The sequence below is a fragment of the Porcincola sp. LCP21S3_C12 genome (genome assembly GCF_052118625.1).
Lineage (GTDB): Bacteria > Bacillota > Clostridia > Lachnospirales > Lachnospiraceae > Porcincola.
This window is the reverse complement of the sequence record NZ_JBQKGW010000001.1, coordinates 115,344-173,014: the sequence shown is the minus strand read 5'-3', so window position 1 is coordinate 173,014 and position 57,671 is coordinate 115,344. Positions and strand designations below refer to the sequence as shown.

54 protein-coding genes (2 of these 54 cut by a window edge) are annotated in these 57,671 nt (G+C 54.5%); 23 read left to right on the top strand and 31 right to left on the bottom strand.

All coding sequences use genetic code 11. The features are described from left to right. The 22 genes from mutL to dtd form a co-directional block, all read left to right on the top strand. Positions 1-1,198, top strand: partial view of a DNA mismatch repair endonuclease MutL gene (gene mutL, locus ACTQ1N_RS00685; protein WP_441953640.1) — the 3' portion only. It extends 947 nt beyond the left edge of the window; 1,198 of the gene's 2,145 nt are visible here — the last part of the coding sequence; the start codon falls outside the window, past its left edge; its stop codon occupies positions 1,196-1,198. Between the two features lie 75 nt (positions 1,199-1,273). After that, positions 1,274-2,269 (top strand): tRNA (adenosine(37)-N6)-dimethylallyltransferase MiaA, encoded by a 996-nt coding sequence (gene miaA / locus ACTQ1N_RS00680; protein WP_441953638.1) that lies wholly within the window; start codon positions 1,274-1,276, stop codon positions 2,267-2,269. Positions 2,270-2,280: 11 nt separating this feature from the next. Then, on the top strand, positions 2,281-3,558 hold the full coding sequence (locus tag ACTQ1N_RS00675) for a methionine gamma-lyase family protein (RefSeq protein ID WP_441953831.1): 1,278 nt from the start codon (positions 2,281-2,283) through the stop codon (positions 3,556-3,558). Next, positions 3,555-4,832: an NAD(P)/FAD-dependent oxidoreductase gene (locus ACTQ1N_RS00670; protein WP_441953636.1), complete on the top strand. Its 1,278-nt coding sequence runs from the start codon at positions 3,555-3,557 to the stop codon at positions 4,830-4,832. The genes ACTQ1N_RS00675 and ACTQ1N_RS00670 overlap by 4 nt, the downstream gene beginning before the upstream one ends. Positions 4,833-4,861: 29 nt before the next feature. Beyond that, complete coding sequence (locus ACTQ1N_RS00665) at positions 4,862-6,709, top strand: NAD(P)/FAD-dependent oxidoreductase (RefSeq protein WP_441953634.1); 1,848 nt, start codon at positions 4,862-4,864, stop codon at positions 6,707-6,709. Positions 6,710-6,848: 139 nt separating this feature from the next. Then, positions 6,849-7,610 carry a RadC family protein gene (radC, locus tag ACTQ1N_RS00660; protein ID WP_441953632.1) on the top strand — a complete coding sequence of 254 codons (762 nt, stop codon included), beginning with the start codon at positions 6,849-6,851 and terminating at the stop codon, positions 7,608-7,610. Beyond that, entirely contained in the window at positions 7,610-8,611 is a 1,002-nt protein-coding gene (locus ACTQ1N_RS00655) for a rod shape-determining protein (protein ID WP_441953630.1), read from the top strand. The genes radC and ACTQ1N_RS00655 overlap by 1 nt, the downstream gene beginning before the upstream one ends. Before the next feature lie 15 nt (positions 8,612-8,626). Further along, the gene (gene mreC, locus ACTQ1N_RS00650) at positions 8,627-9,688 is read left to right on the top strand and encodes a rod shape-determining protein MreC (protein ID WP_441953628.1); all 1,062 of its coding nucleotides are present in this window, start codon (positions 8,627-8,629) and stop codon (positions 9,686-9,688) included. Further along, complete coding sequence (gene mreD / locus ACTQ1N_RS00645) at positions 9,685-10,188, top strand: rod shape-determining protein MreD (protein ID WP_441953626.1); 504 nt, start codon at positions 9,685-9,687, stop codon at positions 10,186-10,188. The genes mreC and mreD overlap by 4 nt, the downstream gene beginning before the upstream one ends. Positions 10,189-10,196: 8 nt before the next feature. Beyond that, on the top strand, positions 10,197-13,100 hold the full coding sequence (locus tag ACTQ1N_RS00640; RefSeq protein ID WP_441953624.1) for a penicillin-binding transpeptidase domain-containing protein: 2,904 nt from the start codon (positions 10,197-10,199) through the stop codon (positions 13,098-13,100). A gap of 28 nt (positions 13,101-13,128) precedes the next feature. Beyond that, the gene (locus ACTQ1N_RS00635) at positions 13,129-13,878 is read left to right on the top strand and encodes a septum site-determining protein MinC (RefSeq protein ID WP_441953622.1); all 750 of its coding nucleotides are present in this window, start codon (positions 13,129-13,131) and stop codon (positions 13,876-13,878) included. Between the two features lie 19 nt (positions 13,879-13,897). Continuing rightward, entirely contained in the window at positions 13,898-15,064 is a 1,167-nt protein-coding gene (locus ACTQ1N_RS00630; protein WP_441953620.1) for an FtsW/RodA/SpoVE family cell cycle protein, read from the top strand. 36 nt (positions 15,065-15,100) lie between these two features. Then, positions 15,101-15,505 (top strand): methylglyoxal synthase, encoded by a 405-nt coding sequence (locus ACTQ1N_RS00625; protein ID WP_441953618.1) that lies wholly within the window; start codon positions 15,101-15,103, stop codon positions 15,503-15,505. A 28-nt stretch (positions 15,506-15,533) separates the two neighbouring features. Next, entirely contained in the window at positions 15,534-16,607 is a 1,074-nt protein-coding gene (locus ACTQ1N_RS00620; RefSeq protein ID WP_441953616.1) for a D-alanyl-D-alanine carboxypeptidase family protein, read from the top strand. A 132-nt stretch (positions 16,608-16,739) separates the two neighbouring features. Next, positions 16,740-17,162 carry a twitching motility protein PilT gene (locus tag ACTQ1N_RS00615; protein WP_441953614.1) on the top strand — a complete coding sequence of 141 codons (423 nt, stop codon included), beginning with the start codon at positions 16,740-16,742 and terminating at the stop codon, positions 17,160-17,162. A gap of 141 nt (positions 17,163-17,303) precedes the next feature. Beyond that, positions 17,304-18,686 carry an HlyD family efflux transporter periplasmic adaptor subunit gene (locus ACTQ1N_RS00610; protein WP_441953612.1) on the top strand — a complete coding sequence of 461 codons (1,383 nt, stop codon included), beginning with the start codon at positions 17,304-17,306 and terminating at the stop codon, positions 18,684-18,686. A gap of 36 nt (positions 18,687-18,722) precedes the next feature. Then, entirely contained in the window at positions 18,723-19,445 is a 723-nt protein-coding gene (locus ACTQ1N_RS00605; RefSeq protein WP_441953610.1) for a YggS family pyridoxal phosphate-dependent enzyme, read from the top strand. Beyond that, positions 19,442-20,071: a cell division protein SepF gene (locus ACTQ1N_RS00600; RefSeq protein ID WP_441953608.1), complete on the top strand. Its 630-nt coding sequence runs from the start codon at positions 19,442-19,444 to the stop codon at positions 20,069-20,071. Before ACTQ1N_RS00605 ends, ACTQ1N_RS00600 begins: the two co-directional genes overlap by 4 nt. Before the next feature lie 92 nt (positions 20,072-20,163). Then, a complete protein-coding gene (aroB, locus tag ACTQ1N_RS00595; protein ID WP_441953606.1) occupies positions 20,164-21,300 on the top strand; it encodes a 3-dehydroquinate synthase in 1,137 nt (378 codons plus the stop codon). 24 nt (positions 21,301-21,324) lie between these two features. Next, positions 21,325-21,873 (top strand): signal peptidase II, encoded by a 549-nt coding sequence (gene lspA, locus ACTQ1N_RS00590; RefSeq protein WP_441953604.1) that lies wholly within the window; start codon positions 21,325-21,327, stop codon positions 21,871-21,873. Continuing rightward, positions 21,870-22,856, top strand: a complete 987-nt coding sequence (locus tag ACTQ1N_RS00585) for an RluA family pseudouridine synthase (RefSeq protein WP_441953602.1) — start codon at positions 21,870-21,872, stop codon at positions 22,854-22,856. The genes lspA and ACTQ1N_RS00585 overlap by 4 nt, the downstream gene beginning before the upstream one ends. 36 nt (positions 22,857-22,892) lie before the next feature. Further along, positions 22,893-23,351: a D-aminoacyl-tRNA deacylase gene (dtd, locus tag ACTQ1N_RS00580; protein ID WP_441953600.1), complete on the top strand. Its 459-nt coding sequence runs from the start codon at positions 22,893-22,895 to the stop codon at positions 23,349-23,351. A 40-nt stretch (positions 23,352-23,391) separates the two neighbouring features. Here dtd and ACTQ1N_RS00575 read toward each other — a convergent pair whose 3' ends face one another. Both ACTQ1N_RS00575 and ACTQ1N_RS00570 read right to left on the bottom strand, forming a co-directional pair. Then, positions 23,392-24,549, bottom strand: a complete 1,158-nt coding sequence (locus tag ACTQ1N_RS00575) for a tyrosine-type recombinase/integrase (protein WP_441953829.1) — start codon at positions 24,547-24,549, stop codon at positions 23,392-23,394. A 172-nt stretch (positions 24,550-24,721) separates the two neighbouring features. Then, entirely contained in the window at positions 24,722-26,863 is a 2,142-nt protein-coding gene (locus ACTQ1N_RS00570) for a DUF1002 domain-containing protein (protein WP_441953598.1), read from the bottom strand. 282 nt (positions 26,864-27,145) lie between these two features. Between ACTQ1N_RS00570 and lexA the strand changes: the two genes are divergently transcribed. After that, positions 27,146-27,769: a transcriptional repressor LexA gene (gene lexA / locus ACTQ1N_RS00565; RefSeq protein WP_441953596.1), complete on the top strand. Its 624-nt coding sequence runs from the start codon at positions 27,146-27,148 to the stop codon at positions 27,767-27,769. 8 nt (positions 27,770-27,777) lie between these two features. Here lexA and ACTQ1N_RS00560 read toward each other — a convergent pair whose 3' ends face one another. From ACTQ1N_RS00560 to ACTQ1N_RS00420, 29 genes are all read right to left on the bottom strand, one after another. Continuing rightward, complete coding sequence (locus ACTQ1N_RS00560) at positions 27,778-28,878, bottom strand: SseB family protein (protein WP_441953594.1); 1,101 nt, start codon at positions 28,876-28,878, stop codon at positions 27,778-27,780. A gap of 68 nt (positions 28,879-28,946) precedes the next feature. Next, complete coding sequence (locus tag ACTQ1N_RS00555) at positions 28,947-30,056, bottom strand: dipeptide epimerase (protein ID WP_441953592.1); 1,110 nt, start codon at positions 30,054-30,056, stop codon at positions 28,947-28,949. A gap of 27 nt (positions 30,057-30,083) precedes the next feature. Continuing rightward, positions 30,084-30,983 carry an NlpC/P60 family protein gene (locus ACTQ1N_RS00550; RefSeq protein WP_441953590.1) on the bottom strand — a complete coding sequence of 300 codons (900 nt, stop codon included), beginning with the start codon at positions 30,981-30,983 and terminating at the stop codon, positions 30,084-30,086. Positions 30,984-30,988: 5 nt separating this feature from the next. Then, complete coding sequence (locus ACTQ1N_RS00545; RefSeq protein ID WP_441953588.1) at positions 30,989-31,804, bottom strand: serine hydrolase; 816 nt, start codon at positions 31,802-31,804, stop codon at positions 30,989-30,991. A 78-nt stretch (positions 31,805-31,882) separates the two neighbouring features. Then, positions 31,883-33,454, bottom strand: a complete 1,572-nt coding sequence (locus ACTQ1N_RS00540; protein WP_441953586.1) for a peptide ABC transporter substrate-binding protein — start codon at positions 33,452-33,454, stop codon at positions 31,883-31,885. An 80-nt stretch (positions 33,455-33,534) separates the two neighbouring features. Continuing rightward, a complete protein-coding gene (locus ACTQ1N_RS00535) occupies positions 33,535-34,536 on the bottom strand; it encodes an ABC transporter permease (RefSeq protein ID WP_441953585.1) in 1,002 nt (333 codons plus the stop codon). 14 nt (positions 34,537-34,550) lie between these two features. Further along, positions 34,551-35,471, bottom strand: coding sequence for an ABC transporter permease (locus ACTQ1N_RS00530; protein WP_441953583.1), 921 nt, complete (start codon positions 35,469-35,471; stop codon positions 34,551-34,553). Between the two features lie 65 nt (positions 35,472-35,536). After that, entirely contained in the window at positions 35,537-36,505 is a 969-nt protein-coding gene (locus tag ACTQ1N_RS00525; protein ID WP_441953581.1) for an ABC transporter ATP-binding protein, read from the bottom strand. Beyond that, positions 36,492-37,526: an ABC transporter ATP-binding protein gene (locus ACTQ1N_RS00520; protein WP_441953579.1), complete on the bottom strand. Its 1,035-nt coding sequence runs from the start codon at positions 37,524-37,526 to the stop codon at positions 36,492-36,494. Before ACTQ1N_RS00520 ends, ACTQ1N_RS00525 begins: the two co-directional genes overlap by 14 nt. Positions 37,527-37,779: 253 nt before the next feature. Then, positions 37,780-38,160, bottom strand: coding sequence for a ribosome silencing factor (gene rsfS / locus ACTQ1N_RS00515; protein WP_441953577.1), 381 nt, complete (start codon positions 38,158-38,160; stop codon positions 37,780-37,782). 49 nt (positions 38,161-38,209) lie between these two features. Further along, positions 38,210-38,818, bottom strand: coding sequence for a bis(5'-nucleosyl)-tetraphosphatase (symmetrical) YqeK (gene yqeK, locus ACTQ1N_RS00510; protein WP_441953575.1), 609 nt, complete (start codon positions 38,816-38,818; stop codon positions 38,210-38,212). Next, positions 38,800-39,420: a nicotinate-nucleotide adenylyltransferase gene (gene nadD / locus ACTQ1N_RS00505; RefSeq protein ID WP_441953573.1), complete on the bottom strand. Its 621-nt coding sequence runs from the start codon at positions 39,418-39,420 to the stop codon at positions 38,800-38,802. The genes yqeK and nadD overlap by 19 nt, the downstream gene beginning before the upstream one ends. Before the next feature lie 8 nt (positions 39,421-39,428). Next, entirely contained in the window at positions 39,429-39,737 is a 309-nt protein-coding gene (locus ACTQ1N_RS00500; protein ID WP_441953571.1) for a YhbY family RNA-binding protein, read from the bottom strand. A 159-nt stretch (positions 39,738-39,896) separates the two neighbouring features. Beyond that, positions 39,897-40,478, bottom strand: coding sequence for a Fe-S-containing hydro-lyase (locus ACTQ1N_RS00495; RefSeq protein ID WP_441953569.1), 582 nt, complete (start codon positions 40,476-40,478; stop codon positions 39,897-39,899). Position 40,479: 1 nt separating this feature from the next. Beyond that, positions 40,480-41,322 carry a fumarate hydratase gene (locus ACTQ1N_RS00490; RefSeq protein WP_441953567.1) on the bottom strand — a complete coding sequence of 281 codons (843 nt, stop codon included), beginning with the start codon at positions 41,320-41,322 and terminating at the stop codon, positions 40,480-40,482. Positions 41,323-41,364: 42 nt separating this feature from the next. Next, positions 41,365-42,993, bottom strand: a complete 1,629-nt coding sequence (locus ACTQ1N_RS00485) for an FAD-dependent oxidoreductase (protein WP_441953565.1) — start codon at positions 42,991-42,993, stop codon at positions 41,365-41,367. A gap of 12 nt (positions 42,994-43,005) precedes the next feature. Then, positions 43,006-43,680 carry a 4Fe-4S dicluster domain-containing protein gene (locus ACTQ1N_RS00480; protein ID WP_441953563.1) on the bottom strand — a complete coding sequence of 225 codons (675 nt, stop codon included), beginning with the start codon at positions 43,678-43,680 and terminating at the stop codon, positions 43,006-43,008. Positions 43,681-43,951: 271 nt separating this feature from the next. Continuing rightward, on the bottom strand, positions 43,952-44,812 hold the full coding sequence (locus ACTQ1N_RS00475; protein ID WP_441953561.1) for an FAD/NAD(P)-binding protein: 861 nt from the start codon (positions 44,810-44,812) through the stop codon (positions 43,952-43,954). Further along, positions 44,805-45,845: a 4Fe-4S dicluster domain-containing protein gene (locus tag ACTQ1N_RS00470; protein WP_441953559.1), complete on the bottom strand. Its 1,041-nt coding sequence runs from the start codon at positions 45,843-45,845 to the stop codon at positions 44,805-44,807. Before ACTQ1N_RS00470 ends, ACTQ1N_RS00475 begins: the two co-directional genes overlap by 8 nt. Further along, the gene (locus tag ACTQ1N_RS00465; RefSeq protein ID WP_441953557.1) at positions 45,842-46,834 is read right to left on the bottom strand and encodes a 4Fe-4S dicluster domain-containing protein; all 993 of its coding nucleotides are present in this window, start codon (positions 46,832-46,834) and stop codon (positions 45,842-45,844) included. The genes ACTQ1N_RS00470 and ACTQ1N_RS00465 overlap by 4 nt, the downstream gene beginning before the upstream one ends. Then, entirely contained in the window at positions 46,822-47,301 is a 480-nt protein-coding gene (locus ACTQ1N_RS00460; RefSeq protein WP_441953827.1) for a hydrogenase iron-sulfur subunit, read from the bottom strand. Before ACTQ1N_RS00460 ends, ACTQ1N_RS00465 begins: the two co-directional genes overlap by 13 nt. 26 nt (positions 47,302-47,327) lie before the next feature. Beyond that, entirely contained in the window at positions 47,328-49,322 is a 1,995-nt protein-coding gene (locus tag ACTQ1N_RS00455; protein WP_441953555.1) for a 4Fe-4S binding protein, read from the bottom strand. Between the two features lie 16 nt (positions 49,323-49,338). Next, the gene (locus ACTQ1N_RS00450) at positions 49,339-49,731 is read right to left on the bottom strand and encodes a 4Fe-4S dicluster domain-containing protein (protein WP_441953553.1); all 393 of its coding nucleotides are present in this window, start codon (positions 49,729-49,731) and stop codon (positions 49,339-49,341) included. A gap of 2 nt (positions 49,732-49,733) precedes the next feature. After that, positions 49,734-50,600 (bottom strand): CoB--CoM heterodisulfide reductase iron-sulfur subunit B family protein, encoded by an 867-nt coding sequence (locus ACTQ1N_RS00445; protein WP_441953551.1) that lies wholly within the window; start codon positions 50,598-50,600, stop codon positions 49,734-49,736. Between the two features lie 142 nt (positions 50,601-50,742). Further along, positions 50,743-52,488: a single-stranded-DNA-specific exonuclease RecJ gene (gene recJ / locus ACTQ1N_RS00440; RefSeq protein ID WP_441953549.1), complete on the bottom strand. Its 1,746-nt coding sequence runs from the start codon at positions 52,486-52,488 to the stop codon at positions 50,743-50,745. 184 nt (positions 52,489-52,672) lie between these two features. Further along, the gene (gene secD / locus ACTQ1N_RS00435; protein WP_441953547.1) at positions 52,673-54,928 is read right to left on the bottom strand and encodes a protein translocase subunit SecD; all 2,256 of its coding nucleotides are present in this window, start codon (positions 54,926-54,928) and stop codon (positions 52,673-52,675) included. Between the two features lie 26 nt (positions 54,929-54,954). Continuing rightward, complete coding sequence (gene scfB, locus ACTQ1N_RS00430; RefSeq protein ID WP_441953545.1) at positions 54,955-56,334, bottom strand: thioether cross-link-forming SCIFF peptide maturase; 1,380 nt, start codon at positions 56,332-56,334, stop codon at positions 54,955-54,957. Between the two features lie 111 nt (positions 56,335-56,445). Further along, the gene (gene scfA / locus ACTQ1N_RS00425) at positions 56,446-56,595 is read right to left on the bottom strand and encodes a six-cysteine ranthipeptide SCIFF (protein WP_154525036.1); all 150 of its coding nucleotides are present in this window, start codon (positions 56,593-56,595) and stop codon (positions 56,446-56,448) included. 147 nt (positions 56,596-56,742) lie between these two features. After that, positions 56,743-57,671: the 3' portion of an elongation factor G gene (locus ACTQ1N_RS00420; protein WP_441953542.1), read on the bottom strand. It continues 1,150 nt past the right edge of the window; the window shows 929 of its 2,079 coding nt (coding positions 1,151-2,079); its start codon lies beyond the right edge, outside the window; its stop codon occupies positions 56,743-56,745.

The window sequence follows — 57,671 nt, the reverse complement described above, 5'->3', positions numbered from 1 at the left end:
ATACAATTTCGTAAAGACAGCGGTGAAGGGGGCACTGACGCACAGGGAGCTGATCATCCGCACCAGTTTCGGGAAGGAGGATCACGCCAAAGAAGCAAAAAAGCTGGCGCAGGAAGTGTTGAAAAAGGAGACGGCTCCGGAACCGTTCGAATTTCAGCGAAGGCAGCAGCTGGCGGAGGAAACAAATCCGGGATGGAAGGCGCAGGAAGCTTCATCTGCGTGTTTGGCTGACAGCCCGGGGGCAGATCATAGAAGAGAGGGAACCGCAGCGGCCCCGGGAGCAGGTAACGGCTACAATTTCCAGAAACTGCGGGAAGAGCATCCGGCTGCGGCGGACTCCCCTTACAGTGCCATGTACCCGGGCATATCCGGGCAGCGGGAGGAATCGGCCAGACGGAGCAGGCTGGCTGAAGGAAAAAACTTTCTGGACCAGGCGGCTGCGTTTCTGGACGCCCATCACAATTTCCAGGGCGGAAAAGACAGCCGTCAGGTGGAAGAATCAGAAAAGAAGGCTTCTGCAGGATCCGCCTCAGGAGAGGACGCCGTCACAGGGAGACAGGTGACGCTCGAGGAGCTTGCGCCGGAGGATGACAACGCATTTTTCCTGTCAAAGGAGCATGTAAAAGAGCACCGTCTCATCGGTCAGGTATTTGATACCTACTGGATTGTGGAATTCAGAAACAGTCTCTATATCATCGATCAGCACGCGGCCCATGAGAAGGTCATGTTCGAGCGGCTGATGAAGCGCTTTCGTGACAAGGAGGCGGCTTCCCAGCGGCTGAGTCCTCCGATTATCGTCTCGCTGACGATGGCGGAGGAAGATCAGCTGAGAGCGCACAGAGATACATTTGAGCAGCTGGGATTTGAGATCCGGCCGTTCGGCGACAGGGATTACGCGATCTCGGCTGTCCCTCAGGATCTGTTCGGACTGACAGAAAAGGAGTTTTTCCTGGAGATGCTCGATCAGCTGTCACCGGATACCGGGAAGACATCGATGGAGGAAGTGACGGCGAGGATTGCGACCATGGCCTGCAAGGCAGCTGTCAAGGGCAACACGAGACTGAGCACGCAGGAGGCGGATGCGCTGATTACGGAGCTGCTCTCGCTGGAGGATCCATACAACTGCCCGCATGGACGTCCGACCATCATCTCCATGACAAAGAGCGAGCTTGAGAAGAAGTTCCGGCGAATTGTCTGATCTTTGGCAGAGAAAAGGGTGAAGGGCAGGAACGGCGCGGACAGTCGGAAGGCCAGAGGCTGAAAGGAAAGGAATATGGGGCAGGAAGAGGAAAAGAAAAAACTGATCGTGCTGACGGGGCCGACTGCCTCAGGCAAGACAGAGCTTTCCGTCCGTCTGGCAGAGAAGATCGGCGGGGAGATCATATCTGCAGATTCCATGCAGGTCTACCGGGGGATGGATATCGGCTCCGCGAAAATCCGTCCGGACGAAATGCGGGGTGTTCCGCACCATCTGATCGATGTTCTGGATCCGGATGAGCCGTTCGATGCCGCGCTTTTCCAGCGGCTGGCGAAAATGGCGATGGACGGAATCTGGTCCCGGGGGCATATCCCGATCCTGACCGGGGGAACAGGGTTTTATATCCAGGGCGTCGTCTATGACGTTGATTTTACAGAGAATGACGGGGATATGAGCCTGAGGCGGGAGCTTGAGGCGATTGGAAGAGAACCTTCGGGGAAAGAGCGGCTGCACGAGATGCTCAGGGAGGTGGATCCCGATGCGGCAGAGCAGATTCATCCAAACAATGTAAAGCGGACGATCCGTGCCATTGAGTACCATCAGCAGACCGGGCAGACGATGTCAGCCCATAACCGTGAGGAGCGAAACAAGACGTCCCCCTATCGATTCGTCTATTTTGTTCTCGAGGACGAGCGGGATGAGCTCTACCGCCGCATTGATCAGCGCGTGGAACAAATGATCCGGCAGGGGCTTGAGAAAGAGGTCAGAACGCTTCGGGCAGGGGGCATCACCAGAGAAATGACGTCCATGCAGGGGCTTGGATACAAGGAAATGATGGATTATCTGGACGGGCTGATTCCTTACGAGGAGGCTGTCCGCAGGATAAAGCGGGATACCCGGCATTTTGCCAAGCGCCAGCTGACCTGGTTTCGGCGTGAGCGGGATGTGACATGGATCCGGAAGCAGGACTATGGGCGGGATCCGGACAGAATCCTTGCGGCGATGCTCGATATCCTGCAGCGCCGCGGTATCATTCAGATAGAAGAACAAAAGGAGGACATGGGAAAGTGATACAACCTTCAATGGAGAAAATGGCGGAGACGATGGGCGTTTCCAGAGAGATCTATGAGCTGGGAGAGCGGACGGCGGAGAAGCTGGAGGATCGTTTCCGCGAGGCCGACCGGACGGCTGCATACAATCAGATGAAGGTCCTCGCAGCCTTTCAGAAGAACCGGATCTCTGCGGAGCACTTCAACGGGTCGACAGGCTATGGCTATGACGATGCCGGAAGAGATGATCTTGAGAAGGTCTATGCCGATACGTTTCACACGGAGGATGCGCTTGTGCGTCCGCAGATTACATGCGGCACGCATGCCCTGTCCCTGGCGCTCTCGGCCAATCTGCGGCCGGGCGACGAGATGATCTCGATCAGCGGAAAGCCCTATGACACCCTGGAAGAGGTCATCGGCATCCGGCCCTCGAGGGGGTCGCTGGCAGAGTATGGCGTGACCTACAGGCAGGTTGAGCTGAAACCGGACGGAAGCTTTGACTTCGAGGCGATTGAGCAGGCACTTGGAGAAAAGACGCACCTGGTGGAGATTCAGCGTTCAAAGGGATATCTGACCCGGCCTTCGCTCAGTGTCGATGCCATCGGGGAGGCCATTCAGTTTGTCAAGGAGCGGCGTCCGGACATCATCGTTATGGTTGACAACTGCTATGGCGAGTTTGTCGACCGGACGGAGCCATCTGACTTCGGGGCGGACATGACAGTCGGGTCGCTGATCAAGAATCCGGGCGGCGGGCTGGCCCCGATCGGGGGCTATATTGCCGGGACGAAGGAATGCATCGAAAACTGCGCTGTCCGGCTGACCTCCCCGGGACTGGGGCGGGAAGTCGGAGCAAGCCTGAATGTGCTCAGGCAGCTTTACCAGGGCTTCTTCCTGGCGCCGACGGTCACGGCAGCGGCGCTCAAGACCTCGATCTTCGCGGCCAGTCTCTATGAGCAGCTCGGCTTTCATGTCATTCCAGGCAGCAAAGAGCGGAGAAATGACATCATTCAGGCCATCGAGTTCGGATTCCCCGAGGGCGTCATTCATTTCTGCGAGGGCATTCAGCAGGCAGCTCCGGTTGACAGCTATGTGACGCCGCAGCCGTGGGCAATGCCGGGATATGATTCGGACGTCATCATGGCAGCCGGGGCATTCGTTTCAGGCTCCTCGATCGAGCTGTCGGCGGACGGCCCGATCAAGCCGCCGTATGCCGTCTATTTCCAGGGCGGACTGACCTTTGAGCACGGGAAGTTCGGAATCCTGAAGTCTCTCCAGAGGTTGTATGAGTGCGGCCTGGTGAAGCTTTCATGAGCCGGCGTGTTCTCATCGTGGGCTGCGGTGCAAGCGGCATGATGGCGGCGATCGCCGCGGCGAAGGCTGGTGCGGACGTTACCGTGCTCGAGGCGATGAAGCTTCCGGGAAGAAAGCTTCTCATGACCGGCAACAGCCGCTGCAACCTCACAAACACTGCGCCGAGAACGGCCGCCTCCTACCTCTCGGAAAATGACAGGGAGGCTGTCTCGATGGCAGCCTCGGTGCTGGGTCAGTTCTCTGTGAATGACACGCTGGATCTCTTTCACCAGATGGGCCTTCTGACGACGGTGAAGCATGGAACCTATGTCTATCCGCTGTCAGGTCAGTCCGGCAGCGTCCTCGAGATTCTGCTCCAGCAGATGAAGGAGCTGGGCGTCCGCCTGCGGTATGCATGCCGTGCGGTGGGACTTGAGCGGACAGAAAAGGGATGGACGGTCCTTACGGACAGCTGGAAATACGAGGCGGATGCCGTCATCCTTGCCTGCGGGTCAAAGGCAGCGCCGAAGACCGGCTCCGATGGAAGCGGCTATCTGCTGGCGAAGGCGCTTGGCCTGCATGTCACGGAGGTTGTTCCCGCGCTGACGGGCATTGCCGTCCGGGACGGCAGAAGACTGCTTTCTCCGCTTGCCGGCGTACGCATGACGGCAGGGGTCAGTGCGTGGGCAGACGGGCTTCCGCTCTGCCGGGACATCGGTCAGCTCCAGTTCACGGCATCGGATTTGTCCGGAATTGTGGTCTTCCAGGTCAGCCGGAAGGTATCCAGGGCGCTGAAGGAAGGAAAACAGGTGGAACTGAGACTGGATCTGATCCCGGCGTTCACCGAGGATGAGGTTGAGACAATTCTTACACATTATGGGCAGAATCACCCGGATGCGCCCCTGCGGCTTGCCCTCTGCGGCCTCCTTCCGCAGCAGCTGATCCAGACCGTTCTTGACAGATGGACAGCCGAAAACGGGCAGCGCGGGGCGCACGTTCCGGATACGGCAGGCAGCATGGACAGAATGTTGATCCGGAGCCTGTCAGAGCTGATCAAGGACTTCAGGCTGAAGGCGGACCATGTCCGCGGGTTTGACAGCTGCCAGGTCTGCGCCGGGGGCATCGCACTCGGCGAGGTGGACGAAAAGACACTGGCCTGCCGAAGACAGGCGCTTTCAGGTCTTTACATTGCGGGGGAGCTGCTGGATCTTGACGGACCCTGCGGCGGATATAATCTGCAGTGGGCCTGGTCGAGCGGCTATGTGGCCGGAAAGCACGCGGCAGAAGGCTGCTGACCGCTGCAGGGACCGGAGAGAGGAGACATATGATACAGATTTCCCAGATCAAGTGCCGGCCGGATGAGGGGGCGGAGGCTCTCCGGGCGAAGGTAAGCAGGATCCTGCATCTTCGGCGGGAGGATGACTTCTCGATGCAGATCAGGAGAAAATCTGTCGATGCCCGGAAAAAGCCGGATATCTTCTATGTATTTACCGTTGATGTCACGCTGAAAGATCCCGGGACGGAACAGAAAATTCTGGGCAGAAACAGAGACCGGAATGTCATCAGGGCTCAGGAGGTCCGTTATACGCTTCCGGCAGCAGGCACAGGACATGGCCGGAAAGCGGAAGACGGAAACGGAGGAAAGTTCAGCGGGCAGCAGGAAGCGCTGAGACCGGTCATCGTCGGGACGGGGCCTGCAGGACTGTTCTGCGGCCTTTCTCTTGCGAGGGCAGGCCTGCGGCCAGTCCTGATTGAACGCGGGCAGAGTGTTCTGCAGCGGACGGAGACGGTGGCCAGGTTCTGGGAAGGCGGCAGGCTGAATCCGGAATCGAACGTTCAGTTCGGGGAAGGCGGGGCAGGCACATTCTCGGATGGCAAGCTCAATACTGGGGTGAAGGATGCCTTCGGAAGGATCCGGTTCGTGCTGGAGACATTTGTGGAGGCCGGCGCTGATCCCGATATTCTGTATTCCTACAAGCCGCACATCGGAACCGATGTGCTGAGGGGAGCGGTCGCGCACATACGGGATGAAATCATTGCCCTGGGCGGAGAGGTCCGCTTCTCGGAGAAGCTGATCTGTGTGAAGCCTGCCGGGAAAGCCGGAAGCTGCCAGGAGCGGGAGATCTGGGAAATTGTGACAGAGCGTCAGCAGACGGACAAGGGAACCGGGACCTTGAAAACCCGTCTGCTGACGGATGTACTCGTCCTGGCGGTCGGACATTCCGCGCGCGATACCTTCCGGATGCTGTACGATGCAGGCCTGAGCATGACGGCGAAGGCGTTCGCCGTCGGACTCCGGATTCAGCATCCGCAGGGAATGATTGACAGGGCGCTCTATGGGGCTGGATGTCCGTATGAGATGCCGCCCGCACCGTACAAGCTGACGCACAGGCTTCCGGACGGGCGGGGCGTCTATTCATTCTGCATGTGCCCGGGGGGCTATGTCGTCAATGCATCGTCGGAGGAGGGACTTCTGGCGGTCAACGGCATGAGCAATCACGACAGAGGCTCCGGCTTCGCCAACAGTGCGGTTGTCGTTACCGTGTCTCCTCAGGATATCCGGGGATATCTCAGCGACAGCCGGAGGGAAAATCCGGACCTTCTGCAGACCGGCAGGCCGGATCCCGGGCTTTTTGCCGGGGTAGAGTTTCAGCGCCGACTGGAGCGGGCAGCTTTTCTAGCCGGGCGGGGAGCCATCCCGGTCCAGACGTTCGGGGCATACAGGGAAGCTGGAAGAAACGCGGGGTCGTCTTCTGACGCTGTACACAGGGCACCGTCACTGGCAGGACCGGCCTTGTCCGAAAGGCCGCTGTGCAGCCCGGAAGATCTGACAGAAGCGGAAATGTGGAAGACAGGGCCGAAGTTTCGCGGGCAGTATGCGGCTGCCAACGTGAGACGCATTCTGCCGGAGCAGATTGCGGGAGCGATCGAGGAGGGAATTCTGGCATGGGACAGGCAGATTCACGGCTTTGCGGATTCGTCTGCGCTCCTTGCCGGCGTCGAGAGCCGGACATCCTCGCCGATTCGGATTGAGCGCGGAGAAGACCTGCAGGCCATTCATTTTCCAGGGATCTACCCCTGTGGAGAGGGAGCGGGCTATGCAGGCGGCATCACGTCGGCAGCCGTTGACGGCCTCAGGGTTGCAGAGGCCATCACTGCGCTGGCAAGATGACAGCCTGAGACCGCAGGCGGAAATGGACGTTCGCGGCATTTGACTTTAGAGGGAGCATTCATTAGAATAAACTGCAAGGCTTTCCAGGCAGGTGGCCCGGAGCCTTTCAGGTGGGAGAATGTGCGCATGGTGCGTACACATGAAACAGGATCGTCAGTCGGTTTATCTGAGACAGGCAGGCTCTGCTGCACTCCGGAAGCTGCGGGAAGAGGAGCGGCCTTATGAAAAGTGCGCCTCGGGTGGACCGGGCGTGCTCACGGAGGTTGAGCTTCTGGCCGTTGTGCTGCGGACAGGATCGGAAGGCATCTCTGTCATCGAGATGTCGAGAAGCCTGATGGACTCCTTCGGGGCGGAGGGAATTGCCGGGCTCTGCAGCGCGACCATTCCGGAGCTGATGAAGGTGCACGGGATCGGCAGGGTAAAGGCCATGCAGCTGACCTGTATTGCCGAACTGTCCAGGAGGATAGCCAAGTCGGTGAGGGGAAAGACGCCGTTTTTCAGCCAGCCGCGGGAGGTTGCCCTTTATTATATGGAAGATCTCAGGCACAGGCGGCAGGAGATGGCGCTTGTTGTGATGCTTGATACCAGGGGACGTCTTCTGGGCGACGAGGTGATATCGAGCGGAACGGTGAACGGGACGGTCATCGGGGTGAGGGAGATTTTTATCAGTGCGCTGAACCACAGGGCTGTTTCCATCATCCTCATTCATAATCATCCAAGCGGGGAGCCTGATCCGAGCCCGGAGGATATCAGTCTGACACAGCGTGTCAGGGATGCCGGCAGTGTAATCGGGATTCCGCTTCTGGACCATATCATTATCGGAGACAGAAGGGCGGTCAGCCTCGCGAAGCTGATCAGGGATCCGGATGCAGGGCGGTCAGCTGCGGAGGAGATTCTTTAATGCTTTTTTCAAATATGGTGGGTGTCGACCTGGGGACCGACACGCTGAAGCTCCGCGACAAAAGCGGAGAGAAGTTCATGGAGAGCCGGAATATGATTGCTGTCAGCGGCAGAAGGGTTCTGGCAATCGGGAACGATGCGTGGGAGATGTTCGGGAAGAATCCGAGGAATATCCGCGTTTCCCGTCCGATGTCGGGCGGTGTAATTGCAAATGCTTCTGACATGGAGATCGTCCTGACGCAGACGCTCAGAAAGTTCACAACCTTTTCACAGAAGAGCGCGGGAATTTGCCTCGCTGTTCCCTCACAGGTTACGCCCGTAGAGCAGAGGGCCTTTTACAATGTCATGAATTCCACGCTCAGTCCGGGGAAGGTTCATCTGGTCGACAAAGCTGTGGCGGATGCCGTCTCGGTGGGACTGCCGGTGCTCAGCCCGGCGGGACATATGATTGTGAATATCGGCGCGGATACGACGGAGATTGCCGTCCTCTCCGAAGGTCAGGTGGTGATCGGGCGCACGATGCGGGAGGGCGGCATGGAGCTTGACCGGGACATTGCAACGATGGTCAGGCGCAAATTCAACATCAGCATCGGGCTGAAGACGGCTGAAAGCCTGAAGAACAATCTGGCATTCATGATCAATGGCCCCAGAATAGAACAGAAGGTGTTCGGCGTCCACATGCTTTCCGGGCTTCCGAAATCTGACATGATTCCGGCTCTGGCTGTGTCCGTATCGGTACTCGGTACAGTCGACCGGATTGTGGAGGAAATCCGGTCTGTAGTGGACAGGACGCCTCCCATGCTTCGGAAGGATATCATGAGAGAGGGAATTTTTCTGACAGGCGGCGTGTCCATGCTGCAGAATCTGCCGGTTTATATTCAGAAGCAGCTGTCTCTTCCGGTGTATCATATACAGGACCCGAAGAATTCGACAATTCGCGGGATTGTGACAATGATCAATGAAAAGGAACTGCATCCTCTGATGCGGTCGCCAGTCTGGTGAAGGAGTCCGGTCAAGATGAATAAAGATAAAAACAGCGGAAAGACCCTGCTCGGTGTGATTACCGTCATCTGCGCGGGTCTGATTGCACTTTCCATCATATTTCCGGACGCTGCGTCCGGGCCGGCCGGGAATGTCCTGAAAGTCCTGGTCACACCGCTTCAGAGAAGCATGAACAGCTTCGGACAGTATCTGTCCGGGCTGTCGACAAACCTGGAGGGATCTGCAAGCCTGCAGGAGAAGAACAAGGAACTTCAGGAAAAGGTTGACAAGCTGACGGCAGAGAACAGTGAACTTGTGCTGAACAAGGAAGAGCTGACGCGGCTGCAGACGCTGCTGGACCTGAAGAACCAGTATTCGGATTATGACATGGTCGGGGCAAACGTGATCTCAAGGGGAAGCAGCAACTGGTACAATACGTTCACGATCGATAAAGGGACCAATGACGGAATCCAGGTGGACTGCAACGTCATGGCAGGGGCAGGACTCGTCGGAATTGTGACAAAGGTCGGGCCGAACTGGGCGACTGTCCGTTCCATTATTGACGACGACAGCAACGTCTCCGCGATGGTATCGACTACTTCCGATACCTGTATCGTAGCCGGGAACCTGCAGCTGATCGACCAGGGAACCATCTCACTGGTGAAGCTTCTGGATGACAACAACCACGTTCATGTCGGAGACAAGGTCGTGACAAGCAATATCTCGGAGAAGTATCTTCCCGGGATTCTGATTGGATATATTTCGGAGCTGAACAACGATGCGAACAATCTGACAAAGTCCGGTCAGCTGACGCCGGTTGTGGACTTCAGGCATCTTCAGGAGGTTCTTGTCATCCGGACGCTCAAGAACTACGTAGCGAGCTCGGACGATGCAAAGAATGACAAGGAGGAGCGCGCAAAAGCGGCCGCCGGCGCGGCAGACGAGTCGGAGACGGCAGCTTCTGAAGCAGACCCGGCCAAAAGCACAGGAAGCACAAATGCGGATGCTGCCGCCGCCAGTCCGGAAAACGGGAGCACAGCGGGGGGAGACGGAGCAGCAGCCGGAACGTCCGGTCAGAATGCGGGAGGCCAGCAATGAAAAGACGAATTGCTCTGACACTTCTGTGCATCGTCACGGCCCTTCTTCAGACTGCCTGGCCGGAGGCGTTCTGCATCGCGTCCATCGAGCCGAATCTGGCCGTCATTCTGACGGCGAGCTTTGCGCTGATGTGCGGCAGCCGGACAGGCATGCTGATGGGTTTCTGGACCGGTCTTCTGATCGATCTGTTCTCCGGCGGCAGAGTTGGCTACTATGCGCTGATCTATGCATGGATCGGTTTCCTGGCAGGTTTCGCGTATCGAATCTTCTATGATGATGATATCAAGACACCGATGCTTCTGATCGGGCTGTCGGATCTGCTGTGTGGTTTGTACCAGTACATTGGTTCCTTCCTGCTGAGAGGAAGGATTCATTTCTTCTTTTACTTCGGAAGAATCATCATCCCGGAACTGATTTATACGGTCATTCTCGGGGTTTTTGTCTATCAGCTGAACTACCTGATCAATAAAAAGACAATCAGGGGTTACTTTTCCGTGTGAGGCGAAAATTGAAGGATAGAGAGAAAGAGAAAAAAAGCAGGAAACGGATCAGTTCCATCGGCCTGAGGCCGAGGGTTGCCATCATCGTGGTGCTTTCCATTGTCATGACAGCGGTCATGATCATCCGACTGTTCACGCTTCAGATCATCAACGGGGAGAACTACGATGAAAATCATACCATGCAGATTCTCCGGACCAAGACCCTGAAGCCGACGAGAGGCGAGATCTACGATGTAAACGGAAAACTGCTGGCCTACAATCAGCTGGTGTACGATGTGACGATGGAGGACAGCAGCAGCTACAGCAGCAATCGCGACCACAATCTCACACTCAATGGCATCCTCTACAATACCATCAAGGTGATTGAGAGCCATGGGGACAGCGTGTCAGATGATTTTCAGATCAGTCTGAATGCTGACGGACAGTATGTTTACAATGTGAAGGGATTCAATCTCAGCCGGTTCAAGGCGGATCTGTTCGGGTACAAGACAATCGATGAGCTTTCCCCGAAGCAGGTGGATATGAGCGCAGCAGACTTGATTGCCCTTCTGTGCAGTGACAAGTACTTCGGAATCGGGACAGAAAGCGTCACGAAGGCGGACCGTGAAAAATGGAACCTTCCGGAAAGCTACACTCCGGAGGAAGTGCTGAAGCTGTGTCATTTCCGGAGCCTGCTCCAGCAGAACAGCTATCAGCGGTACAATGCCATCACGATTGCGACGGATGTCAGCTCCGAGACGGTCTCACAGCTTCTGGAGAATACCGGGGAGCTGAAGGGAATCCAGGTAACAGAGGACTACAAGCGGGTTTACAACGATGCGATGTATTTTGCACCGATTATCGGGTACACCGGGAAGGTTTCAGAGGACGAGCTGAAGGATCTGCAGCAAAAAGATTCCTCCTACGATTCGACCGACGTTGTGGGGAAGGTCGGCCTTGAGAAGGAGATGGAGACAAGTCTGCAGGGGAAGAAGGGATCGGAGACAATTTTTGTCGACAACCTGGGCAGAACACTCTCCGTCGATTCGGTCAGACAGCCTCAGGCGGGAGATTCCATCTATCTGTCAATCGACGCCAATCTTCAGAAGGTCTGCTACCAGATACTTGAGGAATACATCGCCGGCATTGTCTGGGCGAACATTGTCGATACGGAATCCATCAATACAGATTACATCACGTCTGCTGACCAGGTTCGAATCCCGGTCTACGATGTGTATTATTCCCTGTTCGAGAACAATGTGCTGAGTGTCTCACACCTTTCGAACGCGGATACGTCTGACAACGAGAAGGAGGTTTATCAGCAGTTCCAGAAAAAGGCCGCTTCGATCTTTAAGGATCTGAAGAGCCAGCTGACAAGCGATTCTCCGACCATCTACAACGATCTGACGGATGAGATGAAGGTCTACCAGTCCTATATCGTCGACACCATGCTTCCGAATGCAGGCATCCTGAACACGGAGGCTGTCGACAAGACCGACCAGACCTACAAGTCGTGGAAGGCCGGCACCATCAGCCTGAAGGATTACCTGTCCTATGCAATTTCCAGGGACTGGATCAACATCGATGGGATCGTGCAGCAGACCAGCTATATGGATTCAAACGAAGTCTATTCATCCCTGGCAGACTATATTGCGGCAGACCTTCTGAAGGATACAGACTTCTGCAAGCACGTTTTCCGTTACATGCTGATGGAGGGTTCTCTGTCCGGAGCCCAGATGTGCATGCTTTTATTTGACCAGGGTGTTCTTAAGATGAATGAGCAGGATTACAATAACCTGTCAGACGGATCTCTTTCCGCCTACGATTTCATCCGGGACAAGATCTACAACCTGGAAATCACGCCGGCGCAGCTGGCGCTGGCGCCCTGCTCCGGGGCAATTGTGGTGACAGATCCGTCAAACGGAGCGGTCAGAGCCTGCGTCACCTATCCGGGGTATGACAGCAACCGGCTTGTCAACGAGATGGATTCGGACTATTACAACAAGCTGGCAACGGATCTGTCGAGTCCGTTCTACAGCAGGGCTACCCAGGAGCTTCTGGCGCCGGGGTCGACCTTCAAGCTGGTCACGGCGACCGCCGCGCTCAGCGAGGGCGTGCTGAGCCTCGGGGAGACGATCTACTGCTCCGGAATCTTCGAGCAGACGGATAAACCGATTAAGTGCTGGATCTACAATGAAGGCGGCATCCACGGGACGGAGGATCTGGTCGCAGGCATCAAGAATTCCTGCAACTTCTTCTTCAATACGCTGGGTTACCGGCTGGGGTCCGAGAGTGGGACGTACAACGATGAGGACGGCGTCAAGAAGCTCCAGCAGTATGCTTCCCTGTACGGACTGGACTCGAAGTCCGGAATCGAGGTCCCGGAGACGAGCCCGCATCTGCTGACCTACGATGCAGTGCGTGGCGCGATGGGGCAGTCCGACAACGCCTACACTGTATCGGAGCTTGCCCGCTATGTGACCACCATCGCAAACTCGGGCAGCTGCTATGATCTGTCCCTGATCAGCAAGACAACCGACTCGAACGGGAATACGGTGACGGAACATGAGCCGAAGCTGCACTCTCAGGTATCGATGCCGCAGGAGGACTGGGACGCCATCCATGAGGGAATGAAGCAGGTGGTGCAGAACAGCAGCGCCTTCACCGGGTACAAGGGGGTCAGCGTGTCCGGAAAGACCGGAACCGCGCAGGAGGTTGTGACAAAGCCGAACCATGCACAGTTTGTCGGATTCGCCCCGTCTGACAAGCCGACGATGGCACTGGCTGTTCGTGTCGCGAATGGCTACAGCTCTGCAAATACAGCCCCCATCGCGAAGGACGTTGTCAACTATTACTTCAACCAGAAGGATCTTTCTGAGCTCACGCCGGGACATGCGATTCAGGTGCAGAGCGGAAATACAAGAAATGACTAAACTGACAGATTCATCAGGGAGATGAAGGATGGCTTCGTTTGAACTCAAAAGCAATCAGTATGTTCTGACGCTTCTGTGCGCATCGGATGTCCCGTTTGAGACTTTGCTTGAGGATGTCCGGGACAAATTCCGGAAAAGTGCGAAGTTTTTCAAAAACGGACAGATGGCGGTGCGCTTTCAGGGCAGGGTGCTGAGCGATGAGGAACAGCGCCTTCTGGTGAAGGCGATTACGGACAGCTGTCAGCTCGATATTACCTGCATCATCGACGAGGATGCCTCCCGGCAGGAGAAGGAGGCCGAGCTGATTGCAAAGAATATCCGCGATACAACCGAGAACTCAGCTGCTCTGGTCACGCAGTCTCTGAAAAATGGCCAGCGGCTGTCCTTCGGCCGGACGGTCGTGATTCTGGGGGATGTACAGCCCGGTGCCGAGGTGGTGTCGGACGGCAGCATCGTTGTGCTCGGGATTGCCATGGGCATTCTGAGGGCGGGGGCTTCCGGAAACGAGCATTCATTCATATCCGGAACGGTGCTGAAGCCATTTGAGATATCGATCGCCGGACACAGGGCTGTCTCGGGAATCCGGAAAACGGAGATCGACAGGGAGTACGCGCCGGATCCGAAGGTCGCCTGTCTTCGGGAAGGGCACATCAGTCTGGAGCCGTTGTCAGGAGACTTGTTCGACGCCATTCTTCATGGCAAGAAGCTGCCCGGGAAAAATATAAGGGGAGCTGCCGACAGCGTGTCAGGGACGGACGGAACGCAGAAAAAGGCCTGATGCCGGGAGAGGAATCTTCATGTTCAGACAATATCGAATCAGAAATTACAGCTTCCCGCTCGCAGGGGCATGCATTCTCCTTGCCACGATCGGGCTGCTTGTCATTGGAAGTGCGCAGGAGTCCTACCAGTCCAGACAGCTGGTTGGAATGGTCATCGGGATCATTGCAATGGTTGTCCTGTCGCTGGCAGACTATACGTATCTGCTGCATTTCCGCTGGATCTTTTATGTGGGAGTATGTCTGCTGCTGGCGGCCGTCCTGGTTTTCGGTGAGAACATCGGCGGTGCGACAAGGTGGATCACCATCGCCGGGATCCAGTTCCAGCCATCAGATCTGATGAAGCTGGTGCTGATCCTGTTTTTCTCGGGTTTCTTTGCTCATTACGAGAACCGGATCAATTCACTTTGGATGATTCTGCTCACGCTGATTCTTGCAGGAATTCCATTGTTTCTGACCCTGAAAGAGCCGGATCTCTCGACGACCATTGCGACAGCGGCGGCATTCTGTGTTATAATGTTTGCAGCCGGGCTCAGCATGAAGATTGTCATCGGCGTTCTGGCAGTGGCGGTTCCGGCTGTTCTGATTGTTCTGAACAGACTGCTGAACCAGCCGGGAATCGGGGAGAAAAATTATCAGGTTCTCCGGATTCTCGCCTGGCTCCATCCGTCGCAGTACCCGGAGGCGGCCATGCAGCAGCAGAATTCGATCATCGCGATCGGTTCAGGACAGCTGTTCGGAAAGGGACTCAATAACGATGCCATCAACTCTGTCAAGAATGGCAACTTTATTTCCGAGTCGCAGACAGACTTTATCTTTGCGGTTGCAGGCGAAGAGCTAGGATTTGCCGGCTGCGTCCTGATTGTCATTCTGGAGCTGATCATCGGGTTTTTGTGCATCCGGATTGCGATGAGGGCAAGGGATAAGGCCGGGGCACTCATCGCAATCGGAATGGGCAGCCTGATCATCATTCAGAGTACCCTGAACATCTGTGTTACGACGGGGCTTCTGCCGAATACAGGGATTACGCTTCCCTTTGTCAGTTACGGGAACACGAGTCTCGTGATCTTCTTTGCAGGAATCGGTATCTGCCTGAATGTGGGGCTGCAGCCGAAAAAAGAATATGTCCCCCGAAGGAGGGGGCCCGGCAAGGCGGAGGTTCGAAAAACCTACCGCTATCTGCCATAACAACTCACCTGACGGTGATGGGAAGGAGGTTTCCCTATGAATGTTGGACTAATCGCTGATGATGCAAAGAAAAAACTGATGCAGAACTGCTGCATTGCCTACAGGGGAATTCTCTCCCGTCACCAGCTTTACGCGACGGGGACGACCGGAAGGCTGATCCAGGAGGCGGCCGGGCTGAATGTCCACAAGCTTCTGGAGGGGCATGTCGGCGGAGAACAGCAGATGAGTGCCATGATTGAACAGAATCAGATGGATCTGGTTCTGTATTTCCGGGATCCGGACAGAGAAACCGGCATCCGCAATGGCAACTCGGATTTCACAAAGGCTATCAGAAGCTGTGATATCCATAACATCCCGCTTGCGACGAATATCGCTTCCGCGGAGATTCTCCTGAAGTCTCTTGACCGGGGCGACCTTGACTGGCGTGAGATGTACCGCTGAGTGCGTCCGGACGGCCTGAAAAGATGATATGAGAAAAACAGAACAGAAACCTGATTATTATACACAGCGTGAATGGAACAGAATACAGGCCAGGGAAACGGAGGAAAGGCGGAAGAATCTGAAGCTTGCACTCGTGGCTGCTTTCCTGCTCGTGCTGACCGCCTGTGCCATCTGGGCTGTGTTCTTTTATGTCTTCCGGTCGCATGACGTCTCTCTTCCGGAACCGTATTCAGACAGCAGCACCGTATTCGGCCTCCCCGGAGCAGGAGACAGGATGAGTGCGGATCCGTTTTCCAAGGGGCTGTGCGTGACAGATTCGGATGTGAATCCGGATGCGGTCTTTATTACCGCAACAGAGGGAGCACTCTTTGACGTGACCGGTCAGAAGGTGGTCTATGCGAAGGACATCTTCGAACAGCGTCCGCAGGCGTCTCTGACAAAACTGATGACAGCGCTGGTGGCCTTCAAGTACGGCAACCTTGACGATGTTGTGACGGTAACAGAGACAGCCAATGATATTGAGGAGGGTTCCTCTGTCTGCGGACTGCATGTAGGTGATCAGCTGACGCTGAAACAGCTTGTATATGGGATGCTCATTGCCTCCGGCAATGACGCCGCAATGATGGTGGCAGAGCATGTCGGAGGATCCGTAGACAAGTTTGTACAGATGATGAATGACGAATCCGTGAAACTCGGAGCAACCCACACACATTTTGTGAATCCCTATGGCATGACGCAGGACAATCATTACACCTGTGCCTACGACGTCTATCTGACGTTCAACGCGCTGATGCAGTATGATCTGTTTCTGGACATCATCGGCAGGAAGACCTATTATGCCGAGTACAAGGATGCGACGGGAGATGCCTACGGGAACACATGGACGACAACGGACCATTATCTTGACGGAAGCGCGGAGACACCGGACAATGTGACGGTCTACGGCGGAAAAACCGGCACGACGGATGCGGCCGGTGCCTGCCTGAGTATTCTGTCGAAGGATGCATATGGAAATCCGTACATCTCTGTCATTCTGAATTCACAGGACAAGGAGCAGCTGTATGTCGATATGACCCAGATCCTTTCGCTCGCCGGTAAGTAAGGTGGAGATGTTCTCGGATGAACTTGTTTCAACTTGTATGAAGAACAGTTCTTGAATTTGAAAGGGCAATCGTTTATACTGATTTCAGAGCATTTGCATGAACCGATCCCGAATATAAGGAGGAAACGACATATGATACAGTTCATCATCGGAGAAAAGGGCAGAGGCAAGACAAAGGTACTTCTGGAAAAGGCAAACAACGAGATCAAGAATGTAAACGGGAACGTTGTTTACCTCGATAAAAGTACGCAGCATATGTATGAACTGAACAATAAAATCCGTCTGATCGATATGACAACTTTCCCGATCAAGGACAGTGACGAATTCTTAGGTTTTATCTGCGGCATCATTTCCCAGGATCACGATCTTGAATATGTGTACCTCGACAGCTTCCTGAAGATTGCGAAGCTTGAGGAGAACGGAGACCCGGTACCGGTTCTGAAGGAACTGGAGGACATCTCCAAACAGTTCGGCGTCCATTTTGTCGTGAGCATATCCCTTACAAAGCAGCAGCTTCCTGAACAGTACCATGATGCGGTGATTGCGGAGCTGTGATCACAGCAGGTTCATCAATTGATCAACTGAATGGAATCCAAGCATTCAACACAGAGGTGTTGGAAAACTGAATACGGCGGGTTTCCGGACGCTTGAAGCCGGCAGCCCGCCGCCTTTTGTATGTATAAGAGGGCAGGATCTTTGACTGGTACAGAAAAGAAAAAAAAGAATAACCGGAAAATCATCCGCCTGGACAATCGGTTCGATCTGAATATCGGAACGATTCTGTTCGGAATGATCCTGATCTACCTGATCATTATCTTCGTGGTTTACCTGACGCGCGAAAAGGTGACGCCTTATGAGGTTGTCAGCGGCTCTCTCTCCGGCAACTACAGATACAGCGCGCTTGCGCTGAAGTCCGAGCAAGTTGTGCAGGCGCAGGAATCAGGAGCGGTCACATATTATGCTCGTGAGGGCTCGAATGTCGGAAGCGGGGAGCTGATCTGTTCTGTCGGCGGACAGGCCGATGAATCCGGCAGCAAGGCATCCGTTCAGACAAGTTTATCGGATGAGGACCTGACTTCTGTCAAGAGCATGCTTTCGACGTACAGTGCAAACTCTGGTCCGGATGACTTCTCTGCGGTGTATAATCTGAAGGCGGACCTGGAAAGTGTGATCCTTCAGTCTTCGATTGATGAGAATGCAGGCCAGTACGTGAGCGGAAGCTACCAGTCCCAGAGTGCCGGGTTTGTCATCTACTCTGTCGATGGCTATGAGCATACAGAAGAGTCACAGCTTGACGCGGATATGTTTGGAAAGAGGGCTTACAAGCGCGAGAACCTCCGGCTTCACAAGAGTGTATCGGCGGGCGATGATATTTATAAGCTTGTAACCAGCGAGACATGGTATCTGTATTTCCCGGTCGATGACCAGCTCCGCACACAGCTTGACGGAACAGAAAGAATCCGGATCCGCTTTTTAAAAGACAACAGTGTCTTTACAGCCCCGTTTACGATCATTTCCGGAAAAGACGGTTATTACGGGAAGATTACGCTGACGAATTCACTGGTTCGGTTTACGGAGGACAGGTTCCTCGACATTGAACTGATCCTGAGCAAGGCAGAGGGGCTGAAGATACCGGTTTCTGCCATCGTCAGCAGGGATTTCTACAGGATTCCCGCCGAGTATGTGACGGTGAGCCAGTCCTCTGAGAAGGAGGTCTATCTTCAGACCCAGACATTCCGCAGCGACGGATCTGCGCAGAATCGCAATTTTACAGCGAATGTATACGCGAAGGATACGGATTCCAACACATACCTGGTTGACGCCTCTGTGCTGAAGGATGGCGATTATATCATTATGCCGGGCACAGAGAAAAAATATGAAATCTCAGACGATGTGAAGGAGACAATCCAGGGTGTTTACAATATCAACAAGGGATACGCGGTGTTTCGCGAGGTGAATATTGTCGACCAGAATGAAGAATTCTGCATCGTCAATCCCGAGAATACCTATGGGCTTTCCGCGCACGACCGGATTGCACTGGATGCTTCCAAGGTGAAGGAGGATGAAATCATTGCCTGAAACCTCGGAAACCGGATTCATACATGGAGGGTAAACATGATCAAGGAAAATCTGGAGAATATCGAAAAGAGGATTCAGGCTGCCTGTGAGAGGGCCGGAAGAAACCGCAGCGAGGTGACGCTGATTGCGGTCAGCAAGACAAAGCCGGTTTCCATGATCGAGGAGGCCATGGCGGAGGGGATCATCGATTTCGGAGAGAACAAGCCGCAGGAGCTGAGAGATAAGTATGAGGTTCTTCCCAAGAATCTCCGCTGGCATATGATCGGGAACCTTCAGCGAAACAAGGTGAAATATATCATCGACAAGGCGGTGATGATCCATTCGCTGGGCTCGCCTGAGCTTGCCGAGACCATTGAGAAGGAGGCTGAGAAGCATCAGCTTGTGATGCCTGTCCTTGTGGAGGTGAACGTGGCCGGTGAGGCTTCCAAGGGCGGCATCCGCCCGGAGGATGCGGAAGCCTTTGTCAAAGCGGTGTCCCGTTACCCGCATATCCGGATCAGGGGACTGATGACAATCGCGCCGATTGCGGAGAAACCGGAGGACAGCAGACCTGTCTTCAGGACGCTTCGAAATTTAGCGGTTGACATCGCCCGTCAAAACATTGATAATGTAACTATGTCTGAGCTCAGCATGGGGATGACCGACGACTTCGAGACGGCTGTCGAGGAGGGGGCTACCTATGTAAGAGTCGGAACCGGAATCTTCGGAGAGAGAGATTACGGCATGAAAGAGAAGACAGGAGAGTCCAGCATTTCATGAAATTTCCTAGTTTCGATAAATTTCTGGAAAAAGTCACCCTGAATGATGATGTCGACGAGGACGATTATCTGGATGAGGATGATTCCGATGTGGATCTAGTAGATCGTCATCCATCGAGGCGTCTCATCCGGAGGCGTGAGGAGACAGACAGCGGATCGAAGTCTGCTGTGACATCGTTTCCCCAGCAAAAGCGGGAGAGACGTTCGTTCTTCGGACAGGCAGTGGAAAAACCTGAAAATGCATATGAGTCAGCTCCGGAAAGAGCAAGGAGCCCGAAGGTATCGACCTTCAGGCCGAGAAAAGCCGTACAGGAGGATGAAGAGACGAATAACTATTCTGTATGTGTGATTAGGCCGAAGTCGATGGAGGATGCCCTTGAGATTGCAAAGACGCTGGTGGCCAGATGTGTCGTTATCCTGAACCTGGAGGGGCTTGATCTGGACGTCTCTCAGAGGTTGTTTGATTTCGCCTCCGGGTGCACCTGTGCGCTGCAGGGAAGACTGGACAAGATCAGTAATTACATTTTCGTGCTCACACCGAAGGACATTCAGATCACCGGGGAGTTCCAGGAGATTCTCACTGGGACATTTGATCCGGATGACCTGGGAGACGATGAAGATTTTTAATGCTGCCTGAGGGCAGGAAAGATCGCACAAGACCGCCGTGTAGTCCATTGACCCGGCGGTCTTTTCATATCCGGCAGGGAGGAGAAAAAGAGATGGAACAAGCAGGAAACGCAGCGGCAGTCTTTCATAGTCCGATCTCCGTCAGAAGGGGATCAGAGGAAATCTACCGCATCTATCCGGAGAACTCCTTTGAGAACCTGGGGGCTCGCATGGCAGACCTGAAGCCGGCCGGCAGACGCATTGCTGTCATCACAGACAGCCATGTGGAAAAGCTCTATCTGAGAGAGGTGCTGGACAGACTGAAGCCGGTCTGCGCCGAGCTCTCGTCTTTTGTAATTCAGGCCGGAGAAGAACATAAAAACCTGGACTGGATTCGAAAGATCCTGACGCACCTGATCGAGAATCGTCTTGACCGCCATGACATCGTGGCAGCACTCGGCGGGGGCGTTGTCGGTGATATGGCGGGCTTTGCAGCAGCCTGCTATCTGCGCGGAATTCGGTTTGTTCAGATTCCGACGACACTCCTGTCACAGGTCGATTCGAGCATCGGCGGAAAGACAGGGGTTGATTTTGACAAGTACAAGAATATGGTCGGTGCCTTTCATCAGCCGTCCATGGTATATCTCAATATCAGCACGCTTCAGTCCCTCGATGATCTTCAGTTCTCCAGCGGCATGGGCGAGGTCCTCAAGCATGGGCTGATCCGGGATGCCGATTACTACGAATGGCTGCTCGACCATATGGAGGAGATCGAGGAGCGCGACAGCGCGACGCTTCTTCAGATGGTGGTGCGGAGTGTCAACATCAAGCGGGAGATTGTGGAGAAGGATCCGGAGGAAATGAACGACCGTGCCCTTCTGAATTTCGGCCATACCGCAGGGCATGCAATCGAGCGGCTGAAAAATTTCTCGCTTGCGCACGGACAGTGTGTGGCACTTGGGTGCGTGGTGGCAGCCTACATCTCCTGGCAGAGAAAGTATATTGATGATGATACATTCTATGAAATCCGCGATATGTTTGTCGGCTTTCACCTTCCTATTTCCTTTGACAGTCTCCGGATTGACGACATTATCCGCGTGATGAAGCTGGACAAGAAGATGGACAAGGGACAGCTTCGCTTTATTCTGCTTCACCAGCTGGGCGATGCATTTATTGACCGGACGGTAACCGATGAGGAAATCCGGAAGGCACTGGAGTTTCTGGATGCGGATCTCCATCAGAATGATTGAGATCGATTGAGGGAGATGGACTGTATGCGGACCGGCCACCGGAAAGAAAGAAAACAATGGATCGCAGGCGCCTTCGGGGTCTGTGCGGCTGTCGCGGCGGATCAGCTGACCAAGGAGCTGGCATACAGAAACCTGAAGCTTTCAGGAAAGGGATTTGTCACTCTGATTCCGGGCGTGCTTGAGCTTCGCTATCTGGAAAACCGGGGAGCAGCCTTTGGAATGCTGCAGAACCGGCTGCCGCTGTTCATCCTGTTTGCGGCTGTCGTCAGCATGGCTGCCGTCATCTGTTATATCAGGATTCCGGACAGAAGATATCTTCCGCTTCGGGTCTGCATGGCAGGGCTGACGGCAGGAGCCGTCGGGAACCTGATTGACCGCGTCCTCCGAGGATACGTGATCGACTTCATCTACATTTCGCTGATTCATTTTCCGATCTTCAATGTGGCAGACATCTGTGTCTCTCTGAGCGCAGGTCTTCTTATGATTCTGATGCTTTTTGTCTACAGGGACGATGAACCTGGGATATGGACAAGAGGGGGAGCACAAGACGGGAAAGAAGAGAAAAAAGGATGAATGAAGAAGAATTCACAGAGGATGCGGAGGCAGTCGGAACGCCTGTATCTGAGGAGCTGGTCTATCGGACAGACACCGCAGATGCCGGCAGCCGGCTGGATGTCTTCCTGACGGAAAGGATGAACGGACAGACCCGGTCCTATATCCGGAAGCTGATTGAGGAGGGGCATGTTCGGACGTCCGGTACGGATTCTGTTCCTGTCCCTGCCGGAAAAGCCGGGCTGAAGCTGAGGGAAGGACAGGCGGTTTATGTGCTTCTTCCGCCGCCGGACGATCTGGAAATTAAGCCGGAGAATATTCCCCTGAATATTCTGTATGAGGATGACGACGTGATCGTCGTGAACAAGCCGAAGGGCATGGTCGTGCATCCGGCTGCCGGCCATATGTCCGGCACGCTTGTCAACGCGCTGCTCTATCACTGCAGGGGGAGTCTGTCCGGGATCAATGGGGTCCTGAGACCTGGAATCGTACACCGGATTGATATGGACACAACCGGGTCGCTCGTTGCCGCAAAAAATGATAAAGCCCATCAGTGTCTGGCTGCGCAGTTTCATGACCACACGATCACAAGGCGCTATCGGGCAATTGTGATCGGAAATCTGAAGCAGGATGAAGGCGTGATCGATGCGCCTCTGGCGAGACACCCGGCTGACCGGAAGAAGATGGCTGTCTGTGAGCCGGGGCGGGGAAGAAGAGCAGTGACCCATTACCGTGTTCTGGAACGGTTCGGAACCTACACGTATATCGAGTGCCGGCTTGAAACCGGACGGACGCATCAGATCCGGGTCCATATGGCACATATCGGACATCCGCTTCTCGGGGATACCGTGTACGGGCCTTCCAGATGCCCGTATTCCCTTGAAGGACAGACCCTGCATGCGATGGTGCTGGGATTCAAACATCCCGTCACAGGGGCCTATATGGAGTTTACAGCGCCTCTTCCGGAGTATTTTAAGCAGCTGCTTGAAACATTCAGGCGCTGAGGAAAGCAGCAGACGAAAGGTTAAGGAAATCGAAAGATGAAGTTTCTGATTCAGCGAGTGGCGCATGCGTCCGTGGATGTCGGAGGCAGGACAGTCGGATCCATCCAGAAGGGCTACCTTGTTCTGATTGGAGTCTGTGACAAGGATACAAGGGAGACTGCTGACCAGTACATAAGAAAGCTCCTTTCCCTTCGGATCTTTGAGGACGATCAGGGAAAAACGAACCGTTCGCTGGCCGATGTGGATGGCGGACTGCTCTTAATATCCCAGTTTACGCTGTATGCGAACTGCCGCAGGGGAAACCGGCCGAGTTTTATAGAAGCCGGAAGCCCGCAGCACGCGGAGGAAATCTACCAGTATATTGTAGAAGAATGCCGGAAGGCGGTTCCGCTTGTACAGACCGGCATCTTCGGAGCAGACATGAAGGTCAGTCTGCTGAATGACGGCCCCTTCACCATTCTGCTCGATGAGCATGCATTTGCAGCTCAGAAGTGATCGCTGTGTTTCATATCAGACGGAAGGCGCTTTTTTTGATTCAGGCTTCAGGGGTTTCCCGGAGTCTGACGGCGCCTGCGGCGCTGCGGCGCCGCGCATCGTCCATGGCCGCATAGTGTTTCCGGGTGGTGTTGACGTCCTTGTGACCGAGTACATCGGCGACCAGATAGATGTCCCCGGTCTGCTGATACAGGGCTGTTCCGTAGGTACTGCGGAGCTTGTGCGGCGTAATTTTCTTCGTGGTTGTAATCTGCCGGGCATATTTCTTGACCATGTTTTCCACAGCCTGAACGCCCATCCGGCGCCTTTGGGTTGAGTAGAAGAGAGCGTTCTCCTCACCCGGCTGCGGGACGATGGACTTTCTCTCCTCCAGATAATCCCTCAGCGCCTTTTCCACTTCTCCGCCGAAGTAGACAATGGACTCTGAGCCGCCTTTTCGAATGATCCGGATGCCGTTATTCCGGAAATCCACGTCTGTGACATCCAGCCCTACGCATTCGCTGACACGGATTCCGGTTCCAAGGAGCAGCGTGACAATTGCAAGATCACGCAGGCGCGTTTTTTCATAATATCGTTTCTTCTGACCTGTCAGGTCATCTCCGCCATGTTCAATCAAGTCCAGCAGAGCTGCCGATTCACCTGCGTCAAGACGGACAATCGCCTTCTCATGGAGCTTGGGCATGTCAACCAGAAGGGTTGGATTTGTCCGAATCATCTGTCTCTTGAAGTAATAGGCATAGAAGCTCCTGAGCGCCGACATCTTGCGCTTGAGACCCTTTTCGCCGTTGGTGAAGGTTTCCTCGCGCACAGCCCCAACCAGGGAAGGATCCACTGTGTAGACCTTCAGAAAGGATTCATATTCCTCGATATCGGTCGGCTGGATCTGATCAAGAACGGACACGTCCCAGGTGAGGATATCCTTTTTGGAAAGGATCGGGTTGTTTTCCTGCAGATACCGGAAAAAGGTGCGGATATCGTAGGCATACGATAGTCTTGTCCGGGTGGCCGTTGTGGACTCGATTCCAAGAAAGTACTGCTTTGCAAATGGAGGAAATTCCTTCAGAATTTCGCGAAGCTGAAGGGTATTCTGAATGTCCTTTTCGTCATGATAGCTTCGTGGACGGGTTGACGTCTGCACAGAGGCCGGACTGGATCCGGATGCCGGCCGGATGGTATGTTCACTGGATGATGGTTTCATCATAAAATCCCCTTATGATTCATGATATCTATTTGTAAAACATGTGTTTTCTGTATAGATGTATTGCGGATATCATACTGCTTCTCCAGCAGAAAGTCAAGCAAATGAATACGCCCCGGCAGGAATGCTGTCAGGGCGTATACGTATTGGATGATGACAATCGATGAATGGCTTACTGGGCCTGAACCGGGATAAAGTACCGGAGGGTTGAGCCCTGTGCGGAGGCATCCGCGGATTCTGTCTCGCCGGCACCGGCTGCGGAATACTGCAGATCCACTTCCGCAAGTCCAGGTGCATTCTGCAGCGTGATGGTGACAGAAAGATCGCCTCCGGCCGTAACTGAGCCGGATCCGTCAGCAGTATTGACCGCCGCTGTTCCATCCGGACTGCTCAGAGAAGCTGTTGTAAACGAACCGTCGTCTGTCACGGCTGCACTCAGCACCGCGCCTGCCTTCAGATCAGACAAAGAGACGTTCCCGAGATTCAGACCGGCGGCTGCCTGGAAGGAGGCATTATATGTCACATTCTGAAGATCAACAGAGACCTGTGGCGCCGAGGAGACCGCTGATGCATCCGTGGTCTGTGCGAAGGTGCCGTTCAGCGTCAGCTGATAGGCTGTTCCGGCTGCCGGGACGACTGGATTCCCGCTTGTATCCTTCGGCTGGAAGAACAGGCCGGTCAGCTGATCCCAGCTGTTCTCCGACTTGAACTCGTCGTTCGCAGTTCCACTGCTGACGGCTGTTACCTGGCTCTTGTCAGAGAGATCCGCACTTCCAAGCACATTGCCGGATGCATCTGCAACCGTAAAGGTACCGCTGACCGGAATAAGTGAATCGCTCTTCAGTGCAATCGCAAAGGACGGCACAAAGACTTCTCCGGTTTTCGACAGGTAACTCGTCGAATAGAAAGACGTCTGATCGGTTGTGATGGAAGCTGCTGTCTCTGCCGCCGGTTCGGTTACGGCTGTCTGAGGCTGATCGGATGCCTGCGCGTCTGCCGCCTGAGTCTCCGGTGTCTGCGCGTCTGATGCCTGCGCATCCGTCTGCGGGGTCTCCTGAGATGCGGTATCAGACTGAGATGTCTGGTCGGTATTGGAGTCCTGCGTCGTGATCACAAGTCCGGAAGCGTCGGTCTGGGATGTCGATTCAGACTGTTTCTGGCCGTCCTGCTCTCCTGCAATCAGCTTGTCGTTGTCTGAAGCGCCGTTCTGAATGTCATTCTGAATGACGGCGGAATCCGTACCGGTGACGAGTGTGCTGCTGGTGCTGCCGTTGTTCAGTGCGGACAGATCGGTATCGGAGAAGATGCTTGCCTCCGACTCTGAGGAAGCGGTCTCTGTCTCGCCGGCGGACGATGCGTTCGCTTCGGTTGTCTTCTCCGTGGACTCCTGATTCTTGGTACTGTCATCAACAATCTTCTGTGTGTTATCGGTGTTGGCAACGCCGGTTGTCTGTGACAGATCCTTCTGAACCTGTGACTGCGCCTCAAGCTGGGCCTTCGCCTCTGCTGCTCCCTGCTGGTAAGCCTGTTCCGCAAGCTTTTTCGCGTAGTCTGTCAGCTGCTGGACGTCCTCCTGGCTGAGCGTGATGCCGTTGTTGTTGGTCGTGTACTGATTGACAACATTGTTGACAATGTTCGTGACCGACTGGTCATTGACCGTATTGTTCGTGATGACAGAGTTGTCTGTATTCTGAGAGTCATCCACTGTCCCGTTGATGACCTGCAGCTTGACATCGTTGACAATCTGCTGCGCAACCTGCTGGTTCTCGGCGGAGTTGCTCAGGTTCTCCGTGATCTGAATCTCCTGAGCGGACAGGTCCTTCGACTGCTGGCTGATCTGGTTTCCGGTTGCATTCTCATATGCCATCAGGATCCCGGTCAGCGCGCCGGTTCCGGATACCTCAAATGGTGCTGCTGCGATCGCCTGGCAGTTCGTGACGCCGCAGGTGATCAGATTGGACGCAATCATGTTGCTGGTAATATAATTCAGGTTTGCGGTCTTGACCTGGACGCCTCCCGTTGTTGTAGGCTTTACCAGCGCACAGCTGATGGTCCGGGAACCGATCTGCTCGATCGGAATATAGGACGCCAGGTGGCTGCGCTCATCCTGGTTTGTGACCGTGATGGTCTGAACGCTGTTGTTGCCGTAGATTCCGAAATACTTGAGGATCGCAGTCTTCTGGTCTTCCGTCAGATCGGCGCCAATGGAGACCACCATGGTTCCGTCGGCAAGAACCGTGAGAGGGACAGCCCCTCCAAGAAGCGAGGCCGCGACAGAAGCCGCCGCCAGTATACTCACTACTTTCTTTTTCATAGGATTCTTCCTCCTGTCTGAAGGCAGCGCCCTGTTCACCTGGGGCTTCTGCGTGTCAGATTGACAAAGAGTTTTGGGTGAAATGCCCTGTAACTAGTGCAGATTATACCATCTGAAAGCATAGATAACAATGAAGGCACAGTCATCTATTCATTAAGAAAAAGTGAAAGAAGATACAGAAATTGAAACAAGAACATGTGTTTGCATTCCGCTGCCCCATGTGTTAAGATGTTAAGAAACCTGACAGGATTAGCCGGTTGAATGGTGGGAGGTTCTCTATTTATGGCATATGGAAAAATATCAAAGAAGCAGCAGGAAATTCTGGATTACCTGAAGCGCGAAATTATGAGCCATGGCTACCCGCCGACGGTCAGGGAGATCTGTGATGCCGTGCACCTGAAGTCTACCTCTTCTGTCCACTCTCATCTGGAATCTCTTGAGAAGAATGGATATATCCGGCGCGACCCGGCAAAGCCCAGGGCAATCGAGGTCGTAGACGATGCCTTTAACGTTACAAGGCGTGAGGTTGCCAGCATTCCGCTTGTCGGTCAGGTAGCGGCAGGGGTTCCGATCCTCGCTGCACAGAATATCGAAAGCTATTTTCCGCTTCCTGCCGACTATATGCCGCAGAATCCGGCTTTTATGCTGCGGGTGAAGGGAACCAGCATGATCAATGCTGGCATCAACAACGGAGATCTTCTTCTGGTAGAGGAACAGAAAACCGCTCAGAACGGTGACATTGTCGTCGCGATGATTGACGACTCCGCAACCGTCAAGCGGTTTTACAGAGAAAAGGGATATATCAGGCTCCAGCCAGAGAACGACAGCATGGACCCGATCATTGTGAAGGATCATCTTCAGATCATCGGAAAGGTATTCGGTGTCCTTCGGTTTATGGAGCACTGAATATCCTGTTATTCCTCAGGCTGTTTCGTGGAAGCAGAATCCGGCTTCCCGGAAGATTCCTGCTCTTCTGGCGCTTTCTTGACCGGCCGGTAGACTGGCGCGGGAGCTGCCTCTTTTTCCTTCCCGGCTCTGGATGCGAAGGAAGGAGTCAGGACCTTGGAGTGTCCCGGGAGATGGCTGACAGGGACTTCTTTCCTCTTCTCCTCAGGCTTTTTTTCAGGTGCTTTTTTCCTGGCTTCACTTGCTTTCTTCGCATATTCCTGAGCCTGACGGACAACCTCATTCGCCTTCTGAATTCCTTCCTGGATTCGATCCGGAAAGGCTTTCACGAGCGCTTCGATCAGTTCCTTTGTGAGAACCATCGACATCCCCATCGGGTTGAGCATGAAGCCGTCGGTATCTTTTCCGGCGTACTGCATCAGCCCGGGAAGCGGAACTGCGAGCTCCAGAAGTTTCTGATTCTGGCGGAACTTGTCATACTCAAACTGATCCGAGAAACAGGGAACAAACTTCTTGCCATTTTTCATGTTCAGGACGGGGACGGAAAACTCATGCCGCTGGAGTTTTTCAGGAAGTGTTCCGGGACCTTCTTTCGGAATTACAGCCACGATATAGCGGGCAGCTGCCAGATTGGCAGAGAACTCTTCATTCAGCTCGCTGAGGTTCTTTTTTTCCTCATTCGGGATCTGTCGGGTTGCCTCCTGCATGAAATAAAGCCCTGAAAGCTGGAGGGACGGATTCTCGACCGGTCTCTGGAGCGGCGGAAGATTGGAAAAATCGAGGCGCTTTACAAGGTCAGACAGCGCAATCTTTGTGACTGCGTCGTCTGACACATAGGCGATTTCGTTCACATCAAGTGTATAGAGGGAGGCAAAGAAGCCGCCGAACTGCTTCTGCTCCATCTTGGCGCCGCGTATCAGATATTTCTTCTGTGCATATTCTTCCACAAATTTCTTCAGCTCATCCTCACCGTCGAAAACCCATACCTGGTCATTGTAGGTATCCGGGTCGCAGATGATGAATGGCATCTTGGTATTCATGCAGAAAGCTGCGTAAAGCGTCTCCTTCTTTTTGATCTGCTGAATGATGAATGCCTGATCGATTGCCATAGTGTTCACTTCTCCTGGTTTCTATTTTACTCTGAAGGTATTTTGACACGCCCCCTATTATAAAGCCTTCAGACATAATTATCAAATAGTGGTCTTGTGTATCCGGGCTGGATACCGGATATGCCAAGGCCCGGCGCATCTGACACCGTAATCTGCCGCTCGCGGAAAATGGCTCCGCCTGCAATCGGGTCCTCTTTCAGAAGGACAGGCCCGTCCAGATCGATCCGGGTGATGATCTGGCGGGCACAGGCAAGCTCCACCGCGGCATTCACGGAAATCTTTGCCTCCAGCATGCAGCCGAGCATGCATTCCATCCCGTACACCTCTGCAGCGGAGAGAATCCGGAGTGCGTTTGTGATACCGCCGCACTTCATCAGTTTGATATTGATCATGTCTGCTGCATGACGCTGCATGATGGTAAGTGCATCCTGCGGGGAAAAGACAGCCTCATCCGCCAGAACCGGGATCGGACTGTGAGCGGTCACAAAGGAAAGCCCGTCCAGATCGGCGGCCTTCACCGGCTGCTCAACCAGCTCGATGCCAAGATCCTTCCGCTCCATTTCCTCGAGAATCCGGACCGCCTGCTTCGGCGTCCATGCCTGATTTGCATCAATCCGGATCTGAATGTCAGGCCCGGCTGCTGTCCGGACGGCCAGAAGCCGGGCGACGTCAAGTGACGGCTCCACCCCGACTTTGACCTTCAGAGTGCGGTATCCGCGCCGGATGGCGTCAAGTGTATCCTGCGCCATGACCTCCGGGTCGTTCACACTGATCGTGATGTCGGTCTCAATCTCACGCCGGGCGGCGCCAAGAAGGCAGAAAACAGATAGTCCCAGATGCTTTCCGTACAGATCCCAGAGGGCGATGTCGACAGCTGCCTTCGCGCTCGTATTGTGGACAAGGGCGCCCTGAACATCCCTCAGGAGTGTCTCAAACTCTTCTATGTCCCGCCCGATCAGCTTCGGCGCAATATGATCCCGGATGGCTCCGACGATGGCGCCGGTCGTGTCCCCGGTGATCACACCGGTCGGAGGGGCCTCCCCGAAGCCAATTTTGTCCGTATCTGTGAGAATTTCGACTACAACATCCTCGACCGAGCTGACGCTGCGCAGAGCGGTTTTGAATGGAACCCGAAGCGGAACAGAAAGGATGGACAGCCTGATATCCCTGATTTTCATGATGGATGTTTCCTCCTTGTCAAGCAGTTATGAAAAGATGCTTCCGACCGCTGTGCATCTGCCATCCAGATCGGGTCGGTATCCGGTCTCTCCTTCAGTCAGACTGCCGTAAACGCAGCCGAAATCCCGGGCAAAGCCTGTACTGTGAAGATACCGACCATGTCCGAGGTACATGGCGACATGCCCGGGGAAATACAGCAGATCGGCGGGTTTTTTATCCGCCCAGGAAATTTCATGAACCGGATATCCATCGTGAATCTCCGCATCCCGGTAGATCAGGATGCCATTCATCAGATAGCTCATGAATGTCAGACCAGAGCAGTCGGTCCCGGAACCGGAATGCCCTCCCCAGCGGTACTGGACGCCGAGGTAGCTTTCCGCACTGCGGACAATCCGCTGCCTGAGTGTTTCCTGATCACAGGAAGGCTTCTGCGAAGAAAACCATGACGGGTCGCAGCCGCATAGAAAGTAACCATCGCTGTCCGTTCGCACGGAAAGACTTGAGGCAGGCATATAGCCGCGCTGACCATCCGCTGCCTCGACAAGCAGATACCCATGTTCGGCAGGTTTGATCAGCTGGAGAAATGAGCCAATGGAAAGGGTTGTGAGAATCTGTCCCTGAACGCGGGGCTGAGAGAGCAGGTCGGCAAACTGCTTTGTGACAACCATTGTCTGCTCTCCTTCTTTCCGGCGGCGGATGTCGTCCAGCGCGATGGGGCGAAGTGCTGCGGGATCTATATACCCGCGGTATCCGTAGTGTGTCTGTACAAGGATCCTGGAACCGGCATCAGAGCCATTTTCGGGCTCGTCAGAAAGCCGCTGGAGAATCCACCCGGACAGCACTTCATCCGCCACGGTTCCGTCCTTCTCATAGAGGAAGGCCTGAGGGGCTGTCGTTATATAGGCTGCGTCTGTTCCAAGCTGCATACGCTTTACCCCTCCTTCATATAATCGAATACAACCCTTGAGATGCGGCCGATCCATGCCCGTGCTGTTTCATAATCCATGTCCGTTCCGTCGAAGCCAGAGGTGAAGACCCCAAGAAACCACCGTTTCCCCTGCCATTCAAAGATGCCGGCATCGTGGGCGACGGTGTCAAGATCACCAGATTTATGAGCGCAGACTGGCTGCTCGTAGATATATCGGAGGAGGGCGTCATAGTCTCTGTTCCCTTTCAGGAACTGCATCATAAGCGACGCCTTGCGCCTTTCATTTTCAGACCCGGGCACCTCTCCCCTGCTGAGCCGGTCTTCCCGGATCACGAGAGCCGCATAATCGGAAGGAGATATATAATTGTTCCGCCCCTGCCGGATGGCATCATAGTCGAGCATCATCCGCTCCGCGCGGGTAGACAGAAGGCCGTGTGCCTTGCACCAATTGTTGATTTTCGGGAAGGTGAGCGCCTTCATCAGGACATTTGCGGCGGTATTGTCGGAGTTGACGATCATCCACCAGGCAATCTCGTACCAGGACGCCTTTCGCGCGCCTGTATCGAATACGAGTGTATCGTCAAGGATATCTTCCTTCGTCACCGGATGGAGCGCATCAAGTGAAATACCGTCCTCATCCAGCGAATCAAGCAGGCAGGCGAATACCGGAACCTTGATGGTGCTTGCCGAGACCACTCTCTCGTCCGGGGAAATCGCAACTTCACAGGACGCCCCATTCAGCGTCCGGAAGATCAGCTGCATCTTCCCCGGAAATGCAGCTGCCATGTCATTCAGTTTCTCTGATAATGATGCTGACATTGTGGAACCCTTTCCCAGTACCCGCAAAAGGCCGCAGCGGACAAGCCGCGCGGCCTCTCTTGGTTGAACAGCAGGCAATTACTTCTGTGTCACATAACCGAAGAATGCATTGCCGCAGTAGTAGACCAGTCCGTCATAGTTGGTGTCGTCGAAGAGATAGGAGTTCTTCGAGTGCAGAATCGGCGTAATCGGACGGTCCTCTGCGAGAATGGACTCGCACTCATCATAGTCCTTCCAGCGGGCTTTTTCGTCCGTTTCTGCCACTGCCTTGTTGTATGCGTCGTCATATTTGGTATTCGAATACTTTGCATCGTTCTGGCCTGTGGTCATCGTCACAAGCATGTTCGAGATATCCGGATAGTCCATGTACCAGCCGAAGTACGCGATATCGTAGTCACCGCTCTCACGGGCTGAGAAGAAGTTCTCAACCGTCTCAACTGTAATCGAATCGATGCCGAGAGCGTCTTTCCAGTCGGAGACAATGGCTTCAGCCACCGTCTTGCGGGAATCGTTGTTGACGATGTAGCGCAGCGCCGGGAAGTCCTTGCCGTCTTCGTAACCGGCTTCCTTCATCAGCTCTTTCGCTTCATCGATATCCTTCTGGTGGTCGTCAGAGAACCAGGGGGTGACAGTGCTGTTGAATTCAGTCCCGTCAGCGTTGGTCAGGCCGCCAGGCGTGTAGGTATCGGCTAGCTCGTCCTGAAGTCCGCGAATGCTGATCACACGCTCCCGGTCAATTGCAAGAGACAGGGCCTTGCGGACGCGGGCATCCTTCAGAACCTCATTGCCGCTGTCACCGAGGTTGAACATGGTGCAGTAGGTATTGTAGCCCTCCTCAAAGTGAAGTCCATTGTCCATCAGGGCGTCTGCATCCTCCTCCGGATAGGAATCGGAATAAATGACATCACCGCTCTTGAAGGAGTTCGCCATGGTTGCGGAGTCGCTCATCAGCTCCCAGTTGATGCTGTCGACAGTGATCTTATCAGCATCGTAATAATCGGTCCGCTTGGTCAGGGTCATCGACTGCTGATGGGTCCAGTCTGTCAGCTCGTAAGGACCGTTGTAGACGGCCTTGTCAGGGTCGGTTGCGTAGGAGTCGCCATTCGCCTTTACAATGTCTTCGCGAACGGGGTATGCCGACGGGAATGCCAGCAGGCTGTGGAAGTATGCACATGGATACTCCAGCGTCACGACAAGCGTCTTGTCATCCTTTGCCGTCGCATCTGTGATCAGGTCCAGAAGTGTGCTGTAGTCGCCTGCGGAATCTTTCAGATACTTCCAGCCATAGACGAAATCGCCTGCAGTGACCGGTTTTCCGTCTGACCAGGTGATGTCGTCGCGAAGGGTGAACGTGTAGGTTTTTCCGTCATCGGAGACCTTCTCATCCTTTATCTGCCCCGGAACCAGGTCCCCCTTTTCATCCAGCTTATAGAGACCCTCAAAGAGGTGACGGCAGACGGACATGCCGGCCAGTGTTCCGACCTTGGCCGTGTTGATATCCATCGCATCCTCGGAACCGTCTGTTACGGAGATGCTGATTCCTCCCGAAGGCGCTTCCTTTTCTGTTTCTGAGGCAGCCGCAGGCAGTGCTGCAATCATGGCTGCAGCTGCTGTACAAGCCAGTACGTTGAGTAAGCCTTTTCTCATCATATTCCCTTCTCCTCTCGCGTTTGACAGATTCAGTCTGCCAGTTACAGATTCTTTTTCCAGAAGTCTGTGGACTCAGCCGCTCAGCGTTTCTTCATCTTCGGATCAAGGGCGTCACGCAGACCGTCGCCGAAGAGGTTGAATGCCAGTATGATCAGGCTGATGAGGACAGCCGGAAAAAGCATGCGGTAAGGAGCCCTGTTGATTCCGGAGAGTGCTTCGGAGGTCAGAGAGCCCAGAGATGCCATCGGTGCGGAGACGCCGATGCCAAGGAAGGAAAGGAAAGCTTCTGTGAAGATCGCGGAAGGGATCTGCATCATCATCGTTGCGATGATCTGTCCCATGCAGTTCGGAAGCAGATGCTGACGGATGAGCCAGCCGTTCGGCGCACCGAGCGCATCAGAAGCTGTCACGTATTCCATTTCCTTCAGCTGAAGAACCTGGCCGCGCACAATACGGGCCATTCCGACCCAGTACAGGCAGCCGTAGACGATAAAGATTGCAATCAGTCCGGATCCCAGCTTCTGAAGAGGATGGAAAAACGGTACATTGTCCACCAGATTCGTCAGAGGCTGATCGATGACCAGCTTGATAACGACGATCAGCAGGATCTCCGGAACGGAGTAGATGATATCGACGATCCGCATCATGATGGTGTCTGCTTTTCCGCCGAGAAGACCGGAAATCGCACCGTATATGGATCCGATGATCATGACGATGATGGCGGAAACGACGCCGACCAGAAGGGAAATCCGGGTTCCGGTCATACAGCGGACCATCAGATCTCTGCCCAGCCGGTCTGTGCCGAACGGGTGCCTGAGGCAGGGCCAGAGGTTTTCATCTCCATGCACCTGCTGGTCATAGGAATAAGGCGAAAGAATCGGACCAAGGACGGCAAAGACGATGATTGCAAGAATGATCACAAGGGAAACCATCGCAATTTTATTCTCGCGAAGTCTCCGCCAGCTTGATCTCCAGAATCCGACTTCGTCCGTCCGGGATGTCTGTGTTTTGTAAAAATCTGCCGGCAGCTTGTCGTAGTCGCCTTTCTCCACCGGAAGCTGGAGGGACAGGATATTTTTCATGGTCAGGTGCCTCCTTATGCCATCTGGATACGAGGATCCACAACCTGGTACAGAATGTCGCAGATCAGGTTCATCGTGATAATCAGAGCTGCATAGAAGACTGTGACGCCCATGATCAGGGTGTAGTCGCGTGCACTGATGGCATTCACAAAGTATCGGCCGAGCCCCGGGACATTGAACACAGACTCCGCTACGAAACCTCCGGTCAGGATGGAGGCGGTCAGAGGGCCAAGGTAGGTGATGATCGGGATCAGGGAATTCTTCAGCGCGTGGATGAAGATCACCCGTCCTTCTCCCATGCCCCTTGCACGCTCAGTCTTCAGATAGTCCTGCCCGAGGACCTCCAGAATGGAAGCTCTTGTCAGACGCATCAGATAGCAGGTCGGATAAACGGCCAGCACGATGATCGGCATCACCTCTCCGCCCGGCTTTCCGTAGGATACAGGAAGCGCCTTCAGATTGACCGCAAGAACAAGCATCAGGATGGCGGCCAGCACATAACCCGGAATTGAGATGCCGATGGCCGAGATCACGCGGATGGCACCGTCAGCGGCTTTTCCTTTGAAGAGTCCGGCGATACAGCCGAGCGGAACGCCGATCAGGATTGCAGCAATCAGAGCCTTCAGACCGAGCCGCATCGATACAGCGAAGGATTCTGTCACGATCGTGCTGATCGCGCGTCCTTTCTGAAGCACGTAGCTGGTCCCCATATCACCGTGAAACAGATTCTGGAGATACCGGCCGTACTGGACGATCAGAGGCTTGTCCAGACCGTACTTGGCAATCAGGATCGCCCTCGTTTCCTCGGTCGCCTTCTCCGACATGAAGGGATCGCCCGGAATGATGTTCATCAGGAAGAACGTGATGGTAATGATTGCAAACAGACTGACGACTGCAAGAAGCACCCGTTTCAAAATCTTCTCAAGCATAGACATATGGATTCCAACCTTCCTCTCAACGTTGACCGGCATGCCGGCTCATTCCGGGCACAGCCCCGCGGCTACAGCTGGACACAGGCGGCAAAGTGACCAGGCGCAACTTCTTTCAGCGCCGGAAATGCCTCTGCACACCGTTTTGTCTGATGCGGACAGCGTGTACGGAACGGACAGCCGGATGGTGGATTCAGCGGCGACGGGATCTCGCCTTCCAGCACCACCCTCTTCCGGCTTGCGCTCTTGTCAGGGTCCGGAATCGGAATCGCGGAAAGCAGCATCTTTGTGTAGGGATGCTGGGGATGCCTGTAAAGCTCGTTGCTGTCCGCCAGCTCCACAAGCCTTCCAAGGTACAGGACAGCGATGCGGTTGCTGATATGGCGGACAACGGAGAGGTCATGGGCAATGAACAGGTATGTGATGCCCTCCTCCTGCTGAAGCTGCTCCAGCATATTGATGACCTGGGCCTGAATGGAGACATCCAGCGCCGACACAGGTTCGTCGCAGACAATGAATTCCGGGTGAACGGAGAGCGCTCTTGCGATGCCGATCCGCTGGCGCTGCCCGCCGGAGAATTCATGAGGATACCGGTTATAGAAGTTTTCGGAAAGCCCGACCATCTTCATCAGGGAAAGGATCTTCGCCTGGCGCTCCACATGGTTTGAATAAAGCTTGTGAAGGTCAAGCCCTTCTCCGATCAGATCTGATACGGTCTTTCTGGGATCGAGCGAAGCATATGGATCCTGAAAGACGATCTGCATCTTCTGACGGTAAGGGTGCATATCCACATCGTTGAGACGCTGGCCCTTGAAGAGAATATCGCCTCCGGTCGGTTCCAGCAGCCGAAGCACACACCTTCCCAGCGTGGATTTTCCGCAGCCGGACTCCCCCACCAGACCGAGCGTCTCTCCCTTTCGGATCGAGAAGGAGACATCGTCGACTGCGCGGACCTTGTCATGATGGAAGAAGCTCTGTTTTACATCAAAATATTTCTTCAGATGCTTCACTTCCAGAAGCGTATCTTCATGTGTCTGCATCCCGCATACCCTCCTTCGCCTGTTCCTCGTGGAAGACCTTCCAGCACCGGACAGTGTGCCCGTCTCCGAGAGATGCCTCCGGCGGTCTTTTCCGTGCGCAGATATTCATGGCGTACGGACAGCGGCGGGCAAAGGCGCATTCGTCGCCCAGCAGGGACATCTCCGGCGGATTTCCCTCAATCGGAACAAGCGGCTTTTTTTCGTCTCCATCGACATCCGGGATGGAACGAAGAAGCCCTTCTGTATACGGATGCCGGTGATCGTAGAAGATCTGCCTTTTGTTGCCGGACTCGACGATCTCACCGGCGTACATAACCAGAACACGGTCACAGATATCCGCCATCACACCCAGATCATGCGTGATAAAGATGATCGATGTGTGGAATTTTTCTTTTAATTCTTTCAGAAGATCAATAATCTGAGCCTGAATGGTGACATCCAGGGCGGTTGTCGGCTCGTCTGCAATCAGAAGCTCCGGGTCGCAGGCAAGTGCTGTCGCAATCATCGCTCTCTGACGCATCCCGCCGGAAAACTCATGCGGGTACTGGTCAATTCTGCGCTCCGGCTGGTTGATCCCGACCATCCGCAGAAGTTCAATGCTGCGTTTCTCCCGCTCTTCTCTCGACAGACTCGTATGCTTTTTCAGAACCTCATTCAACTGGTAGCCGATTGTAAAAAGCGGGTCCAGCGATGTCATCGGATCCTGAAAGATCTCGGAGATCCGCCTCCCGCGGATTTTCCGGAGCTCACGGAGAGGAAGCTTCAGCAGATCCTGTCCGTCGAAAAAAATCTGACCACCCTCGATGACGGCATTTTCCGGTAGAAGCCTGATAATGGCATTCGATGAAATGGACTTTCCGCTTCCTGATTCACCAACGATTCCGAGAACCTCGCCGCGTCGGAGCGAGTAGCTGACATCCCGGATGGTCGGTACCAGTTTTTTCTGAATCCGAAAGGAAAGCTTCAGATCCTTCACCTCAAGGAGGGTTTCCTTCTCCCTCGTCTCACCTGCGTTTGTCATATCCTGCTCCTGAAAATATAAAAAGGCGCACAGAAGAAAGATTTCCTTTCCTCTGCACGCCTTTGTGCCTTGCTGCTATCGTGTATCTTTTACAATCGGCTGCACGATTACAGGAACCTGTTTTCTGCCTGATTGTTTCAGTGGTTAAGCTTTACTATACATCATCTGACTAAAAAGTCAATAAAAAATGTTCGGAATTCGGGTTTTCATAAAAATAATTTTGACCGCAGCCAGTCTTTCCCGGAACATGAACTTATTCTTCCTCTTCCCTGGGCTCTGTCAGCTCTTCGATTGCAACCTTCCGGCCGTCGCGCCAGATCCGTTCCAGATCATAGAACAGCCGGTTCTCCCGGTCAAAGATGTGGACGATCAGGTCGCCGAAATCAAGGAGCACCCAGTTCGCATTCTGGTACCCTTCCGTGTCCTTCGGGACAAAACCGGCTTTACCGAGCGTCTCTGAGACATGATCGGCCATCGCCTGAACCTGGTTGCGGTTTTCACCTGAAGCGATCAGAAAATAGTCTGCGATGACACTCACGTGTCCGATATCGATCACGCTGATGTCGGCCGCCTTCTTGTCCTCCAGCGCGTGGTAGGCCAGGATCGTCATTTCTCTCGATGTTTCATCTGCCATTCTCTTTCCTCCATGGACGGGTTAAAAGCTTTTCAGAAATATGCCGGGATCAGACGGTCAGGGAATCTCCCTTGTCATCCGGCTCATTGAACAGGTTGTAATAGTACCGGAAAGCGCTCCGGCTCATCTCATCGATCTCCCCGTGACCCTTATCCAGATAATGAAGGGTGTCTTCCAGGATCCGAAGCACGGTCTGGTTTAAATCCCGGAATGCCAGTGCTCTGATCGCCGGGAGGTTTGCGGCCTTACACCGGGCAGGTTCGATATAGTCTGCAATGAAAATGATCTTCTCCAGAACGGACATATTCGGGCGGCCGGTCGTATGCCATCGGATCGCATTCAGGACATCTTCGTCCGTGACACCATACTGCTCTTTCGCAAGATATGCGCCAAGCTTGGAATGCAGCAGATACTGTGCCTTCATCTCTGTCTTCGATACTTCAATCCCGTACTCCTGGCACAGCTTCAGTTTCCGATCATTCGGAATGCACTTTGCGCAGTCATGCAGCAGTCCCGCACACTCTGCCTTCTGGATGTCTGCGCCGTGGCACATGGCAAGAGCGGACGCTGTGAACATCACCCCCAGCGTATGCTGATAGCGGTCCTCATCCAGTTCCTTCCTGAGTCTGTGTTCTGTCTTTATGAAATCGTACTGCATCTGTAGACTCCGTTTTCCATGATGTATGTCCGTACCTGATCAGGGACATAATACCGGATGCTGTTTCCCTCGGAAATCCATCTCCGGATCATATGGGAGGAAATGTCAAGGTTCGGGCTGGTAAGCTTCCGGATGTCCGCCCGGTATCTGGCCCTCAGCTCGTCAATGCGGGAATCGAGCTCGCTGGAGGAATGTCCATCCCGCACGGCCACAATCAGTGTGCAGAGACGGGCAATCTCATCCGGGCATCTCCATGTATCAAATTCAAACAGGGAATCAGCTCCCATGATGAAAAAGTAGTCCGTATCCGGATGCGCGTCTGTCAGGCGGGTCAGGGTCTCCTTCGTGTAGGTGTACCCTTCCTCATGCATCTCCTCTAGGGAAAGCTGAAAATGATCGTTCCCCTGGATGGCGAGCCGGACCATCTCGATCCGCTGACTGTTTGAGGCCCCATCGCGGTTCCTTTTGTGCGGAGGATTTCCCGACGGCATAAAGAGAACCGTGTCGAGCTGAAACTGTTCGTAGGCGCTCTCTCCAAGAATCAGGTGCCCGATGTGGATCGGGTCAAATGTCCCGCCCATGATACCGACTTTCTTTCGCATGGAGGGCATCAGCTCTTCTTTCCGGCCGGGGGAAGGATGATCCTCTTCTTTTCATCACGGCCTTCCTTGTATAGGACAAACTTTCTTCCGATCACCTGGATCAGCTGAGAGCGGGTGCGTTCCGCGGCTGTCCTCGCAAGTTCCTCCAGATCTCCGTCATAGTTCTGGAGAATACCGATTTTGACCAGCTCTCTCGCGGCAAGCGCCTCTGCGATGGACGCAGTGCACTCCGGTGTGAGCCCCTCTTTTCCAACCTGAAGAATGGTGTCTGAGGTAGAAGCCAGACTCTTCAGATATGCCCTTTGCTTGCCTGTCATAGAAGATAAACCTTTCAATATTCAATCAAATCTGCTGAAACAGGTGTCATTATACCATACCCGCAAAGCCGTCTCAACCGTGCATCAGAGAGCTGCAGGATGTCAAGAAGGGCGCCTGCATGTCCGGCTGGAGACACAGACGCCCTTCTGTAAGGCTGTTTATGCTTTCTGATTTTCCTCATGAAGCTTCAGGTACGCCGCCCTGCCGCTCTTATAGAGGTCATTGCCTTCGCTGTCGATGATCACCGTCACCGGAAAATCCTCAACATAAAGCTCCCTGATTGCCTCAGGACCCAGATCCTCGTACGCAATCAGTCTGCACTTCTTGATGTGCTTGGCAAGCAGTGCACCTGCCCCGCCGATGGCTCCGAAGTACACACCGCTGTACTTCTTCATCGCTTCGACGACAGACGGCTGACGGGCGCCCTTTCCGATCATGCCGCGAGCGCCAAGAGAAATCATCTCAGGGGCCCATTTGTCCATACGGCCGGCAGTTGTCGGTCCGGCGGAACCGATCACCTTTCCCGGCTCGGCCGGTGTCGGCCCGACATAGTAGATCGTTGCATTCATCGGATCGAACGGAAGCGGAATTCCCTTTGCAAGGTTTTCTGTCATGCGCTCATGGGCAGCGTCGCGGGCTGTATAGATGGTCCCGGTCAGAAGAACGTTGTCCCCCATGTGAAGCGTCCTGGCAAGCTCAGGGGTCAGCGGAAGCTGTACTCTGCGAAGTTCCTCAGCCATCTCAGATCACCTCCGTTTCATGTCTTGTCACGTGGCAGCTGATATTGACTGCACAGGGCATGCCGGCAATGTGTGTCGGAAGGGTCTCGATGTTGACACCGACAGCGGTTGTCTTCCCGCCAAAGCCCTGAGGGCCGATGCCCAGTTCATTGATCTTCTCAAGCATCTCATCCTCGAGGGCCGCATAATACGGATCCGGGTTGTGAGAGTCGATCGGACGAAGAAGCGCCTTTTTGGCAGCCAGGGCAACATGGTCGAAGTTGCCGCCGATACCGACACCGACAACGATCGGCGGGCACGGATTCGGGCCTGCCTTCTCAACCGTCTCCAGAATGAAATCCTTGATGCCCTGAAGGCCAGCAGATGGCTTGAACATGCGAAGCGCACTCATGTTCTCGGAACCGAATCCCTTCGGCGCAACCGTGATCTTGACCTTGTCACCCGGGACAATATCGACCGTGATCATGGCCGGGGTATTGTCTCCGGTGTTGCCGCGGCGGATCGGATCCGCCTCGACGCTCTTTCTCAGATATCCTTTTGTATAACCTCTTCTGACACCTTCATTGATGGCATCATACAGAGCGCCGCCTGTAAAATGCACCTCCTGCCCGACTTCGAGGAAGATGCATGCCATTCCGGTGTCCTGGCAGATCGGGACATTCTCCTTGTCCGCGGTCTGGAAGTTGTCGATAATCTGGTCGAGAATCGTGCAGGCAATCTGTCCGTCCTCACAGGCTCTGCAGGCCTTGATGCCGGCCTGCATGTCCTGCGGAAGGTGACGGTTCGCGTTGATACACATCTTCTCGATCGCATCAGTGATGACGCTGACGTCTATGTCCCTCATGTGTCTCCTCCGGTAAGCTGAAATATATCTCAGCAGTCTGATTTACTGGAACTGGAAGCCTCTCTGCTCGTACTCACGTGCATGGCGTGCGTACTTCGGAAGAAGAAGCGGGGAAACCTTCCCGGTGTTCAGGCCTGCTTCCTCAAGCTCCTCGGCATACTCGGTCACATGCTCCAGAGTCGGTTCGCCAAGCTCGACGGAGGCTGCTCTCTTTGCAGCACTCTTTCCTGCGTCGCGGCCAAAGACGATGACATCCAGCAGGGAGTTGCCCATCAGACGGTTCCGGCCATGGACACCGCCGGAGCACTCGCCTGCGACAAGCAGGTTGTCGATGCTGGTCGCGCACTCATCGTTGATCTCAACACCGCCATTCTGGTAATGCAGGGTCGGATAAACCGGAACAGGTACCTTGCGCATGTCGATGCCATACTGAAGGAACATCCGGAGCATGGCCGGGATTCTGGCCTCAATCGTGCCCTCGCCGCCGAGCTGCTCGATCATTGGGGTATCAAGCCAGATGGCATCGCCAAGCGGTGTGGTGACACCCTCATGTCTGCCCTTGCACTCACGGATGATGCCAGCCGCGGAAACATCGCGGGTTTCCAGCGGATGGAGATATGCGACACCGTCCTTGTTGACGAGCTGTGCGCCGAGAGAACGGACCTTCTCGGTGACCAGTGCGCCCTGAATCTGAGACGGGAATGCAGCACCGGTCGGATGATACTGAATCGTATCCTGATACAGCAGCGGTGCCCCTGCGCGGTATGCGAGGATCAGGCCGTCTGCTGTTGCGCCGTAGTGGTTTGAGGTCGGGAAGTTCTGATAATGGAGTCTTCCGCAGCCGCCGGTCGCAAGGATGACAACCTTCGCGCGCGCGACCAGATAGTCGCCTGTCTCCATGTTCAGGAGGACAGCACCTGCGACCTGTCCCTTGGAATCCTTGATCAGCTCAACTGCCGAAGTGAATTCGATGATCGGGATCTGGCGGTTCTGAACTTCATCGCGAAGGGTACGCATAATCTCCGCACCGGAATAATCCTTGCAGGCATGCATTCTCTTTCTGGAGGTTCCGCCGCCGTGTGTTGTGATCATGGTTCCATCCGGTGCCTTGTCGAACATGACACCGAGATCATTCAGCCATTTGATGGCATCCGGAGCTTCCATGACAAGCTTCTCGACCAGCTCACGCTTTGCGGCAAAGTGGCCGCCGCCGTATGCATCCAGGAAATGCTGTACAGGGGAATCATTCTCCTTGTCCGCAGCCTGGATACCGCCCTCTGCCATCATGGTGTTGGCATCACCTGCGCGGAGCTTGGTCACGATCATGACCTTCGCGCCGGCATTGTCCGCCTCGATTGCCGCAGAGCATCCGGCTCCGCCTCCGCCGATGATCAGGACATCCGTGTCATAGTCAACCTTGGACAGGTCAATGTTCATACCGTACAGGCGGCTGTTGGAGTGAAGAAGCTCAGCGAGCTGCTTCGGAGCCTTCTGCCCCTTGTTCGGGCCGATCTTGATGGTATCAAAAGCATCCTCTCTGTAATCCGGATGCCACTGTCTGAGAAGTTCATCCTTCTCCTCGGCGTTCAGACGCCGAGGCTCTGTGTGAAGACGCTCCGGACGAGTCGCCTCCACCTTTTTGATGGATTCCAGCATCTCTTCTGTATACATCTTCGCCCCTCCTTATTTCTCGATCTCGCGGTTGTTGTAGAGCTCTTCAAGCTTCTCGGTCGGGAGAGATGCCATCTCCTTCATCGGCTCGTCGAACTTGCCTTCAGCAATCTCCTCGACTCTCTTCTCGAGATGCTTGCTCTTCGGAGCAATATACTTGCCGGTCAGTCTTCTGGCAAGAAGCCCCACATACGGGTGAGAAATGCCGGCCGGGCATCTGGTCGAGCAGCAGCCGCACATGACACAGTCAAAGGACTCTTCTGCGCACTTTTCAAATTCACCCCTCTGCGCGTATGCGATGTACTGCATGACGTTCAGGCTCTGCGGGCAGGCCTTCGTGCAGGCATTGCAGCCGATGCAGCTGTAGATCTCCGGATACAGCTCCATCATGACGTTATCGGAGACCTTCAGATCATTGATGTTGTAGATTCTCTTATCCTGCGGATAGAACGGGATCGAGGCAATATACATGTTGTCCTCGACCTGCTTCTGGCAGGCAAGACAGGTATGGAGCTCGTTGGAGCCCTTGATGCGGTAGATTGTAGCACAGGCACCGCAGAAGCCGTGACGGCATCCGACTCCGCGCTTCAGCGTGTAGCCGGCATACTCCCAGGCTGCGATGACGGTCAGACTCTCCGGAACGCTGTAGCGCTTTCCGTAGAAGTATACGTTCACCATCTTCTCCATGGCTTTGTCCTTTCTTGAATGAGAAAAAAATAGGCTCGTAGCAGAGCTGCTCGCTTTGCCGGGGCATCGTGGCTCCGCCACGTGCCCGCTGTCATCCGGTCCGTTTGAAAGCCGGACAGCATACAGGCAGCCTCGGCAAGGCTCGCAGCAGAGCTGCTCGCTTTGCCGGGGCATCGTGGCTCCGCCACGTGCCCCACAGCCATCCGGCATCGCTCAGAGTTACATGCAAGCATGTCCTCTGAGCTTGCCGTCTGTCTGTGGCTGCCTTTGTTTAATATTCCTGGGGGAGTTCGTCAATCTGGTCGCATCTGAACACCGGTCCGTCCTTGCAGACGTACTTGGTTCCGATGTTGCAGCGGCCGCACTTGCCGATTCCGCATTTCATGCGAAGCTCCAGTGTTGTGTAGACCTGCTCTTTCGAGAAACCGAGTTCTGTCAGACCCTGCAGGCAGAACTTGATCATGATTGGCGGCCCGCAGATGATCGCGGTCAGGTCTGTATCGAATCCGACTTCCTTGAGGTAGGTCGGGACAAAGCCTACGTGACCGTCCCATTCCGGATCTTCCCGGTCGATGGTCAGATAGACATTCGTGTTCGGAGCCTTCTCCCATACATTCTGAATTTCCTCAAGCTTGACGAGATCCTTCTTGGAGCGGGAACCGTAAAGAACATTGATGGTTCCGTAGTCCTCACGGTGTGCAAGGCAGTAGTTGATGACAGAGCGAAGCGGCGCGAGGCCGATTCCGCCTGCGATGAACAGAAGGTTCTTGCCCTTGAACTTGTCCTCAACCGGGAAATGGTTGCCATAGGGGCCTCTGACCAGGATCTGGTCTCCCTCGTGAAGGCCATGAAGATAGGTTGTAAGTTCTCCGCATTCCTTGATGGAGAATTCGTTGTAGTCTTTGACAGTGGGCGAGGAGGTGATGGAGAACATCGCCTCACCGATACCAGGTGCGCAGATCATCGCGCACTGTCCGGGCATCTGATCAATCAGCTTGCCGCCGCCCGGTTTGATGACCTGGAAGGATCTCACATCGGGCGTTTCCTGCGTGATCTTCTGGATGATTCCGACCTGAGGGATCAGGGCATCACGCACATATTTGTCGTTATGGCACAGGCATTCTTCAGACATCTGCGTTCTCCTTTCCCATCGTCTTGATTACTTTGACAATATTCAGTGCCTGCGGACACTTGTCCACACAGCGGCCGCAGCCGACGCACATATACAGGCCGTTGTTGTTCTCCGGGAAGTATACCAGCTTGTGCATGAATCTCTGACGGTAGCGCTGCATCTGGGTCAGACGATTGTTCGCCGCTGCCATCAGCGTGAAGTCAGAGTACATGCAGCTGTCCCAGCAGCGGTATCTCTGGATGCCGTGACCGGTATTGAAGTCCTTGATGTCATAGCACTGGCAGGTCGGGCAGACGAAGGTACAGGTTCCGCATGCCAGGCATGCATCCGAGAGTTCCTTCCAGTGAGGATCATTGAACTTTTCATCAACCTTGCCAGGTCCCCATCCCTCAAGCGAAAGGTGCGTATAGGGAAGCGTTTCGACAATGCTGCGGATTGAATCCTGTTCCTTTGAGATCTTGTCACTGACATCTCCCGCATCCTCGAAGACGCCTGCGAACTGATCCAGCCAGGCGGTACCCTTCTCAGTCTGGGCATCAAGATAGAAGAATCCGTCGATCGCCCACATTGCGACATCTGCATCCGGAGCCGCAGCATCCGTGCCGAAGACTTTGCAGAAGCAGGTCTGCGCCGGCTTGTGGCACGCAAGCGATACCAGAATGGCATGTTCTCTTCTCGCCTTGTAGAAGGTGTCAACCGGCTCCTGGTTCAGGAAAACCTGATCCATGACCGTCAGTGCCTTCACATCACAGGGACGGATTCCGAATACGCAGAATGGCTTCTCGGTCAGCTTCATCGGGCTGATCTCAAATCCATTGTCATCGTGGTGAACCATATAAAGCGTCTGGCACTGCGGGAAAAAGACATCCTTCGGGCTTTTGACCGTCTTCAGTGTGTCAAGGTCTGCCACTCTGCTGTCATCCCACAGTCCCCAGTTTGTCACATCGGCCATCTTCACAGGTGTGAAGAGATCCATTGCAGCCGATACCTCAGCAAAGAGCTTCGGGAGGTTCTCTTTCGCAATCTTTTTCATCCTCTGCTCCTCTCCAGCCCGGCTGCGGGCTCAACATCGTGAAGCATGTATGCGGTCAGAGGTCCGGGAGTCGTCGTGTCCGAACCGGCCTGGAACTCTCCATACAGGTCATCTGCATCCAGAATGAACTTGCGGTTGAACAGATGCAGCGGGATGTTCTGCGGACAGACTCTGGAGCACTCACCACAGTCTGTACATCTTCCAGCGACATGGAAGGCGCGGATGATGTGGAACATATTCTCCTCAAATGTATCTGCGTTCGCCTTCTGGGCAGTGTCATATTTCGTATTGTCAAAGACACAGTGTCTGCAGTTGCATGCCGGGCAGACATTTCTGCAGGCATTGCAGCGAATGCACTTTGAAAGCTCTGAGCGGAAGAACGCATAGCGCTCCGCCGGGGTCATCGCCTCAATCTTTCGGACTTCCTCAAAACGGTCAGCACCCTCTGCAACCGTATCCTTGGAATCGAGGAGCTTCTCATCGAAGATCTGATGTTCCTTCGTCTTGCAGAAGAAGCATCTTTCCAGCATGACATCGCGGTAATCGATGTCCCTCTCCTCGCCGTAAATTGTCTTTACATGAATCCGGTCGCATGCATCGCTCAGCTCGATTCCGGAGATCCCGGCAATGTCGCCAAGTCCCATCGCGGCAAACTTCCTGTGGTCAAGCTTGCCCTTGCAGCCGACACCGATGATGTACGCATTGTCGCGGTTCACCTGATGCTCCTTGATCAGCTGGTTGAAGCTGAACGTGTCGCACGGTTTCAGAAAGACGAGCGTCTTTCCTTCCAGCTTTGTTGCCGCAATCATGTATTTGCTGAGGTTTGCCCCGCAGAATCCATTGTAGATGAAATCCTTCTCGAGCTCCTGAGCAGATGTAAAGATATGCGGCTCCGGATTGTACGGCAGATCCCCTTTCTTCCAGCCGAGAACGCGGACGACAGTGCCGTCAGCGAGGAGTTCTTTTGCGCGGTTGATCAATTCCTGCATCTGATATCCTCCAATCTCACGTTCCTGCCGAGGTTTTTGATCGTATCTGCAAACTCGTTCATGATCGATGCGAACCTCGCACCTTCCGATGCGGAAACCCACTCAACACGGACTCTTCCCTTGTCGACACCCAGATAGTCCAGCATCGAAATCAGAAGCGCCATTCTTCTGCGTGTATAGTAGTTTCCTGTCGTATAGTGGCAGTCTCCCGGGTGGCAGCCGCAGATGATGACACCGTCGGCGCCCTTCTCGAATGCCCTCATGATGAACAGCGGATTGACACGTCCGGAACACGGGACACGGATAATCTTGATGTTCGCCGGGTAGTCCGCTCTGTTGTTGCCGGCAAGATCGGCGCCTGCATAGGAACACCAGTTGCAGCAGAATGCGACGATCTTCGGTGTGAAGGTACTCTCCTTCTTTGCGTCCGCCTCGCCGAGATATGCGAGGTTCTCTTTTTCAAGCATCGCCTCCGGGGAGGCAGTCTTTTCGATTACTGGCATACTGTATCTACCTCCGCCATGATCTGTCTGTTGGTGAATCCCTTCAGGTTCATCGCACCGGACGGGCATGCTACCGAGCAGGCACCGCAGCCCTTGCACAGAGCCGAGTTGACCGACGCAATTCTTCTGGTCTCACGCAGACCATGATCACGAATTTCCTTGTCGACATAAGTGATCGCGCCGTACGGGCAGACATTCGCGCAGACGGAGCAGCCATTGCAGTACAGCTCATCGGGCTGCGCAATGCACGGATTCGTCTTCAGCTTGTCCTTCGCGAGGAGGCCGACGACCTTGATGGCAGCCGCACCTGCCTGGGCAACTGTCTCCGGAATATCCTTCGGACCCTGGACAACACCGGACATGAAGACACCGGCGGTTGCTGCCTCAACCGGGCGAAGCTTTGCATGAGCCTCGTTGAGGAAGTTGTTGTTGTCGATCGAGAGCGTCAGCATCGTCGCCAGCTTCCGGATATCCGGGTTCGGCTCGATCGCACCTGCCAGGACAACCATATCCGCGTCGATCTCGACATCCTTCTGGTCGAGAAGGTCAACGCCGTGAACGTGAAGCTTTCCGTTCGGAAGCGGTGTCACCTTTCCAACATTGCCCTTGATGTAGTCAACGCCGTACTGCTCGACCGCCCTGCGGTAGAATTCATCAAAATTCTTCCCGGGCGTACGGACATCAATGTAGAACACATGGATGTTGGTGTCCGGATAGTGATCCTTGATCAGGATCGCCTGTTTTGCCGTGTACATACAGCAGATCTTGGAACAGTAGGTCTTTCCTCTCCTGTCATCCGGTGAGCATCTGGATCCGACACACTGGATGAAGACCATCTCCTTCGGCTGCTTGTGGTCGGACATCCTTTCAAGATGACCGGATGTCGGTCCGGCTGCGTTCATCAGCCGTTCCAGCTCGATGGAGGAAACAACATCCTTGCTCACGCCGTAGCCGAGCTCGCCGAACTTGTGAAGATCGATCATATCAAATCCGGTTGCAACGACAATCGCGCCGTACTTCTCCTCGATGATCTCGTCCTTCAGCTCGTAGTCGACTGCGTGGGACGGGCAGACCTTGGAGCAGATTCCGCACTTTCCGGTCTTGAAATGGATGCAGCGCTCCTTGTCGATGACCGGAACATTCGGGATGGCCTGCGCAAACGGAATGTAGATGGCCGGTCTTGTATCGAGTCCCCTGTTGAATTCGTTCGGCGTCTTTCTGGACGGGCACTTCGATGTACAGATGCCGCAGCCCGTGCAGTCTTCCGCTCTTACGGAACGGGAATGCTTTGTGATCTGGACAGTGAAGTTTCCGACGAAACCAGACACATCCGTCACCTCAGAGTAGGTGAAGATCCGGATATTCGGGTTCTGGTTGACCTCTGTCATTCTCGGAGTGAGGATGCAGGACGAGCAGTCGAGCGTCGGGAATGTCTTGTCCAGCTGGCTCATGCGTCCGCCGATGGACGGAAGTTTTTCGACGATGTCGACCTTGTATCCGGCATCCGCAATGTCAAGAGCCGTCTGGATTCCTGCGATTCCGCCGCCGATGACCAGGGCGCGCTTTGTAACTGTGCTCTCGCCTTCCTGAAGCGGGCTGTCCAGATTGACCTTTGCGACAGCTGTCTTCATCAGCGTGATCGCCTTCGGTGTTCCTTCCTCCATATCCTTGTGGACCCAGGAACACTGCTCACGGATATTGGCGATCTCTACCATGAACGGATTGATGCCGGCCTTCTCGGCAACGGCACGGAATGTAGCCTCATGCATACGCGGAGAGCAGGAGCAGACCACGATTGCGGTAAGACCGTAATCCTTGATTGCCTGGGCGATCAGATTCTGACCGTTCTCGGAACACATATATGTGTAGTCAACGGCATAGACCACGCCCGGCTCATGTTTGGCTGCCTCGGCGACTTTGGAAACATCAACCGTAGCGGCGATGTTTGTGCCGCAGTGACAGACAAATACACCGATTCTTTGCACCTGATTTCACCTCCGCTTACTTTCTCTCTCTGCGCAGTACGCTGACGAGCAGCTGCTGCGGCATCTGTGGGTCGACCATAGCCGGAATCTGTTCCGGATACAGGTGGGAACCGCCGCGCTGACGGATGACAGCCTGGCGGACACCGTCGATGAGCTTGCCCGGTTTGACATTCCTCGGGCATCTCTCGATGCAGGTGGAGCATCCAAGGCATTCCCAGATTGTCGTGGAGTTCATAAGCTCGCGGATCTCTCCGTGATCCATATAGCTCGGGAACTGGTGCGGCTTGATGTCCATCACATCGTAGGCCGGGCAGGAAGCGGAGCACTTGCCGCAGTGCATGCACTTTGTCACATCGACTTCCGAGATTGCGAGAATTTCGTCTCTGATCAGTCTTTCATCAGGAGTCATCTTCAGGCCTCCTTTCCGGCTTCGTGCATACATGCACAGGAGACACCGTCAAGCTCAGCTGGATCCGGCTTCGCTTCCAGAAGGTCGAGCGCCTCCGCGAGAACCTCGGTCATGTAGCGGACCGGAAGCTTATCCGGTCCCTGGTACTGGTTCAGGTTGTACCAGCAGAGCGGGCAGGCGGTGATCAGCTCTTCACAGCCGGCGTTTCTTGCGTCTGTGAAAATCTTTCCGACGAGCTTGTCGGAAAGCGCACGGTTTTCCATCGAGCGGTAGCCGCCGCAGCACTCGTTCCTCATCTGGTAACGGACCGGTGTCGCACCGATCGCGCTGATGAAGTCCTCCATGATGGAAGGATTCTCCGGATCATCAAACTGAAGGATCTTCGACGGGCGAAGCAGAAGGCAGCCATAGTACGCTCCGATCTTCTTTCCGGTCAGCGGCTTTGTCACCGCCTCCTTCACCTTGTCAAAACCGATCCGGTCGCGAAGGAGTTCCAGATAATGCAGAACCTTCGTCTCTCCCTTGTAGGGTTCGTCGAACTGCGCGTAGTTGTTCGCACGCGTCTGGATATCCGGAACATTGGCCATATCATCATTCACCCGCTTGATGACATGGTAGCAGGCGGAACAGACGGTTACGAGCTCCAGGCCATGTTCCTTGGCATCGTTCAGCGCCCTCACAGAGGACAGCTTGTTCCCGATCTCGTCAGAGCCAAGCGGATAGACACCGCCGCAGCACTGCCACATCTCCGGCTCGACAAGCTCTGCGCCGAGCTTTGCCGCACAGGATCTGGCATAGCGGTCCAGATCCCTGGCCTTGGTCTTCAGCGTACATCCGGGGAAATAGCTGTATTGTGTGATTTCACCCATATGTGCTGTCTTTCTCCTTTCTCATGATAAAAGCCGAACTGTTTTTCAGACACCAGTCGGCTCCCTCAGTATCTTTTCTATCGTACTCTCTCAGGGGCTGATTGTCAAACTTTTCACAGACATGAACAGACGTCAGACATGCCTACTTTATGTTCGTTATACATATCTGAATTTCCCTGTTTCCGCGGTATTCATTCACCTCCGGATAGAAGGCTGCCGTCACACGCAGACTGTTTGGAAGGCCAGCCATCAGCTTCTTCACCTCCTCCACGCCGCCTTCGGCGGAGAGCCGTTCAAGCAGACTGTCCGCGTCGCAGAAACAAACCGCGCTCATGCGCCGGGTGCCGGATGCAACCGCAAGCTTCAGTACATTTCTGTGCTTTCCCAGTACCCTGCAGGAAAGAAGAGAAAGGTTCTGCTCTCCGAAAAGAGGACGCTCATTACCTTTTCCAAAGGGCTCCAGAAGCTTCAGGCTTTCAACGAGTTCCTCGGAAATGTACGAAAGGGGAAGCCTTGCGTCCAGCATGACTTTTTTCGCGAGATCTTCTTCTGTCAGTGTGCAGGCCTTGTTGAGCCTTCTGCGGAATTTCTCAAGATTCTCCGCCCGGAGAGACAGACCGGCTGCCATCGGATGTCCGCCGAATTTTTCGAGCAGATCCCTGCAGCCTGTCAGCTCATCATACATCGAGTATTCCGCAATCGAGCGGCCGCTTCCCTTTAACAGTCCTTCTTCCTGGGCGTCCGTCAGGATAAAGCACGGCTTGCCGGTGCGCTCTCTCACTTTACCGGCGATGATTCCCGCGATGGATTCGTGTGTCCCCGGCAGATAGATTACAAGGACCCTGTCGGATGAAAGGGTTCCGTCTTCTGCTTCCACCATGGCCTGTGCAACGCCCCGGTCGGTCAGCTCCTTCCGCTCCTGGTTGAGACTGCAGAGATGTTCCGCGAGCTGGCGGGCCTTCTGCTCGTCCCCGGAGAGGAAAAGAGCCACTGCCTCGTGTGCTGTCTCCAGTCTTCCGCCGGCGTTGACGCAGGGTCCCAGTACAAATCCGATGTGGTAGGCTGAGAGAGACCGGCCCTCCAGCCCGCAGGCTGATATGAGCGCCCTTATCCCGATATTTCCCGATTTTTCCAGAAGGCGGAGACCGGTTTTGACAAGAACCCGGTTCTCCCCCTTCAGATCCATGACATCTCCGACCGTCGCAAATGCAGCAAACGGGAGAAGCTTCATTGTCAGCGGACAGCAGTCAGGAGACGGAAGGCTGCCTTCAGATGTCCGGAGGCGTGCTTCCATCATATAGAGAAGCTTCCACGCAACCCCCGCACCGCAGAGTGCCTTGTTCGGGTAACCGCAGTCGTGCAGATTCGGGTCGATGACAACATCGGCAGGCGGTTTCAGCCAGCGCCGGACACCGTCCTCGTCCCGGTATGGCTGTGAATGATGGTCTGTCACAATGACCGTCATGCCGGCATCCTTTGCAAGCCGGATCTGGGACAAGGCGGAGATCCCGTTATCAACCGTGATCAGCGTATCAACCTTATCCCGGATGGCCTCCTCCACCAGACGGACATTGAGGCCATACCCGTCGGAAAGCCGCTCGGGAATATCATAGGAGACATCACCGCCGAGGGCTGAAAGCCCTTTCACCAGGATGCAGGTTGCGCAGACGCCATCGATATCATAGTCGCCGATGACCCTGATGGAGCGATGCTGGCGGATTTTCTCCAGAATGATGTCCGCTGCCCTGTCAGTTCCATCCAGCTCAGCGGGACTGTCGAGATCCTGAAGCGACCCGTAGAGATATCGCCTGGCATCTGCTTCGCTCTCGATTCCGCGGTTCCGCATGACCCTTGCTGCCATCGGGTCAATCCCGAATTGCTTTCCCATTTTGATGAAATCTCCGGATTTCCGGATTTCGAACCATTTTTCCAAAGGAATCTACCTTTCTGTGTCTGTAAATGAAACGTCAAAAAAGCCTGCAGTCTCCCGCGCGCGCAGACGCAGCGCCCGGGAGCCGCAGGCTCTTTCAAGCCACCTTCCGGCAGCCAGAACATGATTTGTCCGTCAGGCTTCAGGCCTGCGGAACATGCTTTTTCTTTTTCTTGCTCGCGGTAATCTTACCTGCTGCCTTTGCGGCTGCAGCGGACTGGGCAGCTGCCTGATCCCTTCTGTCCTTGCGGATCCGCATTACATACCACATCGCACCGGTCAGGCACACGGAGGAGTACATTCCGGCGATGATACCGACGATCAGCGGAAGTGAGAATTCCTTGATCGAGGGAACGCCGACGATATACAGGAAGAAGACGGTGACAAATGTTGTCAGCGAGGTGTAGATGCTTCGCGTCATGGTGGAAGTGATGCTGTCATCGACCAGCGCTTCAAGTGATTCGTACCTGTCACGGCTCTTCAGATTCTCACGGACACGGTCGAAGATGACGATCGTGGAGTTGATCGAATAACCGACGATTGTCAGCATGACGGCGATGAAGGTTCCGCCGACCGAGATCCTCGTGATGGCATAGCTGGCAAATACAACCAGCACATCATGGATCAGGGCGATGATCGCCGAGGAGGCAAAGCGCAGATCCGAGAAACGGAACCAGATGTAGATCAGCATGCAGACGACCGCGATGATGACCGCAACGACAGCATCTCTTCTCATCTCATTTGAAACCGTTCCGGATATGGTCTCAAAGCTGATGGCCTTTGCCTGCTCGCCGGCGTTGTCCTTGTACGTATCGATCGGGAACTCCTTGTCGAGAGCATCGGAAAGCTTCTGACGTTCGTCATTGCTCAGCGTGCGGGTCTTGAAGATGATCTCATTGCCGCCGGCAACCTTCTGCGCCTGCACCTCCGCTTCTCCAATGACCTTCTGGATGACAGGTTTGATCTTGGTATCGATGGCGTTGATGTCATAGGAGTCCTTGAACGTCACATCCGTGGAGGTACCGCCGCGGAACTCCATCGAGAAGTTCAGGGCCCCTCTTCCGGCCGCGTGGTTTGCGATGCAGGCGACAGGGCCGGTCAGGATCGCGATCAGAGCAATCGTGAAGAAAATCTTCCTGTTCCCGACCATGTTGAGCCGCTTGATCGCGATCATCTTTCCGAAATACTTCGGATCGGACATGCCGAGCGCATAGAAGGACTTGACAATCCACTTTGACACGAAGAGCGCCGTAAACATGGACAGGAAAATACCAAGTGCCAGGGATTCGGCGAAGCCCTTCACTGAGCCTGTTCCCATGATGTAAAGAACCAGGCATGCAATCAGGGTGGTGACATTGCCATCGATGATGGCGGACAAAGCCTTGCGGAATCCGGTGTCAATTGCGGAACGGACAGAATTCCCGTTTGCGATCTCTTCGCGAATCCGGGCATAGATAATGACATTGGCGTCGACTGCCATACCGATAGACAGGATGACACCTGCAATACCGGGGAGCGTCAGCGTCATGTCAAAGGCATTCATGGCAACGAGATCCAGCGCCGTGTAAAGAAGAAGGGCGAAGGAAGCGACAATGCCCGGAACCTTGTAAGCAGCGATCATGATGATCATGACACAGATGACGCCGATGATACCGCCGATCAGGGAGGTCTTCAAAGCCTGCTGACCGAGCTGTGCACCGACAACCTGGGAACGGATTTCCTCCAGTTCCAGGGAAAGAGAGCCGATACGGATGGAAGAGGCCAGTTCCTTGGCGGAATCCAGCGTGAAGTTGCCTGAAATCTCGCACTTCCCGTCTGTGATGGCCTGCTGCACAACCGGAGAACTGATCGTTTCCCCATCATAGACAATGGAAATCGGCTTTCCGACATTCTTGGTTGTCGCGTCGCCGAACGCCTTCGCACCTTTCTTGTCGAAGGTGACCTCGACAACGTACTTGGTGTTGTTCATGTTGTCTCTGGTGGAAGCGGCTTCCGCGGACTCAATATGAGAACCGTCCAGGATTTCGGTCCCGTCTGAAAGCTCAAACTTCAGAGAGCCAGGCTTTCCAAGCTGGGAGAGAATTTCCTCTGCGTTGGAGACGCCGGGGATCTCGATGTTGATCCGGTTCGATCCTTCCTGGTAGACATGTGCCTCGGTCGAGATCGCGTCGACACGCTTCTGGAGTTTGTACACGGTGTCTGCCATGTCCTCGGCCGAAGGGTTGTCCTCCTTCGCCTGATAGGTGACAGACACGCCGCCCTCCAGATCAAGGCCCAGCTTGATGTTTTTCATGGCACCTGTCCCGGTCGGTCCCCACCCGATAAACGCAGTGTAGAGCAGAAGGACCAGGGAAGCTGCCAGAAGGATCAGAATGATTCTTGCCTTCTTCTTGCTCATTGGTATGACTCCTTTGCTTTTTATCTTTATGATTCCGGACTGCCCGCAAGGGCGGCCTTGATCATAATGGCACATTCAACCCGCTTTCGCTCCAGCTCGCAGCCGATCTCGTATACATCGTCAATCCGGCCATGGAAGTTCCATGAATTCGCTGCGCAGCCGCCGCTGCAATAGTACCGCGCAAAGCAGGTACGGCATTCCTTTCTGGAATAGACGTTGCAGCACTTGAAGCTGTCAACAATATCTTTCCGGACAATGCCGTCTTTTACGTTGCCGAGGAGGAACTGCTCATTCCCCACAAACTGGTGACACGGGTACAGATCTCCCCAGGGTGTGACGCCGAGGTATTCCGTACCGGAGCCGCAGCCGGAGAGCCGCTTGTAGACACACGGACCGCCTGTCAGGTCGATCATAAAGTGGAAGAAGGTAAAGCCCCTTCCTTCCTTCTGACGGCGGATCATCTCCCGGGCCAGGATGTCATACTGCTCCTTCAGAACCGGGAGGTCCTCCGGGCGGATGGCATAATCCGCGTCAGCCGGAGCGACAACAGGCTCCATCGAGAGCTGATCGAATCCGAGATCCGCAAAGTGAATGACGTCTCTGGCAAAATCGAGATTGTAGTGTGTGTAGGTTCCCCGGATGTAATACTGTTTTCCGAGCGCCTTTCTCTGTGCCGCAAACTTCTGAAACTTCGGAACAACCAGCTCATAGCTGCCCTTGCCATTCCGGAACGGACGCATGTGATCATGGACAGCCTGTCTTCCGTCCAGGCTCATGACGACATTGTCCATCTCACGGTTGCAGAATTCCATGATCTCGTCATTCAGAAGGACGCCGTTTGTCGTGATCGTGAAACGGAAGTGCTTGTCATGCTGTTTTTCAAGGGATCTTCCGTACGCGACCAGCTTTTTGACAACTTCCCAGTTCATCAGAGGCTCTCCTCCGAAGAAGTCAACCTCCAGATTGTGTCTGTTGCCAGAGTGAGCGACGAGAAAATCGAGCGCCTGACAGCCGACCTCATAGCTCATGAGCGCCCGTCTTCCGTGATATTCTCCTTCCTCTGCAAAACAATACCTGCACGCCAGATTACAGTCGTGTGCGATATTCAGGCAGAGTGCCTTGACGACGGTCGGCCTGTTTTTGAAATCAATGACGGCGTTCTTGTAGATATCTTCTGTGAAGAGCTGCCCGGCCGACTCCAGGCCGTGAATCTCCGAGAGTGCTTCCCGGATGTCTGAAGGATCATATCTGTCCCCGAACATCCCGGTCAGCTCCTCGTCGGTCAGCGCTCTGTTTTTTTCAAGTTCAGCAATCAGCTGATAGCTGAGATCGTCCAGAATGTGAACGCTTCCGCTGTCTACATCCAGGGCGATGTTATATCCATTGTTGCGATACTGATGAACCAAAAGCTTTTACTCCTCTTCCCTGTTATCACAGAACAGGCTGCCGCAGGTCCTATCTGCGACAGCCTGTCATAATACATCTTGAATCAGCCTTGAATGGAAATGACGCTCCCGTCAGTTCTTCTTCATCTGCTCGCAGGTCTGGTTGCCGACCGTGCAGCTGGTCTTGCATGCAGACTGGCAGGACGTCTGGCACTCGCCGCATCCGCCCTTCTTGAGGGACTGCTGAAGAGATCTGGTGCTGAGGGTCTGAATATGCTTCATAATGATGCCTCCTTATACGAACGAATTCACGCTTCCAATTGCCGCGCGATCCCGGTCGTGGAATCTACAAAACAGTGTCCAGTGCCCGAAACGCAAGCGGAAATCAACAGTCGCATTATAACACACGGTAATTTTAAATTACAAGATTTACTTTGCGGCTTCCTCTGCCCTCGCTTCGATTTCCTTCTCCTGAACATCCGCAGGCGCCTGCTCATAGCGGGCGAATGTATACTCGAAGCTCCCTGCGCCGCCGGTGATGGAGCGAAGCGCCGTGCAGTAGCCGTAGAGTTCACTCTGCGGAACATCCGCTTCAACAATCGTGTTCCCCTTGTGATCAGGGTTCATTCCAAGCACGCGGCCACGTCTCTTGTTGAGATCGCCCATGATGTCGCCGGTGTACTTGTCAGGTGCCGTGACCTTCAGGGAAGCAATCGGTTCAAGCAGGACCGGACCTGCTTCCATGAAGCCTTTCTTGAAGGCCATGCTGGCAGCGGTCTTGAATGCCTGCTCGGACGAATCGACCGGGTGATAGGAGCCGTCATAAAGGATCGCCTTGACTCCGACAACCGGGTATCCGGCCATCGGTCCCTTCAGGACAGACTCTGCAATTCCCTTCTCGACTGCCGGGAAGTAATTCTTCGGAACGGATCCGCCGACTACAATCTGCTCGAAGACATATGGCTTTTCCAGATCTCCTGACGGTTCGAACTTCATCTTAACGTGGCCATACTGGCCATGTCCGCCGGACTGCTTCTTGTACTTGCTGTCGACATCGGACGTCTTCCGGATCGTCTCGCGGAACGCGACCGCCGGCTTTTCAAGCACGATTTTTACCTTGTACTTATTCAGCAGCTTGCTGGCCGCAACATCAAGCTGCTGGTCTCCGATCCCGTAGAGAAGCGTCTGATGGTTCTCGGCATCGTTGACAACAAGGAGCGTCTGGTCTTCCTGCGCAAGCTTCGAGAGCCCCTGCGCTGCCTTGTCCTCCTCACCTTTTGTAACGGCCACATATTTCTTGTAGGTGTAGGGGGTCGAGATTTCGAACTTCCCATACTGAACCGGACTGGCCTTGGTGG

Excerpts from the sequence above, each read along its gene's own strand:
- miaA (WP_441953638.1), top strand. The coding sequence starts at position 1,274 with ATGGGGCAGGAAGAGGAAAAGAAAAAACTGATCGTGCTGACGGGGCCG.
- ACTQ1N_RS00675 (WP_441953831.1), top strand. The coding sequence starts at position 2,281 with ATGGAGAAAATGGCGGAGACGATGGGCGTTTCCAGAGAGATCTATGAG.
- ACTQ1N_RS00670 (WP_441953636.1), top strand. The coding sequence starts at position 3,555 with ATGAGCCGGCGTGTTCTCATCGTGGGCTGCGGTGCAAGCGGCATGATG.
- ACTQ1N_RS00665 (WP_441953634.1), top strand. The coding sequence starts at position 4,862 with ATGATACAGATTTCCCAGATCAAGTGCCGGCCGGATGAGGGGGCGGAG.
- radC (WP_441953632.1), top strand. The coding sequence starts at position 6,849 with ATGAAACAGGATCGTCAGTCGGTTTATCTGAGACAGGCAGGCTCTGCT.
- ACTQ1N_RS00655 (WP_441953630.1), top strand. The coding sequence starts at position 7,610 with ATGCTTTTTTCAAATATGGTGGGTGTCGACCTGGGGACCGACACGCTG.
- mreC (WP_441953628.1), top strand. The coding sequence starts at position 8,627 with ATGAATAAAGATAAAAACAGCGGAAAGACCCTGCTCGGTGTGATTACC.
- mreD (WP_441953626.1), top strand. The coding sequence starts at position 9,685 with ATGAAAAGACGAATTGCTCTGACACTTCTGTGCATCGTCACGGCCCTT.
- ACTQ1N_RS00635 (WP_441953622.1), top strand. The coding sequence starts at position 13,129 with ATGGCTTCGTTTGAACTCAAAAGCAATCAGTATGTTCTGACGCTTCTG.
- ACTQ1N_RS00630 (WP_441953620.1), top strand. The coding sequence starts at position 13,898 with ATGTTCAGACAATATCGAATCAGAAATTACAGCTTCCCGCTCGCAGGG.
- ACTQ1N_RS00625 (WP_441953618.1), top strand. The coding sequence starts at position 15,101 with ATGAATGTTGGACTAATCGCTGATGATGCAAAGAAAAAACTGATGCAG.
- ACTQ1N_RS00620 (WP_441953616.1), top strand. The coding sequence starts at position 15,534 with ATGAGAAAAACAGAACAGAAACCTGATTATTATACACAGCGTGAATGG.
- ACTQ1N_RS00615 (WP_441953614.1), top strand. The coding sequence starts at position 16,740 with ATGATACAGTTCATCATCGGAGAAAAGGGCAGAGGCAAGACAAAGGTA.
- ACTQ1N_RS00605 (WP_441953610.1), top strand. The coding sequence starts at position 18,723 with ATGATCAAGGAAAATCTGGAGAATATCGAAAAGAGGATTCAGGCTGCC.
- ACTQ1N_RS00600 (WP_441953608.1), top strand. The coding sequence starts at position 19,442 with ATGAAATTTCCTAGTTTCGATAAATTTCTGGAAAAAGTCACCCTGAAT.
- aroB (WP_441953606.1), top strand. The coding sequence starts at position 20,164 with ATGGAACAAGCAGGAAACGCAGCGGCAGTCTTTCATAGTCCGATCTCC.
- lspA (WP_441953604.1), top strand. The coding sequence starts at position 21,325 with ATGCGGACCGGCCACCGGAAAGAAAGAAAACAATGGATCGCAGGCGCC.
- ACTQ1N_RS00585 (WP_441953602.1), top strand. The coding sequence starts at position 21,870 with ATGAATGAAGAAGAATTCACAGAGGATGCGGAGGCAGTCGGAACGCCT.
- dtd (WP_441953600.1), top strand. The coding sequence starts at position 22,893 with ATGAAGTTTCTGATTCAGCGAGTGGCGCATGCGTCCGTGGATGTCGGA.
- ACTQ1N_RS00575 (WP_441953829.1), bottom strand. The coding sequence starts at position 24,549 with ATGAAACCATCATCCAGTGAACATACCATCCGGCCGGCATCCGGATCC.
- ACTQ1N_RS00570 (WP_441953598.1), bottom strand. The coding sequence starts at position 26,863 with ATGAAAAAGAAAGTAGTGAGTATACTGGCGGCGGCTTCTGTCGCGGCC.
- lexA (WP_441953596.1), top strand. The coding sequence starts at position 27,146 with ATGGCATATGGAAAAATATCAAAGAAGCAGCAGGAAATTCTGGATTAC.
- ACTQ1N_RS00560 (WP_441953594.1), bottom strand. The coding sequence starts at position 28,878 with ATGGCAATCGATCAGGCATTCATCATTCAGCAGATCAAAAAGAAGGAG.
- ACTQ1N_RS00555 (WP_441953592.1), bottom strand. The coding sequence starts at position 30,056 with ATGAAAATCAGGGATATCAGGCTGTCCATCCTTTCTGTTCCGCTTCGG.
- ACTQ1N_RS00550 (WP_441953590.1), bottom strand. The coding sequence starts at position 30,983 with ATGCAGCTTGGAACAGACGCAGCCTATATAACGACAGCCCCTCAGGCC.
- ACTQ1N_RS00545 (WP_441953588.1), bottom strand. The coding sequence starts at position 31,804 with ATGTCAGCATCATTATCAGAGAAACTGAATGACATGGCAGCTGCATTT.
- ACTQ1N_RS00540 (WP_441953586.1), bottom strand. The coding sequence starts at position 33,454 with ATGATGAGAAAAGGCTTACTCAACGTACTGGCTTGTACAGCAGCTGCA.
- ACTQ1N_RS00535 (WP_441953585.1), bottom strand. The coding sequence starts at position 34,536 with ATGAAAAATATCCTGTCCCTCCAGCTTCCGGTGGAGAAAGGCGACTAC.
- ACTQ1N_RS00530 (WP_441953583.1), bottom strand. The coding sequence starts at position 35,471 with ATGTCTATGCTTGAGAAGATTTTGAAACGGGTGCTTCTTGCAGTCGTC.
- ACTQ1N_RS00525 (WP_441953581.1), bottom strand. The coding sequence starts at position 36,505 with ATGCAGACACATGAAGATACGCTTCTGGAAGTGAAGCATCTGAAGAAA.
- ACTQ1N_RS00520 (WP_441953579.1), bottom strand. The coding sequence starts at position 37,526 with ATGACAAACGCAGGTGAGACGAGGGAGAAGGAAACCCTCCTTGAGGTG.
- rsfS (WP_441953577.1), bottom strand. The coding sequence starts at position 38,160 with ATGGCAGATGAAACATCGAGAGAAATGACGATCCTGGCCTACCACGCG.
- yqeK (WP_441953575.1), bottom strand. The coding sequence starts at position 38,818 with ATGCAGTACGATTTCATAAAGACAGAACACAGACTCAGGAAGGAACTG.
- nadD (WP_441953573.1), bottom strand. The coding sequence starts at position 39,420 with ATGCGAAAGAAAGTCGGTATCATGGGCGGGACATTTGACCCGATCCAC.
- ACTQ1N_RS00500 (WP_441953571.1), bottom strand. The coding sequence starts at position 39,737 with ATGACAGGCAAGCAAAGGGCATATCTGAAGAGTCTGGCTTCTACCTCA.
- ACTQ1N_RS00495 (WP_441953569.1), bottom strand. The coding sequence starts at position 40,478 with ATGGCTGAGGAACTTCGCAGAGTACAGCTTCCGCTGACCCCTGAGCTT.
- ACTQ1N_RS00490 (WP_441953567.1), bottom strand. The coding sequence starts at position 41,322 with ATGAGGGACATAGACGTCAGCGTCATCACTGATGCGATCGAGAAGATG.
- ACTQ1N_RS00485 (WP_441953565.1), bottom strand. The coding sequence starts at position 42,993 with ATGTATACAGAAGAGATGCTGGAATCCATCAAAAAGGTGGAGGCGACT.
- ACTQ1N_RS00480 (WP_441953563.1), bottom strand. The coding sequence starts at position 43,680 with ATGGAGAAGATGGTGAACGTATACTTCTACGGAAAGCGCTACAGCGTT.
- ACTQ1N_RS00475 (WP_441953561.1), bottom strand. The coding sequence starts at position 44,812 with ATGTCTGAAGAATGCCTGTGCCATAACGACAAATATGTGCGTGATGCC.
- ACTQ1N_RS00470 (WP_441953559.1), bottom strand. The coding sequence starts at position 45,845 with ATGAAAAAGATTGCGAAAGAGAACCTCCCGAAGCTCTTTGCTGAGGTA.
- ACTQ1N_RS00465 (WP_441953557.1), bottom strand. The coding sequence starts at position 46,834 with ATGCAGGAATTGATCAACCGCGCAAAAGAACTCCTCGCTGACGGCACT.
- ACTQ1N_RS00460 (WP_441953827.1), bottom strand. The coding sequence starts at position 47,301 with ATGCTTGAAAAAGAGAACCTCGCATATCTCGGCGAGGCGGACGCAAAG.
- ACTQ1N_RS00450 (WP_441953553.1), bottom strand. The coding sequence starts at position 49,731 with ATGACTCCTGATGAAAGACTGATCAGAGACGAAATTCTCGCAATCTCG.
- ACTQ1N_RS00445 (WP_441953551.1), bottom strand. The coding sequence starts at position 50,600 with ATGGGTGAAATCACACAATACAGCTATTTCCCCGGATGTACGCTGAAG.
- recJ (WP_441953549.1), bottom strand. The coding sequence starts at position 52,488 with ATGGGAAAGCAATTCGGGATTGACCCGATGGCAGCAAGGGTCATGCGG.
- secD (WP_441953547.1), bottom strand. The coding sequence starts at position 54,928 with ATGAGCAAGAAGAAGGCAAGAATCATTCTGATCCTTCTGGCAGCTTCC.
- scfA (WP_154525036.1), bottom strand. The coding sequence starts at position 56,595 with ATGAAGCATATTCAGACCCTCAGCACCAGATCTCTTCAGCAGTCCCTC.